This window comes from Bacillus sp. JST-5 (genome assembly GCF_057747715.1).
The window spans coordinates 1-48,145 of record NZ_JBYLHW010000011.1 but is presented as its reverse complement, the minus strand read 5'-3'; the positions used below and the strand labels follow the sequence as shown (position 1 = coordinate 48,145).

Sequence of the window (48,145 nt, the reverse complement as noted above, 5' to 3'; positions counted from 1 at the left end):
ATCTATCCGCCTCATTTACTCGATATGACCTTCGACAGAAAGAGCTTTGTTTTGTTATGCAAACTCACTCAATCATATCTAGCCTTATATGAGGTTCGTGTTCCTCGGACCGGTGTTTTGCCTCCAGCTTCCTTCAGATTCCGCGTCACCACGGACACCCTTGCTCTTGGCTAACCTCTACTTCTGTCTTCGGGGTTCGGGACTTACACCCTATAGTTCATGTACATGCCGGGCGCACATAAAAAACTCCTTTCGTAAAAGGACGAAAGGAGTTGATTTCGCGGTACCACCTTTTTTCACATGCAAAAATATTTTTACACGGCTCTCAATGAAATAACGGTTCTTCACCGGCTTTTGCTACTAATGTTCACAAAAGCAGCTCAAGGGCGACTTCCAACAGATCTGTTTAGGAAACTCTCACCAAATTGTTTCCCTCTCTGAAAACAGAGAGCTATTGTACTACTCCCTATCTTTGCCTTTATCTTTATTTATTAAAATAATATATGGTATTTTTTCTTTTTCGTCAATCATTATCGCCGAAAATTTCCTTCTTTATTCGCTTTTTTTTTATACAAGCGTGCATATTCACTGTTTTCCTATGAATACATATTTTAATAACAAAAGAGCTATTCGGTTGATTGCACCGGCGGATGGGAGGAGATGGAGAAACATGAGGAGAAGATATAACCCTTTTTTATTGCCGCCTTGGTTAAGAACAGTTCGCGCCGTAACAAAACAATTAATCATCCCATTTACAATTTTCCAAGCCATTCGAACATTAATCATCCCAACAACATTGGATGTTGTCTTACTGTTTATTTTTATTTTTATCGCGGTAGCTTTATATTTTGAATGGATATAAAAGATATGAGGATATAGGGTACATTTACGTACTTATATCCTCACTTTTTGATTGGCGGAATTCTTCTATTTTCATAATAAAAGATTCAATATTTTTAAAATGCCAATATTCTTTTTGTAGCTTCATTGTATATTCTCTTTCATTACGATTTTTATTTTGGACATAATGTTGGACCACTTTCACTAATTCCTTGGGTCGAGCAAGCCTACATTTTAATAGATTTTCTTCTTCCTCTTTAAGAGGGAAATATTTACAATACCCTTTATACCAGTCAATGGAAATAGAAGAAAGAGGATGCGTTTGATAGCTTTGTTTAATATAGGGGTAAAGATCAAAGATTGGTAGGTCTTGCCTGCATTTTTCAAAATTTATAAAGTATGAATATCCTCTTTCATCAAATAATAAGTGGTCTGGAGAAAGTTTTCCGTGAACAATAGTCATCCGTATTTTTTTTTCATTTTTCACGATTTCATACCAGTTTTCTAACGAACGCAACGCATACATCGATGCCTTATATATTTCATTAAAATAAGTGCAAAATTGTAATTCGAACGGTGACATATACCATTGATTTTCAAATTGTTCAACACAACCCTCGCAAAAAGACAAATCTTCTTCTATAGCTCTTTTTAATTTTTCATAATAGGATTTACTTTCTTCCTCTAAAATGACAACATTTTTTACAGTCATCGCATGGATGCGTGCTGCTTCTTTAAACATAAAGTCTACTTTATCCTTTCGCGGCATTGCTTTTCCACTATTTAACCATGGCATTAAATAGAAGGCACGATTTTGGGAATAAACGATGTTGTTTCCTTCCAGTGTCGGGATAATTGGGACAATTTTGGGATAACCGGAAAAGTATAACTCTCTTAACCATCTAATAAAATGAACATCACTTGGGCGATGCAACTCTTTTAAAGCAAATATACCTTTATCTGTATACAGTTTACGGATTTTTCCTTTTTCTTTAAAATCATAAACATTTAATTGATAGGGTAACATCAACTGACGAATGAAGGTGATATCATCTCTCATTTCGTTCTCCCTTCGCCTCAATGTAACGTAAAAACAGATAGAAACGGGATGTCCCCGTTTCTTTTTAGCGAGTTTTTGAATATTGGACAGGTATATATAATACTTGACCTTCAGAAACATCTTGATGAGGTTCTAAATGGTTCAATCGTAATATTTGTTGCTGAGTAACCTCATACCGTTCTGCGATTGATTCTAACGTATCCCCCTGTTGAACGATACAGATTTTTAATTTTGCCGGTTCACTATCATCTTTTCTTGCAAAAAAGTCTGTGAGTGAAATAACTTCATATTTTCCTTTTTTCTTTTTCTTCTTCGATTTTACGGATACGTTTTTGTCGTCTTTATCTTCCGCGACTGAAATTTCTTCCTCCACTATTTCTTGTTCTTCTTGCATTTCTTGGTCGACTTCTTCTTCTGATTCAATTTCTAAGTATTTTACATCCGAGCTAGAAGATTCTGCTCGTTTTTTCTCTAAAGATTCATCGTCTTTGGCGTGGCGCATGAGAACTTCTTCTTGCATTTCATTTCTTGTCTCCGCAAAAACTGGTTGCTCACTTTGTATTTGCTCATTTTCTTGCTCTTCTTCAATATTTTTTTCTTTTTTCGCTTGTGCTGAAAATGTAAAGAGTGAAGGTTCATCGCTTGACTCATTGATAAATTCTTGGCGATCTGTCATCATTGGATTCCAAAAAGAATATTCTTCCTCATTGGATGATTCCTGAACTTCTTTCTCTTGTGTAAATGAGTCCTCTTCACGTGATTGTTGTTCTTGGTACACTCCTGTAATGTATAAATCGGCGACCAATTTTAAACAAGATTTCTCTGGCAAAGAATAGTCAAACGTATCAATATGAATATTTAATTCATTTAAACTTCTAACCCTGTTTTTTGGAAGCGTAATATCCACAGGGAACGGATGGAAAAATTCACATAATCCTTCTTCCCGCTCGTCTACTTGGTGGACATACTTATGCTGTGGTTGTAAATAGTTTTGAATGTCGCTTTCTGTTTCATCGGCCAATTTTCGATATTCACCAGTCATATCAAGGGATCCTCGAATGGTTATATATTGCTCATTTTCTTGGATCGTCACATTTGGTTCAAGGGATAAACTAACTAACTCAGCAACTTCTTGACCTTTATGGAACCATACGGATTCTTCTAGCGAAAACCGTAATGTAGCATTCTTCCCTCCTTGTTGCAAAACTGTTCCTCCTCCCATAAATATCTATAAACAATCATTTAGTACATTTTATGAATCTTAGAAGAAAATTATGCTAACCAATCCTTTTGCGCATGAGGAAAAGCGTTTTTATGAGGGGGCTTTATTACGAAAAATGAGTTGTAAACTAGAGGCAAATTTTTCACTAGAGTTGCAGAATTTTGGCGAAGCTGCTAGTTCTGTAAGGCTAAAAGTTTGTTAATGTAGTTGCAAGTTATTTTTTGAAGTTGCAAGTTTTTTTCTGGAAGTTACAAATTTTTCTTTCGAAGTTGCAAATACGACTTCGAGTACACCTTGTTAGGCGAGGGAAAGTTGCAAAATTATAGATGCTACTTACAAATTAGAGTATATAAGTTGCAAATATCCTCTTCATTATGTTGAAATTGGCCACCAGCCATATCTTCCTCTGTAAAAATTCATTGTTTTTGTTCAACTTACAAATTTATTGAGGGTGGTTGCAAATAATATTTAGGTAGTTACAAGATTTTTTCACACAGTTACAAGTTTTTCTTTCGAAGTTGCAAATACTTTTTTATCACAAGTTGTATGCATGTGTAAGTTACAAATATTTATTAAAAACTTTCAAGTAACCATGTACAAGTTACAAATTTTGAATGGAATCTTACAAGAAGCAAAATAATTGTTGCAAATTTTTTTGACCACACAAATAAAAATTAAAAAGGATGTTCAAGTTGCAAAAATTTTAAGTTCAGTTACAAGTAATTTCACTTCATAGCTTACAAACTATATGTTTTCTAAATAACGAAATAACATAGAGATCGGCACTCAATCGCTAATCCACCTAATTTCCATTAAAAAAGCTGCCTCTATATAGAGACAGCTATTACAATGACTATTCATTTCGTAAGCGGTCAAATGCTTTTTCCACTGCTTGAATTGTTTTCTCAATATCTTCTTCCGTATGTGCAGTGGATAAAAATAATCCTTCAAATTGAGAAGGTGGTAAAAATACGCCTTCTTCTGCCATATAACGGTAATATTTAGCGAACATCTGAAGATCGCTTGTTTTTGCTGTTTCGTAATTAATTACTTTTTCATTCGTAAAGAAAAATCCGATCATTGACCCAGCTCGGTTAAACGTTAACGGAATGTCGTATTTGTTAGCTGCTTGTTGAATGCCTTCCTCTAAACGGTCTGCCTTTTTCACAAAATCTTTATACGTTTCAGGAGTTAATTGACGTAAAGTTTCATAACCCGCAGTCATTGCTAACGGGTTTCCAGATAATGTACCAGCTTGATAAATAGGTCCGCTTGGTGCTACTTTTTCCATAATTTCAGCTTTACCACCATATGCACCAACTGGTAATCCTCCTCCAATAACTTTACCTAAACATGTTAAATCTGGAGTGATACCAAAATATCCTTGTGCACATGGATAATCAACGCGGAAACCAGTCATAACTTCATCAAAGATAAGCAATGCGCCGTATTGTGTCGTAATATCTCTTAACCCTTGTAAGAAGCCTTCCACTGGTGGAACAACACCCATATTTCCGGCAACTGGTTCTACGATAACACAGGCAATATCTTCTCCAAATTGTTCAAAAGCATATTTCACACTTTCTAAATCATTATATGGAACAGTGATTGTATTTTTCGCAACACTTTCCGGTACACCAGGACTATCTGGTAAACCTAGGGTTGCTACTCCTGAACCAGCTTTAATAAGAAGTGAATCTCCATGTCCATGATAACAACCTTCAAATTTAACAATCTTATTTCTACCTGTATAACCTCTTGCTAGACGAAGCGCACTCATGGTTGCTTCCGTCCCGGATGAAACCATACGAATAATTTCAATGGACGGAACGCGCTCTTTTACAAGTTCTGCAAGCTGATTTTCAATTAATGTAGGTGCGCCAAAGCTTGTCCCAGACTCTGCAACTTTTTTGATTGCTTCAACCACTTGGTCATTCGCGTGACCTAAAATTAATGGACCCCAAGATAATACATAGTCAATATATTCGTTTCCGTCGATGTCGTAAATTTTTGATCCTTTTCCACGTTCCATAAAAATCGGGTCCATATCAACAGATTTAAAAGCACGAACAGGACTATTAACACCGCCAGGCATTAATGTAACAGCTTTTTCGTAGGCTTGTTTCGATTTTTCAAATGATCTCATCACATTTCAACTCCTGTTTAATCATTTAACCAACGAGCCGCATCTTTCGCAAAATATGTAATAATTAAATCCGCACCGGCTCTTTTCATACTTGTTAACATTTCAAGAACGATTTCCTTTTCATTCACCCAACCGTTTTGTGCAGCTGCTTTAATCATAGAGTACTCACCACTTACATTGTAAGCGACAACAGGAACGTTAAATTGATCACGAACTTCTCTTACAATATCTAAATATGATAAGGCTGGTTTCACGATAAGGAAATTTGCTCCTTCTAACACATCAGATTCTGCTTCTCGTCTTGCTTCTAAACGATTTGCTGGGTCCATTTGGTATGTTTTTCGATCACCAAATTGCGGAGCGCTATGAGCAGCATCACGGAAAGGACCGTAAAAAGCAGAAGCATATTTTACTGCATATGACATTATTGGTACATCGTGAAATCCTGCTTCATCTAATCCTGCACGAATGGCTGCGACAAATCCGTCCATCATATTCGATGGCGCAATAATATCAGCACCTGCTTTTGCTTGACTTACTGCTGTACGAGCTAATAAATCAAGAGTTGGGTCATTTAAAATTTTTCCTTCTTCGACGATACCACAATGTCCATGATCAGTATATTGGCATAAACAAGTATCGGCAACGACTATGATTTCTGGATAATGTTCTTTAATGTATTTTGTTGCTTTTTGCACAATTCCGTTATCATTGTATGCTTCTTTTCCATATGCATCTTTTTCTTTTGGAACACCAAATAAAATGATGGATTTGATACCTAGTGAAACAATTTCATCCATTTCCTCTTTTAAATAGTCCATAGAAATATGATAAACTCCAGGCATGGAAGATACTTCTTCTTTTATATTTTCCCCTTCCACGACAAATAATGGATAAATAAAATCATTTACACTTAAATGTGTTTCTCTTACTAAATCTCTCATATATGGGGATTGGCGTAAACGGCGATGACGATCAAAATATAAGTCTCTCATTCTTTTTCCTCCTCATTTAAATAAAATTGGACAAGTTCTTCAACTAGTTGCTCGGTCGTATACGTTTTCGGGCTCACATGAACGGCAATTCCATATGATTTCGCTTTTCTTTCTGTGATTGGACCGATGCATGCAATCACTTTTCCTGATAAAACTTGTTCAATTTGATCTTCTCCTAATATATGAACAAAATGCTCTACTGTCGATGGACTTGTAAATGTAATAATATCAATTTTTTCATTTGTTAGCACTTGTGAAAGCAATTCTTTATTTTCTATTGGTAAATATGTTTCATAGACGGTAACAGCTTGAATATCATAACCGCTTTCGCTTAATTCTTTCACGATGACATTTCTTGCTAAATTACCTTTAACAAGCAATATTTTTTCATCGCAAGAACAAACTTTTTTTAATTCCTCTGCTAAATCATCACCCGTAAACTTTGTCGGAACAAAATCGATTTTATCTACAAACTGTAATAGTTTTTCTTTTGTTTTTGTCCCGACAGCTGCAATTTTTACCTTGTCCAAAAACGATAATTGTTCATGATCAAATTGTTGAAAAAAATGCGTGACACCATTTTGACTGGTAAACAAGAGCCAATCGTATGTAGGAATCGACTCAAGAATCAATGGATCTAGCTGAAGCTTTCGAAAAGCGATTAGCGGGACAATCACAGGTGTTGCCCCAACTTGAATTAATTGTTTCGCCAATGATGTTGCTTGTGATTGTTCACGTGTAATTAAAACTTTTTTTCGTTCTAAAGGCAGAGAACTCATTTTTGAAGTTCCTTTACAATTTTGTCAATTAATTGTTTAGCTCCTTTTTCAATGAGTCGATTCGCAGCCATATTTCCAATTTCTACAGGATCGTTACCGCTAATAGTTTCCTTATATACTGTTTTACCATCTGGGGAAGCTACAAGTGCTGTCAATCGAATGTCTTGCTCATCCCATTCCGCATACCCAGCTATTGGTACTTGGCAACTTCCTTCCATTCGATGTAAAAATGTTCTTTCTGCTTGAACAGCTTTGTTCGTTTTTTCGCAGTTAATGGATTGCAGTAGCTGAATGAGTTCCTCGTCATCTTCTCTACACTCAATGGCTAAAGCACCTTGTCCAACGGCAGGTACACAAGTAGTAGAATCTATGTATTCTGTTACCACTTCATCGCTCCAGCCCATTCGTTTTAAACCGGCGGCAGCTAAAATAATGGCATCATAGTCTTCCGTATTCAATTTATTGATTCTCGTATCAATGTTTCCACGAATCCATTTAATTTCAATATCATTTCGCATCGCCAAAAGTTGAGCACTTCTTCGTAAACTACTTGTGCCAATAATAGATCCAGCAGGTAACTCGTTTAACGTTTGTTTATTTTTTGAAATTAATACATCTCTTGCATCTTCCCGTGGCGGGACCGCTCCAATCGTTAACCCCGGAGGAAGAATGGCTGGCATATCTTTCATACTATGTACAGCAAAATCAATTTCTTTATTCAATAATGCCGCTTCAATTTCTTTTACAAATAGTCCTTTTCCACCAACTTTTGAAAGGGTGACGTCTAAAATTTTGTCGCCTTTCGTAACGATTTCTTTTATTTCAAATTCATAGGGGGCTCCTGCTTTTTTCAGTTGCTCAATAACCCATTTAGTTTGCGTTAATGCAAGCTTACTTCTTCTAGAACCAACAATAATTTTTCTCATAAAATCCTCCTATAACGCTTAGTTGTTCCAATCATGGAACGAAGAAAGTCTTCCAAATAAGAAAAAGTTAATTAGAACAATTAGAAACGAAGCGACATTGAATAGAGCTAAATTTTTCCCATACATTTCTTTTCTCATTTTTACAAATAAATAAATACAATATACGATGATGACAATAAATGACCCGAGAACTTTTGAATCAAACCAAGTCATATTAGGAATTTTTAAATATGCCCATTGAATGCCTAAAATTAAACTAAATAATAAAAGAGGGAGTCCAATGACGCTTAATATAAAAGCTAAATGCTCTAACTTCGATAAATCTTGAATCCTTAAAAGCGTTTTCCCCCATTTTTTACGTTTCAACAAATCGTATTGAATTAAGTATAAAATTGAAAAAATGAACGATAATGTAAACGCACCATAGGACAAAATCGCCATCGTTATATGAATGAAAAGCAACTCTGAAACTAGTTGATCTGCCATTACGTTAGTAGCCATACGATTCGGTGCAAAAGTATGTATGACAATGGCAATGAATCCTAAAATATTAGTAAAAAATACAATGAATTCAATTTTCAAAAACTTTTGCACAAATAAAGAAAGTGTTACCAATACCCACGCATAAAAATATAGGCCATCTGTAATCGATAATACAGGAAATCTCCCAGTTACAATCATTTGTATAAATAAAAAAATTGTTTGTAAGATCCAAACAATTGCCAATAACCAGAAGGCGAATTGCTTAGCCTTCCGGTTGTTATAAAAAAAATCTATAAAATAAGCGAAGGCACTAGCGGCATATAGAATGATCATTAATTCATGCATTCTCGTCATATATACATCAACCATAGGAAACCCCGCTTACAATTGATAAGAAGCTTTCGGAACTGTTTCCGATTTCGCTGTTTCTGATTGCTGTTTTTCTTCAGTTTCTATATTTAAATTAAAGATTTTTTTAAATAACTCCAATGAACGTTCGGCATCTTTGCTTCCTGCCATTTCTTTTACTTGCAAAATCGGATCTTTTAACAGTTGGTTTACAATACTTTTCGTATGTTTATTTAATATTTTCTTTTCTCGTTCTGTTAAGTTTGGCATTTTCCGTTCGATACTTTCCATCGTTTCTGCCTGAATGGCTAATGCTTTTTCACGCAACGCAGAAATAATCGGAACTACACCTAGCATATTTAGCCAATGGTTAAATTCAACTATTTCTTCTTCGATCATTAAGTAAATAGCTTCCGCAGCTTTTTTACGCTCAGCTAAATTCGCTTCTACAATTCCTTCTAAGTCATCGATGTCATACAAGAAAACACCCGGTATGTCTGAAATCGATGGTTCAAGATCGCGAGGAACCGCAATATCAACCATAAATAACGGTTTTCCTTTTCGTAAACGATCAACATGTTCCATTAAGTCTTTTGTAATGACATAATGGTTTGCCCCTGTAGAACTTATGACAATATCTGCATCTAATAGAGCACATTGAAGCTCATTCATTGTTCTTGCTGATCCGTGATAACGCTCCGCGACAGCTTGGGCTTTTTCATACGTACGATTGATAACAGTAATTTTTGTAGCACCGTTACCTTGCAGGTTTTTCATAGCTAATTCGCCCATTTTTCCGGCACCTAAAACAAGCACATGCTTACCATCTAAGGACCCGAATATTTTCTTCGCTAACTCTACTGCTGCATAACTGACTGAAACGGCATTTGAACCAATCTCTGTTTCGGAATGAGCTTTTTTCGCTAACGTAATCGCTTGTTTAAATAATTGATTAAATACTGTGCCGCTGGTTTCAATTTCTTGTGCCGTTAAAAAGCTGTTTCGTACTTGTCCTAAAATTTGCGTTTCTCCTAGCACCATGGAATCTAATCCACAAGTGACTTTCATTAAATGCTGACAAGCAGCCTCATTTTCGTATATAAATAAATATGGAACGATTTGTTCCGGATCTATTTGAAACCATTCAGATATAAAGTTTTTAATATAGTATCTTCCTGTATGCAATTGGTCCACAACGGCATATATTTCAGTTCTATTACATGTAGAAACGATGATATTTTCTAAGATGCTTTTCTTCTTCTGTAAGGTTGCCATTGCAGCTTGTAACGTTTCTTCTTGAAACGAAACACGTTCTCGAACTTCAATTGGGGCCGTTTTATAATTTAAACCAACTACGATGATATGCATAATCTATTACACCCCTAAGGCTTAGTCTCATCTTTCTTAATTATAACATTTCTAAAATAATAATGAATGTTCAATTGTGAACAGAAAATGAAAATTATGTTAAGATGATTACATAAATAACTGCGTTTAACTCCTTTATGTACGTTATCAAAAATAGAACAATATATCAAGCAAATATGTGGAGTGTATGTATATGAAAAAACATCCATTGTTTCCTGGCTTTATTTTACTTGGGTTTGGATTGTATTTTTTCTTACAACGATCCAATATCCAACTAATCGAAGGGTTTTATAGCTGGCCGACACTTTTATTTATTATTGGTATAGCTTTTACACTACAAGCTTATATCGGGAAAGAATACGAATCTATTCTTCCAGGTGTGATTTTTCTTGGACTTGGCATCCATTTTCACGTCGTCCATAAAGTTAATATTTGGCCTGATCATATTGGAGCGTTCCTATTAATCATTTCGCTAGGCTTTTTTCTTAAACATCAAAAAACGAATCAAGGATTCTTTTTTGGTTTATTATTCCTTATTCTTGCCTTAATGCAACTTTTTTATGACGAAATTGCAAAATGGTTCGGATTATTAGAAAATAGCATGTCCATGCTACTGAATATTTGGCCAATTATATTAATGTTAATTGGTGGATACTTTCTATTTGTAAAAAGAAAATAAAGCTTCCATAAGAAAAAGGGTGTCCAAATTCGGGACACCCTTTCTTCCTTTATATCAAACTATGAATCGCTTTCCAAGCTTCCTCTCGTCCATATCCTGTTTCTGATGAAAACAAGATGACCGGATCATGATTTTCCACTTTTAATGTTTCTTTAACGATTTTTAAATGCTTTTGCCATTTTCCCTTTGGAACTTTATCCGCTTTTGTTGCAACGACGATACAAGGAATTTCATAATGTTTTAAAAAATCATACATTAAAACATCATCGCTTGTTGGAGGATGGCGCAAATCAACAATTAAAATGACACCACGCAATTGCTTCCGATTGAGCAAGTACGTTTCAATCATTTTCCCCCATGCTTCACGTTCTTTCTTTGAAACTCTCGCATAACCATACCCTGGAACATCAACGAAATATAATTCTTCATTTAATAAATAGAAGTTAAGCGTTTGTGTTTTTCCCGGTTTGGAAGATGTTCTCGCCAAACTTTTTCGTTGAATCATTTTATTGATAAATGAAGACTTTCCAACATTGCTTCGTCCAGCTAATGCAAATTCAGGTAAGGTGCCGTCCGGATATTGTTCCGGTTTGACGGCACTAATAACGATTTCAGCAGATGTTATTTTCATTGTTTTTCACCAACTAATGCTTCTTTTAATACTTCATCAACATGGGAAACAAGTACAAATGTCATATGTTCTTTCACACTATCAGGTATATCATCTAAATCTTTTTCGTTATCTTTCGGTAAAATCACTTTCGTTAAACCAGCACGATGGGCACTTAACGTTTTTTCTTTTACGCCACCAATAGGCAATACTCTTCCGCGAAGCGTAATTTCACCCGTCATTCCGACTTCTTTTCGAATTGGTTTACCTGTTAAGGCTGACACGAGAGCAGTTGTAATGGTTATTCCAGCAGATGGTCCATCTTTTGGTACGGCCCCTTCTGGAACGTGAATATGAATGTCATATTTTTCATGGAAGTTCTCATCAATGCCAAGCTCCGCTGTTTTTGAACGAACATAGCTAAAGGCAGCTTGAGCAGATTCTTTCATCACATCGCCAAGTTTACCTGTTAAGATTAGCTTTCCTTTTCCTGGAGATAAAGATACTTCAATTTGTAGGGTATCTCCCCCAACAGTTGTATAAGCTAACCCTGTTGCTACACCGACTTGATCTTCAAGTTCTGCTTGGCCATAGCGGAAAATCGGCTTTCCTAAAAATTCTTCCAAATTCTTCTCGGTAACGACTACCCGTTTTTTCTCTTCAGCGACAATGATTTTTGCCGTCTTTCTACAAATAGAAGCAAGTTGTCTCTCAAGACTACGCACACCCGCTTCACGAGTATAGTAACGGATAATTTTTATAATAGCATCTTCACGAACTTGCAATTGAGATTTATTCATTCCATGTTCTTTAATTTGTTTAGGTAATAGATGATCTTTCGCAATATGAAGTTTTTCAAGCTCTGTATATCCAGAAATCGAGATAATTTCCATACGGTCGCGTAAAGGACCAGGTATGGAAGCTAAATTATTGGCAGTTGCTATAAACATAACTTTGGATAAGTCGTATGGTTCTTCAATATAGTGATCACTAAAATTATGATTTTGCTCTGGGTCCAATACTTCTAACATGGCAGAAGACGGATCCCCGCGAAAATCATTAGACATTTTATCAATTTCATCTAGAAGAAAGACAGGGTTAATTGTTCCTGCTTTTTTCATTCCTTGAATGATTCTTCCAGGCATTGCTCCAACATATGTTCTACGGTGTCCACGAATTTCTGATTCATCTCGTACGCCACCAAGCGAAATTCGTACAAAATTTCGGTTTAACGAACGAGCAATCGATTTAGCTAAACTTGTTTTTCCGACTCCTGGAGGTCCCGCTAAACATAAAATTGGCCCTTTTAACGAGTTGGTTAGTTTTTGAACAGCTAAATATTCAAGGACACGCTCTTTCACTTTTTCTAGACCATAATGTTCTTCATTCAATATTTTTTCAGCCTTTTTAATATTTAAATCATCTTCAGTGGCTTTTGTCCACGGAAGAGATAATAACCAATCTATATAAGTTCGGATGACTCCACTTTCGGCAGATGCAGAAGGAATTTTTTCATATCGGTTTAACTCTTTCAATGCAGTTTTTTCCACATGTTCTGGCATTTTTGCTTCTTTTATTTTTTCTCTTAACTCCTCGACTTCACCGGCTTTTCCTTCTTTTTCCCCGAGTTCCTTTTGAATGGCTTTCATCTGTTCCCGTAAATAATACTCTTTCTGTGTGCGTTCCATCGAACGTTTTACACGTTGACCAATTTTCTTTTCAAGCTGCAAAACTTCTTTTTCGTTATGGATAATGCTGATGACTCGATTCATTCGCTCTTTTACATCTACCGTTTCTAAAATTTCCTGCTTTTCTTTTAGTTTCAGTGGGAGATGGGAAGTAATTATGTCTGCCATTCTTCCTGGCTCTTCAATATCTTGAACAGTAGCTAATGTTTCTACGGAAATCTTTTTAGACATTTTTATGTATTGTTCAAAATAATCAAGCATCATTCGCATCAATGCTTCCACTTCATTATCTTTTTGAATGGAATCATCAATCGTACGAATAACTACTTCGTAATGAGTTCCAACATCATCGATATCCAAAATTTTAGCCCTTTTCAATCCTTCGACCAACACGCGAATCGTTCCGTTAGGGAGCTTTAACATTTGACGAACTTTCGTTAACGTTCCCATATAGTAAAAGTCATCTTCACTCGGATCATCTATTGTCATATCTTTTTGCGTAGTTAAAAAGATGATATGGTCTTCCATCATTGCTTTTTCTAAAGCTTGTACAGATCTTTCCCTTCCTACATCTAAATGCAAAACAGTTGTCGGATAAACAAGTAGTCCACGAAGAGGAAGGAGGGGAACTTTTCTTTGATCATCTGCCATCATTGATACACCCCCAAATTCAGTCATATTAATCTTTGTCAATTCTAACTTATTTAATATAAAAATGTCTATTAGAAATCTTTTAATAAAATATAAAAAAATCGTTTTAAAAAAAGTTTAAAACCCTGCCTTAGAACCCATCAACCATAAGCAGTAGATGAGTTCTTCAAAGTTGCTACTCCAACGACAGGGTTCCATATTAACGAGTGAATTAAAGTCCTTCACTTTTTCGCATTTGCATCGGAATCGTTTCACCGGCACCTTTTTCTCTCACTAAAGCAATATCAAACACTTCTTTTAAATGTTTTACAGGGATGATTTTGATTCCTGTTATTTCTTTTAAAATCGATTGCAAATTTTCTTCAGGAATGATTACTGTTTCTGCCCCCGCTTTTTTTGCGGCTTTCACTTTCGCATAAATACCACCGACAGGTTTCACATAACCATGAATACTTATTTCACCGGTCATGGCTACTTTGTTATTTACCGGTAAACGATAAATGGCCGAATAAATTCCTGTTGCCATTGCTATCCCTGCGGAAGGACCGTCTACTGGAATTCCTCCTGGAAAATTCACATGGATATCATATTCATCTGCCGGAACTCCTAATGAACGTAAAACCGTAATTGCATTTTCAATCGATCCGCGTGCCATACTTTTTCTACGAATCGACTTTCCACGATCTCCAATACTTTCCTCATCCACAATTCCAGTAATATTAATCGTTCCTTTTTCTTTAGCTGGAATGACAGTCACTTCAATTTCCAACAATGATCCGGTATTCGGCCCATAAACAGCCAAACCGTTCACATGACCAATCGTTGGTAGAAGACGAACTTTTCGGTCGATTCTCGGTGTCAATTGGCTAGATTGAATGACCCATTCCACTTCTTCATCTTTAATCATCGTACGATTATCATTAATAGCTAAACCAGCAGCAATTTGCACTAAATTAACTGCTTCGCGTCCATTTCTTGCGTATGTTGCAATTAACTGTAAAGCATTATCACTGATATCCAATTGTACTTTGTCCACTGCCCGTTTGGCAACTTGAACAATCTCTTCCGGCTCTAACTCACGGAAAAAAACTTCCATACATCGAGAACGAATAGCAGGAGGGATTTCGCTCGGTGTTCTTGTTGTTGCCCCGATTAAGCGAAAATCCGCAGGCAGTCCATGTTTAAAAATTTCATGAATATGTAAAGGAATTTGTTGATTTTCTTCGCTATAATACGCACTTTCTAAAAATACTTTTCTATCTTCTAAAACCTTTAAAAGCTTATTCATTTGAATTGGATGAAGCTCTCCAATTTCGTCAATAAAAAGGACGCCACCATGGGCATTCGTTACAGCTCCTTGCTTCGGTTGAGGAATTCCTGCTTGTCCCATCGCTCCAGCCCCTTGATAAATCGGATCATGGACAGAGCCAATGAGGGGATCAGCAATTCCTCGCTCGTCAAATCGAGCAGTTGTCGCATCGAGCTCTACAAAAGCGGCCGAATTCGAAAATGGAGATTTCGGATTTTTCTTCGCTTCTTCTAATACTAAACGTGCAGCTGCTGTTTTTCCCACTCCCGGCGGCCCATAAATGATCACATGTTGCGGATTTGGACCACATAGTGCTGCTTTTAAAGCTTTGATTCCGTCTTCTTGACCGACAATATCTTCAAATGAACTTGGTCGGACTTTTTCAGCTAAAGGTTCGGTTAATGAAATGGAACGTAATTTTCTTAAATGATCCATTTCTTTTTTTGATTCACGATCTATCGTAATTTTTTGTGTTCGTTGGTTCTTTAATAAATTCCAAAAATATAAACCGATGACAATACCAAAAAACAATTGAACTACTAAGGCGATTCCTGTCCAATTCAAAGTCATTCCCTCCTATGTCGTCACAGTCTTTTATATATTTGCTAGTATCTCCTGTGATAGGAGGGAATAAACAACATTTCCTAATTAAGAATTTGTAGTTTTCAAAAAAATTTACGAAACCATTTTTAGCCTTTCTCGTATAAATAATCAGGGAGAAAGGGGGAATGATTATGGGCTGGTCGGTTGCACAATATACCGATTTTTCAGGATATCAACTAGAAATTATTTTCTTTTATGTTATTGCTCTTGTACTAGCGATATGGGTCTTTTACAATTCAGACCATTATTTTCATGGTTTCTCTCGTTACATATTAATTGTTCTAACTCTTGTTACCGGACCAATCGGATTAATCGTTTATTTAATATTTAGGAAAAGAGTAATCAATAAATATGGAGAATAATGTCCGTAACGATGAAACTGCATCTCTAAATCGTAGAGATGCAGTTATTTTTTATGCTGAAGTTTTCTTTTCTTTTGTACCTTCATTGTTTTCGTCAAAAACAGTTCCGTCTTTAAGGATTAATTTTGGTGATTTATTTTCCGTAACAGTTTCTTTTGTAATAATACATTTGGAAATGTCATCTCGTGACGGAAGATCATACATAACATCTAGCATGATTCCTTCAATGATAGATCTTAATCCACGAGCACCTGTTTTACGCTCAATCGCTTTTTTTGCAATTTCTTTTAATGCTTCTTGTTCAAATTCAAGTTCTACATTGTCAAGCTCAAGCATTTTTTGATATTGCTTTACAAGAGCATTTTTTGGTTTTGTTAAGATTTCAATTAATGCTTCTTCATCGAGCTGTTCTAAGCTTGCAATCACTGGAAGACGTCCGATAAACTCCGGAATTAAACCGAAACGTAATAAATCTTCCGGCAATACTTTCGAAAGAATTTCTTTTTGATCGATTTCTTTTTCATTTGGATTTGAACCGAAACCGATCACTTTTTGGCCTAGTCTGCGTTTAATGATTTGCTCAATACCATCAAACGCACCACCACAAATAAACAAGATATTCGTAGTGTCAATTTGAATAAACTCTTGGTGAGGGTGTTTTCTTCCCCCTTGTGGAGGAACACTTGCAATCGTACCTTCTAAAATTTTTAATAAAGCTTGCTGCACACCTTCTCCAGAAACGTCTCTAGTAATGGAAGGGTTTTCTGATTTACGCGCAATTTTATCAATTTCATCAATATAAATAATCCCTTTTTCAGCTTTTTCTACATCGTAATCCGCTGCTTGAATCAATTTTAATAAAATATTCTCAACATCCTCACCAACGTAACCCGCTTCTGTTAACGAAGTCGCATCTGCAATGGCAAAAGGAACATTTAAAATTTTTGCTAATGTTTGTGCTAATAACGTTTTACCGCTACCTGTCGGACCAATTAAGCAAATGTTACTTTTCGCAAGTTCCACATCATCAATCTTACTGTTGGAATTAATGCGTTTGTAGTGATTGTACACCGCAACAGCTAAAGACTTTTTCGCTTTTTCTTGTCCAATCACATATTCATCTAATATGTCACGAATTTCACGAGGTTTTGGTACGTCTTTAAACTCAACTTCTTCTTCAGAACCTAATTCTTCTTCCACAATTTCCGTACAAAGCTCTATACATTCGTCACATATATATACACCAGGACCAGCAACAAGTTTTCTAACTTGATCCTGAGTTTTACCACAGAACGAACATTTCAGTTGCCCTTTTTCATCATTAAATTTAAACAATGAACTCACCCCTTTAATTAAGTTTCAAAAAAAATCATTCATGTTGAAAATATGTATTGGATTGTATCATATCTCCCATAGAAAAAGAAAATGATACAACTTACTATCTGTATGTTTCATTATGTACTAAAGAATGTATTCAATGGCCGGTAAAAAATAGAACTATTATGTATGGAAAAAAGCGTAATTGGTATAAAACAAGGCACGAAACAATCGCGCCTTGTTAGTTATATTATTATTATGCAACAGTTTTGCTATTTTCTACAAGTAAATCGATAGCTTTTCGGATCGCTAAATCAGATTTAATTCCGTCTAGGCTTCCTAAAGCTTGTTTAATTTGGTCGACAGACATATTGTACATTTTTGACATATTTTCTAATTCTTTATTAATGTCTTCTTCCGTTACTTCAATGTTTTCTTCTTTTGCAATTGCTTCTAGAGTTAAACTTACTTTTACACGTTTTTTCGCATCTTCTGTCATTTGGTTACGAAGAGCTTCTTCGTCTTGACCAGAGAATTGATAGTAAAGTTCTAAGTTTAACCCTTGCATTTGTAAGCGTTGTTCAAACTCTTGAAGCATACGATCTACTTCGTTTTTAATCATGACTTCTGGAATATCAATTTCCGCATTTTCAGCTGCTTTTTCTACAACTGTGTCGCGAAGATGATGTTCCGCCTCATGTTTTTTATCATGTTCAAGTCGCTCTTTAATTTTTGTTTTTAATTGCTCTAAAGATTCTACTTCTTCGTCTACATCTTTCGCAAATTCATCATCTAATTCAGGAACTTGCTTTGTTTTAATTTCGTGAACTTTCACTTTAAATACAGCTGGCTTACCAGCTAATTCCTTTGCATGATATTCTTCAGGGAATGTAACATTTACATCAAGTTCTGCGCCAGCTTCAGCACCGATTAATTGGTCTTCAAATCCTGGAATGAAAGTACCAGAACCAATTTCTAATGAATAGTTATTAGCTTTTCCACCTTCAAATGCTTCACCGTCAACAAAACCTTCAAAGTCGATAACAACAGTATCGCCGTTTTCAACTTTTCCTTCTTCTTTAACTACTAATTCAGCTTGACGTTCTTGAAGTTTTTTCAATTCGTTTTCAACATCTTCATCTGTTACAGTAGTATCTAAAGGTTCTACTTCTAAACCTTTATATTCGCCTAATTTTACTTCTGGTTTAACTGTTACAGTAGCTTTGAAAATTAGGCTTTTATCTTTTTCCATTTGTTCAATATCGATTTCCGGACGATCAACTGGTTCAATGCCAGCTTCTTCAACTGCATTTGCATATGCATCCGGTAAGATGATATCTAGAGCATCTTGATATAATGCTTCTACCCCAAAGCGTTGTTCAAAAATTGGACGTGGTACTTTTCCTTTACGGAATCCAGGAACGTTTACCTTTTTAACCACTTTTTTAAACGCTGCGTCTAATCCTTTCTTAACTGTTTCAGCATCAACCTCTACAGTAAGAACACCGCGGTTGGCTTCAGTTTTTTCCCATTTTGCAGACATACCGTTTCCCTCCAACAATCTATTTGACAAATGTCAATAATAATTTTAAAAATGTTGGCCTTGTCCATTGTTAACGAATTTGTATGTAATTATACTTACAAGGCATTTTTTACACAGTAACCATTACATTATACCATACGTGTCATATGTTTCAACAATTGTATGTAAGTCAAATATTACTATTTATATCTACCTTTTGAATATAACGGATAACTTCTTCCATTTCTTCCTTGTTACATTGATATTCTTGGGCTATTGATGCCATATCCATGACGTCGTCAAAATATGACTGAGCAATTGCATAAAAAGCTGCCGACCAAGTTTGATGATTATAAGGCAACACTTCAATCGGATAAATATGAAAGAAAAAGCGATCGATAAGAACTAATAAAGATTCAAGTAAAGTTGGATTATCATTTTCCAACTTGCTTCTCAAAATATTTTTGATGGATTTAGCATTCTTATCTTCTTGTAAGGAAAATAATTGATTTGGACAAACTTCTAACGTTTGGCCGTATTTATGTACCGTAATTTTCTTTGAATATTCGTGTTCTCTCAATATATTAAGCAGTACCGTTTTAATGAAAGGTGAGGCTTGTTCATTTGCCAAATAATTTTTTATTTCCTTTATATATGGTTGAATATTTTTATCCGCCAAGGAAGAAACTTGAAGTAATGTTTCTTGAAAATCATCAGTAAAAAGGTCTTTCATTCGATCTTCCGAAGTATTCTCCGTTTGATTCGAGCCCATTCGTTCACTTAATTGGAGCAAATGTTGAAATTGTTGAATCTTTTCGATAGGAATTTCATTTTCTTCAATAAGTGGTCGTAAAAATTGTCCAATTTCTTGATACTCATGCATTTGAAAAAGAATCGATACATACAGTTCAACAGTTTTCACATAATCTCCGATCCCGTTTTTCAGCAACTCATGACATAATTTCTTCGCTTCGGAAAAGTTTCCTTTTTCCATATAAGCAACAATTAACGCAAAATATAATTCTTCATGCTCATACCCTAAATCTTTTGCCTGTTCTAATAAGTTAATGGCATCCGAAAATTGACGAGTTTGTATCGCATCGATCCCTTTATGGAATAGCTTATCTGTTAACCCTGGAATCGGTATCACTTTTCCCTTTTTGTCCATCATAAGCCCCACATCAAGTTTAATATTTTCCAACGACAGTTTAGCATGGTTTCGGAGAAAAAACAAAATTTTTTAGGGGAATTTTGATAAAAATACCCTTTGTAAAGTATTTTCTATTAAAAAATCCCTCTATTAGGCTAATAAACCTATTATAGAGATTAAATATATAAATATTTGTTTACTATGCATTAACGTTACCCGTTCATATAAATATTTTCGTTAACATTGCGAAAATATTTTTTTATTACACCCCCTCCATCATATCTCGTTTCATATATCCTACACATCCGATTACCATTAACATTACACTCACCACAGTTATAACTATGAAAGTTAGTACATCAAATTCTTCGATTGGTAGTTGTGGGAGCCAGCTTAAAACAGCTAAGTTCGACACCCAATCGGGGATGTCAATGATGGCACCGAAGTAGTTGACGGTGAAGCAATAGCCGAGATAAATGTACACAACTTTGCCCCATTTTGGTAACCAGCCAAGTGCTAATCCTGCTAACCCTATCATAAAACAGACATATGGAAAGTAATTAAATCCTGCAGCTATATAATCACTGAATTCCATGGCCGATGGTGATTCCATAACCGACATCGCTGTTCCACCTAGGCTCACTGCAGCTAATAAAATCCCTATGAGACTTGCAAAAATCGCTAATCCGATCGAATTCCAGTAAAGCTGACTGCGTGTCACTTTTGTTGAAAATAACTGACTTAAACGTAACCGTCTTTCTTCATTAAATAATTTATTCACAATAAGAATTGGCAAAATTGTAACTAAAACGATCATGACCAACATAATCGTACCCGTAAATGACTCTTCAATCGTGATGCCTGTGTGCGTAAACATTTCTTTCATTATTTCGTTACTTTCAATAAACGATTGCATATCTCCATATATCGATCCATAAGATGCTCCCATGAAAATAAAGCCAATCATCCATCCAATTATGATTCCCTTATTCAACTTGAAAAATAAGCCCCGAACAGATAGCAATGATTTTTTCGCATACTCTCTTCCTTTTCTTTCAGGAAAGTAACCTGCCCCCATATCTCGATTTCCTTCAAGGGCAAAACCGATGACGGTAACAATAACGAAGAAGATAAGACCAATAATCAAAGGTATCCAGTCATTAGATGTGAATGGATAAGTTAAATATGTCCAACCTAATGGATTCAACTTCGATAAATCAACATTTGAAATATCTGTCCCTGCGCGAATGATAAATAATAAACCTATGAAACTAAAAGTCGAACCTGTCGCACTCGTAGAAGTTGGCATCAGTTGTGCAAAAATGAGTGCTATCCCAGCTCCGATGATCCCTGCCATTCCTATTGACGCTCCAAATAAAAGAGAACCTTCAAAATCGATCGTTTCCACGCCAAAACTTAATAACATTCCACTGATCAATAAAGCAAGGATTATATTAATTACTATTGTTTCCAACATAGTAGCTAATGAGTTAGCTTGACGACCAATATGAAACGAGCGAACAAGCTCTGTTAACCCAAGATCTTCTTCTTTACGCGTATGTCCAATAACATGGAAAACAGACATAGCCATAGCTATTAATCCGCAAAATAACAACATTTCATGAGCATACATCGCACCTAATGTATAGTCTGTAGCGACTTCAATGGGTGTCGGTCCTACGATCGCAATCATGGCCGGATTTTTCATCGTTTCAAACATTCCCACTAATCCTTGCCCTTTTGCGAGTTCTTCAAACGCAGGAACAAACCCTGCAGAAAAAATCCTAATCCCTATAATCCAAATGATGATTTTTTTCCAATCTCGTTTTAAATATTGGCCAAAAAGAATTTCCCAGCGAGCAAATTTTTCCTTCATCGTCTCCTACCTCCTTTACTTAATTTTCGTAATGTCGCATAAACAAATCTTCTAAAGTCGGAGGAACCGCTTCAAATTTTTTCACACCTAATTTTGTCGCAGCTATTAAAATATCATTTAAGTACTTTGGATCGGCAGAGAATGTCGCTTGATTTTCCTTCTGACGAAAATCATAGACCCCAGCTACTTGTTTCAATGCGGCTATATCTTGTTCAGTCTCTAAAGTTACCGTTGTCCTCGTTAAATGACGCAATTCTTCAAGAGTCCCCGTTTCTACTACTTTCCCTTGACGAATGATTACAACCTTATCTGCTAGACGTTCAACTTCGCTCAAAATATGAGAAGATAATAAGATCGCTTTTCCTTGATTTTTTAATTTTTCTACTTCTTCTTGAAAGATTGCTTCCATTAAAGGATCTAATCCTGATGTTGGTTCATCGAAAACATATAAATCAGAATCTGCCGCTAACGCAGAAATCAATGCTACTTTTTGTCGATTTCCTTTCGAATAAGTTTTCGCTTTTTTCTTAGGATCTAATTCAAATCGCTTAATTAATTCATCGCGTTTTTTCTTGTTTCCATTCCCATGTAACTTTAAAAATAAATCAATAATTTCACCCCCCGTTAAATTTCCCCAAAGAGAAACATCTCCAGGAACAAAAGAAATGCGCTTATGAATTTCATAACTTTCTTTCCAAACATCTTTCCCAAAAATTTCTGCATGACCAGCGTCTCTTTTTATCATTCCTAATAAAATTCGGATTGTAGATGATTTACCTGCACCATTTGGGCCAATAAACCCGACAACCTCACCAGCATTTACTGAAAAGGTTACATCTTTTAGTGCTTGAAATTTCCCAAACTTTTTTTGCAAACCGTTTAATTCGATCACTTTTTCCATCCGCCATACACTCCTTAAATAAATAAAAATACTATTATCCGTCATATAGTACATTTTATGATTATAAAAACTAAAATTATGAACTATTTTATTTATTTTAGTTCATAATATATTATAGAGATCTTTCTGTCAATTAAAAATAAAACTATATTTACTTTGATAGTACGTAAGGTTTTTATATAATATTAAGTAAACATCTAAATAGGACTTAATGATAAAGGTAGTGATTATATTTGAACGGATTTGAAAAACGTACGGAAGAAAAGAAAAAGCAAATTTTAAACTCGACTTTTCAATTATTGAATGTAAAAGGTTCGGGAAAAAGTATCACTATGGAGGAAATTGCCGAACATGCCAATGTTGCGAAAACGACACTCTTCAAATATTTCGGGAGTAAAGATAACTTGATTCGTGAAGTGTATAAAAACTTTTTTGAGGAAATGATTGAATCCGCCAAAGCGATTTTGGCAAAAAACAAACCTTTTGAAGAAACAATTCTTGAACTAAGTCAAAATAAAATTCAAGCCTTTAATAAAATTAGTTATCAGTTTTATGTTGATATGATGCAGTTTATTACCGAAAAACAAGATGACGGTCTTTCTTTAATGGTAAGAAAAATTTCTGAAGAAAATCAAAATATTTTATTAGATTTATTCCATCGCGGAAAAAAAGAAGGAAAAGTTGATCTAAAATATTCCGATGAATTTTTAATTCTTTATTTCCGTACACTCATAGAGGGAATGTCCAATCCAGACATTTATCAAAAAATTGCTCACTACACAGAAGAATGGACCGAAATGTTCTTAAAAGGTTTCGCACCTAAAAAATAATCATGGTATTAGACAAACGATACATCTTTTTAAAAATCACGCAAAAAGGTTGTATTGCTTTTCATAGTCAATACAACCTTTTTCGTTTGTAAGTTTAAAATTATATTTCTTTTTTCAAAGAAAAGTATTGTTTTATCTACTTTGTCCATAAACCCACATATCCACTTCATTAGATTACTGACATATTTACTACAGTCTATCATTCATATATGTACAGTATTTTATATAACCTTCCATTTCCGCTAAAATAATGTCTTCTATCCAGTACAATCCATCGTGTGACCATTCCGTTTCAAAGTCTCTCGTATATCCTGTTGAAAAATATTCAGTTATAATAGAATTATAGATAAATTTGGTGATTGATACATATACTACCTTGTTTGTTATTTTTTATTGATTTACAAAAGGAGAAATAATTTATGAAGAAAAAATTAATGATGTTGTTTGTAATAATGATATATATGTTTTCTCTTTCGGTTACTAAAATACATGCAGAAGACCTTCCAACATGTTCTATGACTATTAAATCTGATATTCACACTAAAGATAATCCAGCTTATCCAGATGGTGTTTGTAAAGCAGGAGAGGCTATATGGGGGTACTATGCAGCCAATGTTGATACATTTTATGTTAGTGGATTAATCAACTATGATCTTCCTCCTAATGGAAAAGTATCATATAAGGTATTTATACCTTTAGAAGGTACCGAAGCTTTGTTAACAATTACAACCGTCAAGGTACAAAAACCAAAGCCAAGTGAACCACCGAAACAAGAACAATCAAAGGAAGAAAAACCTAAGCAAGAACAACCGAAACAAGAGAAACCAAAAACACAGCCAAAACAAGAACAACAAAAAAGTGAACAACCGAAAAAAGATTCAAGCAAAACCCAAACATCGAAAACACAGACTTCCACAAACCAGCAACCAAAACAAAGTCAACCAACAACATCTACTTCAACAAACAATGAAACAAAAGAACAATTAAAAATTGATGAAAATGAAACATCCGATTCAAAAGTAGAACTAACCCAAAAAGAAACAGAGAATTCAAAACAAGAGAAAGAAGAGGAAATTGAGCAAGTTTCGGAGGATAATTCTGAGAAATCTGATGAATTAACCTCTAAAGAAGATGACGATCAACCATCTTCTACTGACAAAGAGATGAAAGAATCCGCTACCGATGATATATTATCGGATAAACAAGAAACGAAAGAAATGTCATGGATTGTCTGGATGTTCCTGTTAGCCATTTTGGTTGTAGGAGTGATTGGTGGTTTTTTATTTAAGGACAACATTAAAAAACTTTTTAAGAGAGCCAAATAAAGAAAAGAAATAAGAGCCATGGGCAATCATGGCTCTTTTATAAATTCTGTCAGAAACAAATTTAAAAATCGTACCACTTTTTTTAAAATTCATTTTAATTTTTTGAAATATTTTGTGTATTTATCCGTCTTAATAAACAGAAAATTAATGGGTGGGTTATACATGACGGTTGAAGAAATCTATCAATTGTATTTCCGTGATATATATAAATACTGTTTTATTTCGCTGAGAAATAAACAAGAAGCTGAAGATGTTACTCAAGAAATTTTTATCAAAATCATAAATAAAATTGATCAAATTAATGACTTATCAAAGATAAAACCTTGGATTTTTCAAATGACAAGAAGAAGTATCATTGACCATTTTCGAAAGCAAAAGTTTAAAAAATTTGTATCCGGTGAATTGATCCTACCATTTATTAAATCGAATGAAAAAACCCCGGAAGAGAAATTAGAATTAAATAGCACAAAAGATCTTATCTATCTTTCTATCAAAAAATTAAAACCAAAATATAGAGATGTATTTATACTTCGAGCAATCCACGGTTTATCTGTTAGTGAAACATCCGAAATATTGGAATGTAGTGAAGGAAACGTCAGAGTAAATTATCATCGTGCTGTAAAACAGTTAAAAAGTTACATACAAAAAGAATTAGTAAAGGAGGGGATACAATGAAACTTGACGAAAAAAAAATCATTGAAATTATTCGAAATGATAAGGATTTAGTTCCTTCTGAAGAATTTACTAGAAAAATAGAACAATTCATTCATAATGGGGGGAAACAAAGGAAAACAACATCTAAAAATTGGGCGTATGTTCTCTCCTCCGTAGCGGTCGTGTTATTGCTTTCATTATTGAGCATAAATTACATGTTGAATCGTCCAGAAATTGAAGATAAAAACAACTTATCGGCAGAAAAACAGGAACAATCGGCATTTACCTATCCAGCTGAAAATAACGAAATGGAACAAACATTAAATCAACTAGATAGCACAAGTAGGAAGATCTTTTATTACTTAGCAAGTGGGAAATTTGAGAAAGTGAAAAAAGAATACGGAACAGAATTTACGATAGATGAGAACGATAAAATTATATTTGAAGATATGGATATACCCGATTTAGCAATTACACTACAAATCTTAAAATCTATGGCTCCAATTGTGTTACTAAGTGGTGGGATGGATGAAGAGGGATATTTTTACTTGTATTACTTACTATATTCAGAACGAGAAGGAGAATCTGCCACTCAAATTTTTGTTCAATACGAAAAAAATCAAAATGGAGATTGGATATTAAAAAATTTACGGTTAAATCATTGACATGATAAATAAATTCAAGGAATCGAACGAAAGTAAATGGTACAAGAAGGTGATTGGTTATGTATTTGATTAGTATGCTACTCGTAATAGTCGGAATGGCAATACTCATTACTATTTTATTTCTGCTAATTTATAAACTAATAAAAAATCCCAAAAATTTCATTTCGTGGTTTATCATAATAATATCCATTTTCTTTTTGAGTCTTGCTCTATGGCAAAGTTTCAAGTTTTTCAACATCTTTTAGCAATATTACATTTTGTGTTCATCTTGATTTTACATCACAAAAATAAATCCACTACTATTGTAGTAGATAAAAACTTTCAAGTCCTACTTTTTTCATTAGATAAAAAAGATTTCCGAACCCAAATCGTATAAATAATAACCATAAGCGACCAAATGAAATTACCGATGAAAGGTTGCTGATAGTACGTAAATAGTAAAGTATAACTAATTGCGCCAAATCCAATTGAGTATACAAGCATCATCCAATATCCCCATCGTTTTAAGTGCATATACCCGTAAATTATGATGAGGGAAATGCTAGCTAGAATAATTCTAAACCATTGTTCTGGAAAGTTTGGCAAACCAAATCGATCAGCTATTCCAAATTCGTTAGCATCTGCATTAAAGCCTATGGCTGTAATAATCAATAGTATGGAACCAAAAATATAAAAGTAACTAATGAACGTCACACCTAATGGCCGTTTCATTTCAACACCTCGTTAGATCGGTCGTATTGAAAATTCATACTTAAGTTCTTTTATAATCCCACAAAAATGATGCTACTCCTTTATGTAGATTATCTCATATTTATAAATATCCGTACCTTTAAGTAGATTATGATACAAAAAATTATTTAGCAGTTTCACTAAAACACATTTAAAAAAATGGTCAATAATACAGTAATGATTGATTTTCCTAAAGTTAGGAATTGTTACTATTTTAAAGCTACGTACATCTTTGAAAAAATAAATGCAGGTAAGCTGAAACAGTCTACCTGCATGTAACATGAATAATGGAAATAATGAACACAATCATTGTTCATTTTAACTTTTCAGGATTTTTAATTTTTATAGATACGACTTCACCACATTCTAAGCAAACGGTATAAACTTTCTCTGAACCTATAGCCATTTTTTTATCTAACGGCCGTAAATTGATATGATCCGATGCTTGAATAAATGAATTTCCTCCACAATTACGACAATTCATTTATATTCACCCCCACATTATCATAAACAATGTTATAATATATTTTTGAAATTTTCGGAAATTTCCAGAATAATTATTGTGAAAAATCCCAAAATTTTTTTATTCTCCTGTTTCGGCAAAGCGTTTGATCCTCTTTCCAATTTCGTCACGTATACGCTGAAATTCAGACCAGTCTTTTCCTGCAGGATCATCGAATCCCCAGTGTACCGTTTTCACATGTGGGGGTGTCACTGGACAATGATCTCGGGCGTGGCCGCAAAGGGTAACCACTAATTCCGCTTTGTTTAAAATTTCAGGATCTATAATATCTGATGTTTGGTTTGAAATATCAATCCCAACTTCCTTCATCGCTTTGACTGCATTCGGATTTAGACCGTGTGCCTCAATCCCAGCACTTTTAACTTCCCATTCATTTCCAAGATATTTTTTAGCCCATCCTTCAGCCATCTGACTTCGGCACGAGTTACCTGTACATAAAAAGTAAATAATCTTTTTTGACATAACCATCTCTTGCTCCTTTTAAAAACATAGGTGTCATTCCTATGTAGTTGTATTATGACCTTTACAATATATCATTTCTTCCTAGAAGACAATTTACCCAGCACAACAAGTATTTGCTTCCACTTGTTTTGTATCATAGTCTTCTTTTGTGAAAAAGAACTCCCATTGGTTTCCATCCGGATCAGTAACCCAAAATTTATCTTGTAGGGCATAACAACAAGTAGTATTCATTTCTTCACGTGTGAAAAATCCTTTTTTCTCCAATCTTTTTTTATGGAAAATAACTTCTTCGGCATTTTGGACTTGAAAGCCAAAGTGATTGATTTGATTACCTTTCACTTCGTCTCTTACATTTAACGTAAAATTTAATCCTGGTTCTTCTAATAAAAATTTTGCATAATCTTGTTTTATCTTAACTGGTTTCGTTCCAAACACCTTTTCATAAAACTCGATTGATTTTTCTAAATCAGTTACATTAATCCCCACGTGAACATATTTCATTTTTAATTCCTCCCTCTTTTTATTAAATCAAAAAAAATTGATATATAGATTAAAAAAATTAGCAACAACCTTTATTTGCGCTACTACTTCTTCTAAAGATGCAACAAAGTTCTTCAGAAAGTAAGCCATTTAATTCTTTCTCATTAATATCGTAATAACTCCAAGTTCCTTTTGTTTCTCTAACAATCAAATCCGCATCTAATAAAATTTTTAGGTGGTAAGAAAGTTTTGACTGCGAAATACCGAAAACATCTGTTAAATCACATACACACGTTTGCCCTCTTTGACAAAGTACATACAAAATTTCTAACCTTTTTTCATCGGCTAAAGCTTTAAATTTTTTCTCAAATATTTGAAATGATGGTTTTAATGCTTCCAACTTTACCCTCCTTACATCAATTTTTTTTGATGTAATTATATATTAAGTGAATTTTCAAATTAAAGCAACTAATAAATCAAAAAAAATTGATTTATATAAACACGATCCTAATCTTTAAGTATTTAATCCCTAGAAATTTAAATATTTTTATATAAAAAATTCCAAGGAAACATCCTTCCTTGGAAATCTATGTTTATTCTTTTACTTTTAAGAGTCGTAAACTGTTTAATGTCACAAGCAAGGTTGCTCCCATATCAGCGAGTATGGCAATCCATAATGTTAACCAACCAGGGATTACTAGCAATAATGCTAAAGCTTTTATAGTTAATGAAAATGTGATGTTTTGTTTGATGATTGCTAAAGACTTTCGGCTTAATTGAACGGTATAAGGTAATTTATTCAAGTCGTCGGACATTAAAACAACATCCGCAGTTTCTAAAGCAGTATCTGTGCCAGCACCACCCATTGCTATACCGACGGAAGATGCTGCAAGGGCTGGAGCATCGTTCACTCCATCACCTATCATCGCCACACTTTTATGCTTTTTGCGAAAATTATTAATGAAATAAAGTTTATCTTCTGGGAGTAAGTCTGCTTTTATATCAGTAACTCTAATTTGTTTTCCAATGGCTTCAGCAGTCTTCTTGTTATCTCCTGTCAGCATAACAGTCTCAATGCCTAGTTTGTTTAATTTTTCGATTACATCTATGGATGATTCCCTTAATTCATCCGCAACAGCAATCAACGAGAGGATTTCTTTTTCTACCCCTAGCACCATGACCGTTTTTCCTTCTGCTTGTAACTGAGAGATTTTTTCTTTTGTCGTTCGATCAAGATTTCCGTGCAGTTCCTCGAATAAACTTGGACTGCCAATATAATATAAGACATTATTCACTACTCCCTTTACACCCTTACCAGTTATCTCTTGGAACTCTTCAACTGATACACTTTCAAGATCCAACCCCATTTCTTTCGCCTTTCTAATAATCGCAGAAGCTAGCGGGTGTTTGGAATTTTTTTCAATCGCTGCCATAATGGAAAGCCCTTCATTCTCATTGCCTTTCAAAGGCACGATATTTGTCACAGAAGGAATTCCTTTTGTTAAAGTTCCTGTTTTATCAAAAGCCATTACTTTTAAATGTCCAACTTCTTCTAAGTAAATACCGCCTTTGATTAAAACCCCGTTTTTTGCTGCATTTCCAATAGCCGTAACTACTGCAACAGGAGTGGAAACGACTAACGCACAAGGACATCCTACCACTAATGCTGCTAACCCTTGATAAATCCATTCACTCCAACTCCCGCCAAATAACGGAGGAATAACAGCGATGAAAAAGGATAATATCATGATGGCGGGTGTATAGTATTTCGCAAATTTATCGACAAACGCTTGAGAAGGTGCCCGTTCTGCCTGGGCTTCCTCTACTAAATAAATAATTTTTGCTAGAGTTGTATCTTCCACTCGTTTTGTTACTTTTACTTCTAATAATCCTTCTTCGTTTAAAGTACCTGCAAACACCTCATCATTAATCGTTTTCGTGACAGGAACACTTTCACCAGTTATTGCCGCTTGGTTTATTGTGGAATAACCTTTTATGACGACACCGTCCATAGCTATTTTTTGACCAGGTTTTACGATCATAATATCTCCAACTTGAATATCATCAACGGGAACCATCATTTCTTCATTTCCACGACGAATAAGTGCTTCTTTTGGAGCAATGTCCATTAATGATTCAATCGATTGACGTGCTGTATCCATAGAATAACGTTCCAATGCTTCCGTTATAGCAAAAAGGATAACGACAGTTGCTCCTTCTCTCCATTCACCGATCATAGCAGCTCCGATGACAGCAATAGTCATTAAGGTTTTCATATCAAAAGTTAATTTACTTAGATTTTTAAGACCTATAAAAAATAGTGAATACCCACCAATGATTATAGAAAATGCATAACCGACCGTTGGAATGATATGTCCTTCGCCAAATTGCTTGTTTAAAAACCAACTAATAATAAGTAGTAAGGCTGAAATATATACTTTTATATTTTCTTTTTGCTTCCAAAATGGTACACGTTCGCGCCTTTTTTCTTTTTCATCACGAACTTTAATATTCTCAAAAGCCCCAGCCTTTTCTAACTCCTCAATCGTAGTTTCTCCTTTTACGTATATCTTAGCGGCTCCAAAATTTACTTTTGCATCTTCAACACCTGGTAGCTTTTTAACATTCTTTTCAAAGGTCATTGCACAATTGGCACAAGAAAGTCCTTGAACTCGATAAACTTTTAAATTTTCCTCAGACATGCATGTTCACCTCTTTCTTATGCACTAGTGCAATGTCCATTATTTGTTTGATATGTTCATCATCTAATGAATAAAAAACAAGTTTTCCTTCTTTTCGGTATTTTACAATCCCTTGTTTATAAAGAGTCCGTAAATGATGGGAAGCTGTTGCGATGGAAGAACCAATGATATTGGCAATATCGCACACACATAATTCATTTTCTTGGCTTAAAGCAAAGGTGATTTTTGCCCTATTTTCATCTGCGAGAGCTTTAAATAATTGGGTAACACTCGCAATATCTTCTTTTTTCAGTTCCTCTTGGATTCGGTTAACCTTTTTTTCGTCATAACTATAAACTTCACAAACATCTTTTTTACTCATCAATGTCACCATCAATCATTCAAATGTATGTTTGAATATATTATAATACTAGTTTATTTATATTCAAACTTTTATTTGAATGATAATGAATTTTTTCCTTCCATGTTGTTGATCCGATTTTTTTAACTGATTAATTCCTATGAACATTTATTTTTTTCATTTTTCTTGAAAGATATTTAGTTTAATTTTCTATATTATACAAAATTTGGAATATAACTTTACAGTTATATTCCAAATTTGTTATATTGATTATAGAGAGAAATTCCATTCATTTGTCAACTATCTAAAATGGGAGGTGACAAAATAAGATATAGAGGTGAGCCATATGTCGGAAAAAAATTTTGATATTGATGTTTCAGTGTTAAGTGCGTTAGCTGAACCAAATCGAATGGCGATCGTTGAATTGCTACGGAGTGGACCTCTTACTGTGGGAGAAATCGCAAATCAGCTAAAACTTAGCCAACCACATGCATCCAAGCATTTAAAAATACTTAGCACAAATGGAATAGTGGAAGTAAAGCCTCAAGCTAATCGTCGTTATTACAAATTACGTCGTGAGCCTTTCCAAGCATTAGAAAAATGGGTGACTTCCTTTCAAAAGGAAATGGAAAAAAGATTTGATAACTTGGATCATTATGTACAAGAATTACAAAATAAAAAAATAGGGAGGAAAAATAGTGACAAATAACAAAATGATTTCAAGAGTCGAAAATGAAAGGTTTCTTGTATTAGAGAGAGTATATAATATGCCACGAAATGAGCTGTTTCAACTTTTTAAAGAGCCAGAGCATTTAAAACGTTGGTGGAGTACGGATGGTTGGGAAGTAACTGTCTGCAATGTGGATTTTCGTCCTGGAGGTGTTTGGCACTACTGTATGGTATGTGTTGATAAAAATCAAGAAGAATATGGAATGGAATCTTGGAACAAAACCATTTATAAAGAAATCATTGAACCAGAAAAAATTGTCTATATCGACTATTTCTCAGATTCAGAAGGTAATATAAATGAGTCTATGCCTTCTCCTGTGGTTACATTAGAATTTATTGATTTAGGAAATCAAACAAAATTAATCAGCCGCTCTGAATTTAACTCAGTAGAGTCTCTTCAAGTTGTTTTAGACATGGGAGTATTGGAAGGTATAAATCAAACATGGAATAAATTGAATGAATTAGTGGAAAAAATGAATCAAGGAAAATAGATAACAAAATTATTAAGTAAAAGGTGGTTACATGAACTGTTCCGCCTTTTTTATTTTGCTTATTAAAATATTACTGATATTTAAGATACAAGATTATTGAAAGATATTTAGACCCGCAACATTAATAAATTAATAATAAATAGGTATATGTCCTAGTCAGTTTCGTTCCTTCTGCATAAGGTGTGTATTAGGTGAATTCATTACACAGAGAGGAAGGAGAACATGTATTTTGTACCTTATTTCATGCCTAATCCAAACGGAAATGTGACCTTCAATCATCAAATCTCGCCATACGATTACTGGTACCCCACTGTTCAAAACGACTATCGCACCCCAACTCTAAGATTAAGAGACTATGGACCTAACCCTTTCACAATTAATATTAAAAATGCAGCAAGACGAAATAGAAACTATCGAACTGCTCTATGGACAGGGAATCACTTGCAAGTGACATTAATGAGCCTTAACCCTGGGGAAGATATCGGATTAGAAATACATCCTGATGTTGACCAATTTTTACGCATTGAACAGGGGAAAGGAATTGTTCGAATGGGTAAGAGGAAAGATCGTCTTGATTTTGAAAGAAGAGTGAACGAAAATACAGCTATATTTGTACCAGCTGGAACATGGCATAATGTCATTAACACTGGCAATGTCCCTCTAAAACTCTATTCCATTTATGCACCGCCTCATCATCCTCATGGAACAGTTCATAGAACGAAACAAGAAGCGATGGTTGAGGAAAGAATGCAGTATTGGTATTAACTGTGAAAAGCGATAAAAGCTTTGAGAAGGAAAAGTCTCAAAGCTTTATTTTTTAGTTTTTCATTTATGAGGTGAAGCCATTAAACAAATGATTTATTATAACCCCTCGAACCGACTTGTACTCGCATGATGCTATTAATTTCTTATCTTTCATAAATTGATTTGTCTTTACTCAAACAAAAAAATGGATGCATAGAAAAGCTTTGCATCCACCGCACCGATAAATTAATCAAAATCATTTTCTTGTTCGACTTTTAGAATCCTTCCTGATTTAGCAAGAATTTCAACTTCAAATATTCGGTTATCTGGAGTTAAAATAAAAACTTCGTAAACTAAAACACCATTTTCTAAATCCATATCAACGTGCACGACTTTCCCAGGTACTCTTTTTAGGGCAATTTCTTGAGCTTGTTGCTTCGTAATTCTTTGTCGGTACATAGGTGTAGGGTTGTAATAATAATTTTCATACATCATGATGTTTCCTCCCCTAAAGATATTTACCCACTTTTAACTGTATGAAATAGGCAAAGTTTAGGTGGAACAATAGAGGAGAAGAATTTTCTACAAAGAAATTGCCCTAATCCGTTCAACATTAAATAGAAGATCCTTAAACTCATCATTAACCAACATAAAATCTTCCACACAAAACGAAAACACTTTTCCATAAAAATATGTCTCTATAGGATTTTATATTTTATTAATACTAAACACTCTTTCTTTAAATTCTTCCTCACTTTTTTTAATCTTTCCTTTAAAATCATTATAATCATCACAGTCAATCGGAATCTTTAAACCACATTTCATAACTTTTATGTCATCTCTTGGACTAACATTATTTTCATAAGTAGAACCACTATTCAGTCTTAACTCTAAATTTTCACCTTCTTGGTTTTGAGGAAATAAATATAATCCTATTTTCGCATCAAACCTTAACATATATGCTAACAATTGCTGATAATCGCTACTTTTGATGTTTTCGGCTGGTTTATATTTTGCATCTGCGATTGTCCGATTATCTACTTCTCGGCTGATAAAATCAGGATAGATTAGACCAATATTCCCCTCAAATAGTCGTTGTGCTCCTTTTCCCCCTTTGTTCATTGGATGATAAAAATCACTGCCAATAAGCAAATGCACATATTCCTCCCAGATCCAAGCACCATCAAACAATATACCGTAAATCTGATTCATATCGGATCCCATTTGATATTTTTCATGCTGTAATATCATGATACAAAGTCGTTGTAATGCTCTATATTCACGATAATATGCATGGCGAATGGGCTTTTTCATGTTTTTTTCTATGACTTTTCTTCTATCAAAATACTTATATCCTTTAGTTGCTTCTATGACAGAGGCCACTTCATCTTTCGTTTTATGCAATACATTGTTACCATACGGTTTCTTCTTAATAAATTCAATCGTATGGCGAACCAACTGCATCAGATCATTATCATATGAAAATTCACGTTGATTATATGCAATATTCCCGATAAAGGGAGTATTATTTTTCAAATGACGTGGAATATCAATCGTTCCCCTAATATTTTCATCGTTATACTTTTTTTGAATATAAGTTTTGAACAAACCTTTTCTCATTGCTTTTTTTAAAAAGTTAGGAAAGAAAAAAAGTAACATGTTAAGAGTACGATAATCTTGATTTGCATCGGTATTAAGTTCTACAACATTTGGAAAATGCAATACGCACTCAAGTAAATATTGAAAGAAATAATCAGAATCATCATTTGAAAAACGAGATTCTATAACGAGCCGTTCGTTACCATAGCCTAAAAAACCCATCACGTTACTTGAACGATAATATTGATTGATGCTTTGTAAAATAACCTGTTCTTTGCTAATATCTTCCGAATCTTTTATAAGTTCAGGGAAAATAAATACCCCTTCTTTTTCAAGTTGTTCAAGTGTTTTATCGGCAATCTTTTCTGTCACATTGGCTACTTCTTGAAAGTATTTTTTATGAAACAGTGCATTGTCTTTAATTTTTAATTCCTTCATTTTATGAATCACCTAGATAGCCATACGCCTTTGCAAACCGATTCATAATCTCGTCTTCATCATACATACCGCGTGTTTATAGCACATGAAAAGTGAGCCACTTCGCAACTCAAAACTGAGCCGCTCATAGTTTGTGAATATATCATCCACCAGATCTCGGTTGGCTTTACATGGAGAGGCGGGCATGATACATTTGTTTGTTTGCGAAAATCCTTTACAGTCGCAGGCTTTCGCAGGTAAGTCATGCCCGTAGAGGCTCCATGTCAAGCCATAATACTATCAATAATAACCTACTAAAGTTTGTGAAAATAACTAAAACCAGATGGCTCAATTATTGTTGCGAAGTGGTTCAAATTTTAATTGCGAAATACAACCGCGCACATATTCTCTTAATAACGGCTCAAGATAATCTGTCCATAATTGGTTGAAAGTTAAGTATTTTAACTTTAAAAAGTAAGATGCACCAATATGATAATGTTGGTTAAGGTCCTCCACATTAGAAATTTCATTATTCAGCGCTGTCATTCTACGTATTGCTTCCTCTTTTACTTCTCCTAATTCCTCTAACATTTCCAATCGATCATCCGCCTTAATTTCAATAAATCTGAAACGACGACGCATAGCAAAGTCAAAGCTGTCAACGGAACGGTCGATATCGTTCATCGTTCCAATTATGTAGACGTTTTCCGGTATGTAAAATCTCTCGTCCGGATTGTCGTGCATATTTGCATACTGTGTAGATACTTCTCCAGTGCGGCCACGATATCCGGGATCAATTGAATAAAATAGCTCACCAAAAATTTTCGATATTTCACCACGATTAATTTCATCAATAATAAATATGTAAGGTTTCAATTTATCAGGCTTTGCAATTGGATTGGTGATTGGCTTTTTATTCTTTTTAATATCTTTATAAATAGCTAATAGGTAGGAAAAATGTTGTGTCGGATTCAATTTCCCAAAAAAATTAGTTACATCTTTCACTTGGGTGAATGGTTGTTTAGAATCCAGCATCGCTTTAAGCTCACTTATACTCAAGCTCAACTTATTCGATATTTTGTTTTCTGGAATAGATATATGAATATACTTATCATCGATTTCGGTGATATAAAATTTAGTGCCACGAGTAGTTTCCAATTCATCTACTCCCAACTCAATGTTTGAAAAATAATCAAACATCATACTTTCAACGGTTGCTTCTTTTTCTCTTTGTTCTTGGGTCTTTTGAGAATCTTCAAAGTTCTTTTTTGCTCTAGCTATAAAACGCTTAAATATCCCGTCTTTAAGTTCAAATCCGACAGAACCATCATCATTAATCCTTGGACGCAAACCTTCAACAAAGTCTGAGTAATCATAATTTGGATGAAACTGAACAAATTCAATCTGTTTTTTTTGTTCATCGGAAAGTAAAGAAAAATCATCAAAATAGCCACCACTGATAATATCTGCAGCTATTTCTTTTGCTAGATGCGTTTTCCCTGTTCCTGGTGCACCGTGTAAAATCATGTTTTTAGAATCAATTAGATAGTGGGAATATGGGTTTCTATATCCGCTAAATTCCTGTAGCCTTTCAATATCTACACTTCTGTTCTCAGTTTGCACAGTTTCTTTTTTATCCTTTTCACGATAAATGAGTACAAATTGGTCACCTTCATTACCGAAACGTTTTAAACATTCCTGGACAAATAGAATAGTAGAGAAAATATTCCAACTATATATCACGAATTGTTGGCCTTCATCATTTCTATAAACTAAGTATTCAATTGAATTTCTGAATCTCTTAAATTCCTCAATACTAGGAAATATACCACGAATGATTTCAGTATTTGGCATATATTGACAAATTGGAAATTGCTCTTTTTCTTCAATAGGTAGTGCGGCAATTTGCTGTTCAAAAACCTGAATGGCCAAACGGGGCAATGTTTGATTTGAGTTTCGTCTTTCACCCTTATTGAATTTACGTCGTACCATAGCTCCACTTGCATTTAAAAAATATACATCAAGTGGCTTGTAATGATCCCCGAGTGCTAGATTATCCATTGTAAAACGATCGTCTGTTGATGTTACTTCATTGGCAGTGATCGTCAACTTAAATTTTACTTGCTTAGTTTCAACTGAAGTCCAATTTTTCTAATAACTTTTTTGCTTCTTCAGCGTGAAATTCCTCAGTAGAAATATCTACATGATTAACCAAATGATTGGCAACTGCAATAACATACTTAACCGGATACGTTTTTCCAGACTCATCTAACAATTCATACTTCTACTCAAATTTTTTTCAGGAACACCATTTTTATTGATAAACTCAATTGCTTTTAAGATATCATCTTTTGAAATATTTTTTGGGATAGCCAAATAAAATCCTCCTTAGTAGCGTGACGTTTGTATAATTTCTGAATTAACATAGCCACCCTTCACTTATTTGTTAACATTTAAATTAATACTTATGTAATATGCACGTTACTTTTATTAAAGTTCGTTTCCTCTTTAAATCGCAGGACAAATATTATACCTATAAGTACTTCAAGAAAAGCTACAATTATCGTAACATATCTCAATCCTACATACTGAATAATAATACCTGTTAATAGTGCACCTAATTGCATTGAAACCATACTGCAAGTATTCCACATGCCAAAAATTCTGCCTCTTAAATTACTTTCAACATGCGTTTGCATAACCTGTCTTTCAAAGGGAACAATGAATCCACCAACAAATGCAAAAACGATCATTATCAAGATTCCTTGAAATATATTATTAGTGAAACCAAATAGAGACCAACTTAACCCTATTAAAATATAAATATAGCCATATTTATATACTTTACTAAAGAATATTTTATTATTTGCAATCCACAGTCCTAGAACAACTGAAGTCAGACCCTCTGCTATATATAACATACTTAAGCCAACTGGTGGAAAGTTGTAAATATTACGAACCATTTGTTCAATCATAAGGTTAAAAGAACCAATAATAAGTCCGCCAGTGAGCGCAAATAATAACACATATTTTACATATATTTGTTTTTTCGCTACTGATAAACCAACCATCATTTCTTTTAGGAAATTACGTTCTTCTGTTTTTAATTTAGAATTCTTATATTTTATTGTCGCCATTACTATCCCAGAATATATAAAAGATATGGATGTTAAGACCCAAAAGAAATTTAAATCAAACAATGTAACTAGGACACCACCAGAAGCAGCTCCAAGTAAACGGATGGAACTATTCAGAGTGAAGTTAAGCGAGTTTGCTACAATTAATTCTTCTTCTTTCATTATTTCAGGAATAATCGTTTGCCTAGCTACTGTGGTAAGAGACGTTAGAATTCCAATGAAAAACCTTATTATAAAGAATAAGATCCAAGACGGCCATCCATCTAACATTGGTACAAGTATGAAAAGTAAATAAAGTGGTGATTTTAATATTTCACAATATACAATGACCTTATTTGTATCTAATCTGTCTACAATTCCACCTAAAATGAAGCTCATGGCAATTGGAACTAAACCACTTACTGCCCAAAGAGTCCCTAATTGAATACCATTATCCGTAATTTTCCCCAAAAGAATCAGCATACTTATAAATGAGCCCCAAGACGCTAAACCTGTAATAGAAGTAGTAATCAATAATTTTCGATAATTGGCGTTATGTTTTAGGATTGATATAATCTCATTATTTTTTTTCATAGAAAACCTCAAACCTTTATTTTATAGTAAAAATAGTCTCGGTTCTGTGTTATAACTATCTTGAAGTAGGTATGGAATCAAAAGTTGTTTCTGTCAAGCATACACTGGAAATAATAATTTCTTAAAATCTTGAAATCTGAATTCTATTGAGACAAGTAGAGGCAAATAATGATTTGAGAAAAACATTTAAGCCGTATATGAAATGATTCTTTTGCATTTATTAAGATTTTATAAAAACACGCCAAATTTCTTGGTTTTCGTTTTGACGTGTATTGTAGCGTCCCAATTGAACTCCCGACCGACTATTTAACTTTTATACATTTCTAAGAATTTGACATGTTCATTTTGAATACTATAGTTGTTTAAATCCCTATAGCCTACATTTGTACCTTCCTTTATATTGTAATTAAACAAAAATAAAGAAACTAAAGTTAGTATGATACCAAATACAATCAATATTAATACACCAAATAATATGACTTTAATATACCTACCCAAAATATCCATCCCCAATAGGTATTTTCTGATTTTTAACAAATTTTAACTTTCGAACGAGCTTCGTTTTTTAAATACTATATTATTTACAACAAACGATAATATAAAAGCTAATAAAATGATAATAAATGAAGATATGAAGCCTGTATTTTCAGAAACTTCGGCACTAACAACTCCGTAAAAATCAAATATTTGATTAGCAAAGTAAAATATACAATTTTTTAGATCGTATACCCCTAAGTTCGGAATTATAAATGTATATACAAAGATAATAATCATCCCTACATACATATTCTTAAACAAAATACCTAGAGTATAGCCAATTTCAGCAAAAAATAAAGCGATAATATAAGCAAATAAAAACTTAAAAAATATTGACGAACTATCACCGAGTGTATCAGTTTCTAATTGGAAATCTTTAATTGGAATCTTACCTGCTAAATACTGATACACAATTTCACCTACAATATATGCAAAGAGCAAAGATATAACAATGATTATAAAGGAACTGATAGCTATAGAGATTTGCTTAGCCATACCTAATCTATTTTTGTCTATTCTTACTGTGCGAAGTTTAATCGTTCTGTATTTATAATCATTTGTAGAAATAACTAAACCTAACAATCCAAAAACTATCGGAAAATATAAAATGGATGATTCTAATAATTGTGATAATCTGTATTCAGAGCTAGCAGCATAAATATATTTACTTATAGTATCATTATAGTAAGCAATTGGATTAGTTATTGTTCCTCCATCTTCATATGTTCCTACTATATATTCATTCTTTAATTCTTCAATATTTAGATTATTTTTTTCATAATAATTTAATACCCCCTCATATTCCTTATACAATTCAGTAACTGATGAATAATTAAGAAATAATATGACTCCAAATAGTCCACAAAGAAATATTACTAAAATGAAATAAATTTTAGAATTTATTCCGTACCTTAATTCTTGTTCAAGAATTTTCTTCATCATATATATCCTCCAACATTATGCCGCTATTACTAAAATTCTCTTGTATCAGTACAATTTCTTTATCTCTAATGACGAATACTTCATCAATTATTTCATTGTAAAAACTAAATTGATGTCCAGTTAAGATAATAGTCATTTTATTTGACCAGGATTTTATACTTTTTTGTAAATTTCTTATCATATCAAAATCTAATCCATTTGATATCTCATCCATAATTAGATATTTTGGTTCAAGACTCAACTAATACTAAAGCTAATTTTTTCTTTTGACCGTAGGAATAAGTTTTCACTTTATTTTTTATAGTATGGTGGTCTAAATACTTTGAAGCAATCTCCATAATTTCATTTTTGGATTTCTTTCCTTCACCAAAAATAAGTAAATTGTGAAAACCACTGAGATTTGTATAAAAAGGGCAGTCATCCCAAATAACTAAACATTGGTCTCTTACTTGATCAATCTTTTTTCTATCAAATAAAATTTCTCCTAAATGGTTTTCCATACCCATTAGACATTTAATAGTTGTTGTCTTTCCAGCACCATTCGGTCCCATTAAAAAAGAAATTCTTTGCGATTTAATTTCAAAATTAGATTCTTTAATAATAATTTTATTGGAATAACTCTTAGAAATTTTTAACTTGAATCATAGTACAACTCCTAAAAACTATACATAAATTTATAATCAGGATTTAAATTCATAATAGTTTATGAGTATGGTATCTCAAGTTACCACATACTACTATAATTATATATTTTTTACTTAAATATCAATCTGAAGATTTCGACAAAAATTTTCATTCTTCACGTAACATGCTCAAAGGAGAAAGAATAGTTTTAATGATGCATTTAGTATGAAGTAGTTTTTAAATTAAAAATAAAAAGCTTACAAACATTGATAAACAACGTTTGTAAGCTTTTTTAGAATCGGTGATACTTACTTAGCGTCCCAGGAGAGATTCGAACTCCCGACCGACGGCTTAGAAGGCCGTTGCTCTATCCAGCTGAGCTACTGGGACATTTTATTAAATTTCCTAAGGACAAGATTTATTATATTAGGGAAATATTTAAATGTCAATAGGTTTTTTTAGAAGGAGAAAAAATTTTTTCTCCTTCTTATGAAATCTTAAATTTCAACGGTTTTTCAATCATTCCACCGTTATATTCATAAAATGTTACTTTATATTCTGAATCGGTCATTTCTAACACAGCATACGTTTTTTCTCGTCGATTTCTTGGTAGTCGTAAGCTGCCAGGATTGATGAATAAAATATTATCAATCATTTCTGCACCAAGTAAATGAGAATGGCCAAAACAAACGATATTCGCCTCTTTTTCTAATGCACGATAATAAAGCAAACGTAATTCCATTTTCACATCATATAAATGGCCGTGCGTGACAAATATGTTTTTATCGCCAAAATTAATCATTAATTCATTTGGAAAATGTTTATGAAAGTCACAATTTCCTTTTACAACTCGGTAAGGCTGAATAGCTTCATCTGTTGGTTGTAATTCACTATCTCCACAATGAATAAAGACATCCGCTTCCCCATGAAGTTTAGCGATCATTTCTAGCTCTGTTGTCAAGCCGTGACTATCACTGACAATGACTGCTTTCATTCCATTCCACCGCTCTTTAACCATTCTTTGAATTCTTTTATGGCATTCGCACGATGACTGATTTGATTTTTTTCTTCTTTTGTTAGTTGAGCCATTGTTTTCCCTTTATCTCTTATATAAAAGATTGGATCATAACCAAATCCGTTTTCACCCATTTTTTCTTTCGTGATGAGACCTTCACAAGTTCCTTTAAAGATTTTCGTTTTTTTATTTGGTATCGCAACTGCTAACACACAAACAAATCGTGCGGTTCTCTCTTTTTCTTCAACATCCGCTAATTCATCAAGCACTTTTTGAATGTTTGCATCATCATTTTTTTCTTCTCCAGCATAGCGAGCAGAATATACGCCTGGCCTTCCATCTAAAGCATCAACGACAAGTCCAGAATCGTCCGCAATGACCATTTTATTTTCAAGTTTTGAGACCGTTTCAGCTTTCAATCGTGCATTTTCTTCAAACGTTACTCCTGTTTCTTCCACCTCTTCAATATGTGGAAGGTCTCTTAGCGTTAACACTTTATAACCAAGTGGTTCAAACAATGCTTCGAATTCAGCTGCTTTCCCTTTATTGTTTGTGGCAACAATAATTTCTTTCATTCTCCCTCATCCTCTTTTTTAGCTTCTTGACCTATGTATTCGTTAATTTCTCCTAACGCTTTTTTTTGATAAACAAATAATTCTTCAATTCCCTTTTTCGCAAGCTCAATCATTTGTAACAATTGTGCATGTGAAAATGTTTTTTCTTCTCCTGTTCCTTGGAGTTCTACAAATTCACCATTTCCTGTCATAATGATGTTCATATCTACATTAGCTTTTGAATCTTCATCATAATTTAAATCTAAAACGGCAGTTCCATCTTCTAAAATACCAACACTTGTTGCCGCTAAATAATGAAGAATCGGAAATTTGGTAATGACTTTTTCTTGATAAAGTTTGTTTACAGCTAAGCATAAAGCAACAAAGGAACCCGTGATTGAAGCTGTTCTTGTTCCTCCATCTGCTTGGATCACATCACAATCAATCCAAATCGTTCTTTCTCCTAAAGCTTCTAAATCAACAACCGCACGTAAAGCACGTCCGATTAAACGTTGAATTTCCATCGTACGGCCGGAAACTTTGCCTTTCGTTGATTCTCTCATATTTCTTTGTTCCGTTGCTCTCGGTAACATGGAATATTCAGCGGTAATCCATCCTTTTCCACCACCACGCATAAATGGTGGAACGCGGTCTTCAATGCTTGCGGAACAAATAACTTTTGTATTTCCAACTTCTATTAACACAGACCCTTCAGGATGAATAATATAGTTAGTTTGAATATGTACATTTCTTAGTTCATCGGATTTTCTTCCATCCACTCGTTGCATAGAATGTCCTCCTAAACGTGAAGTAAAAGACTTTCCTACCATATCACATTTTATTGTATCAAATAAAGTCTAAGTATAAAAAGAAGAGGTTGAATCCAACCTCTTCACCAATATTTTTATTTTATAACAAATAGACGAAATTAAAAACTTCCTGTGTTCACATTTTCTGGTCTCGTTACCGGTTCAGCAATTGGTTGACCGTTACTATTCACAAGTTCTGCTTCTCCGTTCACTAATACAGAAACGCTTTTAATACCCTCATGCTCTGTTAATGATAACACAAGAGCATTTAATAATGTTTCGGAGATTACCTTTTTCTCAAAACTATCTAAAATATTTTCATTAAAGTTTAACGTAACTTTTCCTTCCTCAACTTTCGGTTTTTCGATCAGTTTTGCATCCGCCATAAATTCAGTAAATAAACCTTTGACACCTGGATTTTTCATTAATTCTTGTACAGTTGCAGTTAATTTATCTTCGTTCCCCATTTTTACTCGTTTTGTCACTGGGACATAGTAAAAATCTTCGTTATTTTGGCTTAAATAATAAACAGTAATAGGACTAGTTCCAGAAAGATCTGCAACATTATTTGCAAGGACATTGATTCCCATTTTTCTCGTTAACTCTCCCATAATTGGAGTTCCGTTTACAGGCATTTCTGAAAGTTCTTTTCCGTTAAGTTTAAGCTTCACACTATTAATCGTATCAAATTGAGTTAATGTCCATGTTACCGATTGTAAAATTCTTTGCTCATCTTCTGGTTTGTAATTTTTAAATTCGTTTGAAAAATCTACAATAGCTACACCATCTTGAATATCCACACTTACTTGAGTTTCTGCAGGAAGTACAGCGCGGAATCCGTTTGGTAACATATTACTAATTGGACCGTTTTCCACTAAGTATTCCAATGCCTGTCTAGCCACACTTTTCGTTTCAGGCAGTTCAAAAGTTTGAGGCACAACATAGCCATTTTTATCAATTAAATAAAGTTCTGTTTTAATGGATTTTGTGGCTTCTTCGCTATTGTCGCTATGATTATGATTCGAATCTTTTTTGTCTCCATAAGAAATGGTTTGTGGCGGATCAATTTTTTCTGAAGGATCATCTAATTTACTGCAAGCTCCTAAAAGCATAGCCGTTAGAAGAGCTAGCAAAATCGGTAACCATCTTCTTTTGCTCATTCTTATTTCCCTCCTGACAGTTTGTACTACATGTATACGAGCCTATTTTCAAAATAGAACAAGCCTTAAAAATTTCTTCCCATAAAAAAAAGCTAACCATTAAATTGTTAGCTTATAGAGATGGTTTCGATATTAAGCTCTTTACAAGGCAACCAGCTTTTTGCGATTTTTTCAAAAAGAATTTTAGACCCAGTGGTATAAAAATGATGATTTACATGGCTATTGTCTACATTTAATAGTTTCAAATGATCTAATATAGCACTGGCTTCACGCGCGGTTTCTTCACCAGAGCTGATGATTTTGATTGATTCTCCTAATTCACTTTTTATAAGTGGCTCAAGGAGAGGATAATGGGTACAACCTAAAATCAGTGTATCGATATTCGTTTTCTTTAATGGATAAAGAGATTCATGTACGATTCTTTCTGCAATTGGACCTTGTAAAACACCGCTTTCTACTAATGGAACAAATTTCGGACATGCAATTCCATTCACTTGTACATTGCTTCGTATCGTTTTTAACGCATATTCATATGCCTTACTACTAATGGTTCCTTCAGTTCCTATGACTCCAATATGATATTTCCTTGAATTCTTGATTGCTGCACGGGCACCGGGGTGAATGACTCCTAACACAGGTATAGGAAGTTCTTTCTTTAAGTCTTCAAGAACGACGGCAGTCGCTGTGTTGCAAGCAATGATGAGCATTTTTATGTCAAATTTTAATACGTAGTTAGTTAATTCCCACGTAAATTTTTTCACTTCATGTACAGGCCTTGGACCATATGGACAACGAGCACCATCACCTAAATAAACAATGGACTCATTTGGTAATTGTCTCATGACTTCTTTTGCTACAGTCAATCCCCCGACCCCTGAATCTATGATGCCAATTGGATTTCTCAAAACTCTCGCCTCATTTTTCTTTCATGTCTTTATGTAGCTTCATTAAATTATCTTTAAGTTGTAATATTTCCTCTTCACTGAAATTTTTCAATACATCTTGCAAATATAGTTGTCGTTTTTTTATCACTTCATCAATTACACGCTTACCTTCTTCTAATAGGTGAATTCTTACTACGCGGCGGTCTCTCGGATCTTTTACACGTTCAACTAGATGATTGTTTTCCATTCGATCAACTAAATCAGTGGTTGTACTAAAAGCTAAATACATTTTATTAGAAAGTTCCCCTATTGTCATATCTCCTTCTTCAAACAACCATTGGAGAGCAACAAATTGAGGAGGGGTAATCGTATAATTGCTTAAAATCTCTCTACCCTTTTGTTTAATGATTCCTGCAATGTATCGAAGGTCCTTTTCGATGTCTGCTACAATTGATAGATCAATCCCTTTTTCTGTCTTTTCCGTCATTTAGTGAACAACCCCTCTTTTTTCTAAAATATATCGGTATCATCTTCTTTCATTTTCTATGTTTTTTCACCAAAATTCAAGCGTAACTTGTCTATTCCTTGTTATTTGATAGGATTTTGATAGATTCATAATTTCGTCCAATGTGAAAAACCGGCCATCTTCATAGACAGCCGGTTGTCATTCAAAGCTTTAACTCCCCCATGCGGAGAAGTTCAACAACAGCTTGTGAACGCCCCTTAACGCCAAGCTTTTGCATGGCATTAGAAATATGATTTCGAACTGTTTTTTCACTTATGAATAACTCTTGGGCTATTTCTTTTGTCGTTTTATCTTGTACTAGCAGTTCGAATACTTCCCTTTCTCTTTTCGTTAATAACGGCTTATGAGTGAAATCGTTCTCCTTCAAGTGCTTGAACCCTCCTTGCCTTCGCCAGCTGTGACCGCGGGATGGGTATATATAGTCACCATATAGTATGTGAAGGCAAGGCTTAAAGTGACAGCAGAATCCTTAAAGAAACAAAATAGGCGCGGAGGTTCAAAAATAAAAAGAGCGATATATTGTATACATTCTAAAATATTTTTTTCCTTTAAAGTCAACAACCATTATTCCATTTTTTAAAAAGTTCTTCAGTAAGTTTCTAGAAAATTACACCTCCTAAATAACTGAAGTCCGTTTATTATTTCTTTCCTATCAATAAAGAAATATTAGGATTATAATAGCTAGTGGAAATCCTAGTAAAGTAAACGTGTGTGGTCGAACAAAGGTAATTTTATTTCTTGCTCTATTTAGCAAAATTAAATTTGGTAATATTGCAATAACCGAAAAACCTAAAATATAAAGAAAATAATTCATGAGGGTACCATTAATATGATCGTCTACCCATGTTACCCAAAAGAAAAAAATCGCTCCAAATATAAAATGAAGAATAAAGAGTGATAGGAATAGTTTAATTTTCATTATGAAAACCAGCTTTCACTATAGTTTAGTCATATTAATGTAACTGGATCTCTTGAAATCTTAATATTTTTATATTCTTTGTAAATGTTAGTATTTTTACAAGTTTATAAATTATTTTTTGTCTACTAAGACTTCATTATTGTTAGCAATATCATGGAAACTTGAATTATTAATTCATAATACCAGCAAAGAGAAAAAACTCATTATTTTCTTCCTCCTTTGAATTTTCAAAAAAAGTCAACCGTACAAAATAAATATAAACAATTATGGAAATATATTGAATAGTTCGTAAACATTCGTTTATTTAATCCTGCTATATTAATAACCTATTCCTTTCTTCCTCCGTCCATTTTTCACCTTTTCCTGTTCGTTTATTAAAATTGACCATTGTTCCACGCCCTGTAAAACAGACGGTCCCATCTTCTTTTTTTGCCATGTAGTGTAAATCAACAGATGATGTTCCAACATCATGAGCTTTCACATAAATGTATAATTGTTCGTCAAAAAATACTTGTGTTAAGTAATCACATTGCAAATTTGCCACAACAGGAATCGTTTCGTGATCTGGGCGAACCCAATCATTCATAAATCCTTTATGTTTAAAAAATTCAATTCTTGCTTGTTCAAAATAGATAAATGGGATTGTGTTATTCATATGTCCAAACATATCTGTTTCGGAAAAACGAACTTTAATGGGACAATAAAAAGAAAAACTGTTCACCCATGATTCAAAATCTTCAATATATGTAATATACTTCATTGTCATACTCCTTTCAATCATAGGTTGTGAATGAATAATCATTCATTATTTAACACATATTATACTATAATATTCATTTTCTTCCAAACTAATTAATTATTATGGTTCTATGTCAAATGTTGGGGTTTAGGGGCTACCGCGCTTTCGTTTGGTGGCCTCTGAATCGTAGGATGGAATTTT

48 protein-coding genes, 1 tRNA gene and 1 other annotated feature are annotated in these 48,145 nt (G+C 33.9%); of the genes, 10 read left to right on the top strand and 39 right to left on the bottom strand.

Translation table 11 applies throughout. The features are described from left to right. Positions 1 to 255: 255 nt before the first annotated feature. Positions 256 to 482 (bottom strand) — a binding site (T-box leader). A gap of 188 nt (positions 483 to 670) precedes the next feature. Further along, positions 671 to 862 carry a hypothetical protein gene (locus AC3ASS_RS04405; RefSeq protein ID WP_488282295.1) on the top strand — a complete coding sequence of 64 codons (192 nt, stop codon included), beginning with the start codon at positions 671 to 673 and terminating at the stop codon, positions 860 to 862. 24 nt (positions 863 to 886) lie between these two features. Here AC3ASS_RS04405 and ysxE read toward each other — a convergent pair whose 3' ends face one another. From ysxE to hemA, 8 genes are all read right to left on the bottom strand, one after another. Next, the gene (ysxE, locus tag AC3ASS_RS04400) at positions 887 to 1,900 is read right to left on the bottom strand and encodes a spore coat protein YsxE (protein WP_488282294.1); all 1,014 of its coding nucleotides are present in this window, start codon (positions 1,898 to 1,900) and stop codon (positions 887 to 889) included. 64 nt (positions 1,901 to 1,964) lie between these two features. Continuing rightward, positions 1,965 to 3,104 carry a stage VI sporulation protein D gene (spoVID, locus tag AC3ASS_RS04395; protein WP_488282293.1) on the bottom strand — a complete coding sequence of 380 codons (1,140 nt, stop codon included), beginning with the start codon at positions 3,102 to 3,104 and terminating at the stop codon, positions 1,965 to 1,967. 871 nt (positions 3,105 to 3,975) lie between these two features. After that, positions 3,976 to 5,268: a glutamate-1-semialdehyde 2,1-aminomutase gene (gene hemL, locus AC3ASS_RS04390; RefSeq protein WP_488282292.1), complete on the bottom strand. Its 1,293-nt coding sequence runs from the start codon at positions 5,266 to 5,268 to the stop codon at positions 3,976 to 3,978. A 17-nt stretch (positions 5,269 to 5,285) separates the two neighbouring features. Beyond that, positions 5,286 to 6,263, bottom strand: coding sequence for a porphobilinogen synthase (gene hemB / locus AC3ASS_RS04385; RefSeq protein ID WP_488282291.1), 978 nt, complete (start codon positions 6,261 to 6,263; stop codon positions 5,286 to 5,288). Beyond that, positions 6,260 to 7,042 carry a uroporphyrinogen-III synthase gene (locus AC3ASS_RS04380; protein WP_488282290.1) on the bottom strand — a complete coding sequence of 261 codons (783 nt, stop codon included), beginning with the start codon at positions 7,040 to 7,042 and terminating at the stop codon, positions 6,260 to 6,262. The genes hemB and AC3ASS_RS04380 overlap by 4 nt, the downstream gene beginning before the upstream one ends. Beyond that, entirely contained in the window at positions 7,039 to 7,968 is a 930-nt protein-coding gene (hemC, locus tag AC3ASS_RS04375) for a hydroxymethylbilane synthase (protein WP_488282289.1), read from the bottom strand. The genes AC3ASS_RS04380 and hemC overlap by 4 nt, the downstream gene beginning before the upstream one ends. An 18-nt stretch (positions 7,969 to 7,986) precedes the next feature. Further along, positions 7,987 to 8,820 (bottom strand): cytochrome C assembly family protein, encoded by an 834-nt coding sequence (locus AC3ASS_RS04370; protein WP_488282288.1) that lies wholly within the window; start codon positions 8,818 to 8,820, stop codon positions 7,987 to 7,989. Between the two features lie 12 nt (positions 8,821 to 8,832). Continuing rightward, positions 8,833 to 10,167, bottom strand: coding sequence for a glutamyl-tRNA reductase (gene hemA, locus AC3ASS_RS04365; RefSeq protein ID WP_488282287.1), 1,335 nt, complete (start codon positions 10,165 to 10,167; stop codon positions 8,833 to 8,835). Between the two features lie 193 nt (positions 10,168 to 10,360). Between hemA and AC3ASS_RS04360 the strand changes: the two genes are divergently transcribed. Continuing rightward, positions 10,361 to 10,846 (top strand): LiaI-LiaF-like domain-containing protein, encoded by a 486-nt coding sequence (locus AC3ASS_RS04360; RefSeq protein ID WP_488282286.1) that lies wholly within the window; start codon positions 10,361 to 10,363, stop codon positions 10,844 to 10,846. 49 nt (positions 10,847 to 10,895) lie between these two features. On the opposite strand, the gene yihA is transcribed toward AC3ASS_RS04360, so the two are convergent. From yihA to lonB, 3 genes are all read right to left on the bottom strand, one after another. Continuing rightward, a complete protein-coding gene (yihA, locus tag AC3ASS_RS04355) occupies positions 10,896 to 11,477 on the bottom strand; it encodes a ribosome biogenesis GTP-binding protein YihA/YsxC (protein WP_488282285.1) in 582 nt (193 codons plus the stop codon). After that, positions 11,474 to 13,798 (bottom strand): endopeptidase La, encoded by a 2,325-nt coding sequence (gene lon, locus AC3ASS_RS04350; protein WP_488282284.1) that lies wholly within the window; start codon positions 13,796 to 13,798, stop codon positions 11,474 to 11,476. The genes yihA and lon overlap by 4 nt, the downstream gene beginning before the upstream one ends. Positions 13,799 to 14,006: 208 nt before the next feature. After that, on the bottom strand, positions 14,007 to 15,668 hold the full coding sequence (lonB, locus tag AC3ASS_RS04345) for an ATP-dependent protease LonB (protein WP_488282283.1): 1,662 nt from the start codon (positions 15,666 to 15,668) through the stop codon (positions 14,007 to 14,009). Positions 15,669 to 15,838: 170 nt separating this feature from the next. On the opposite strand from lonB, the gene AC3ASS_RS04340 reads away from it, so the two are divergent. Then, complete coding sequence (locus tag AC3ASS_RS04340) at positions 15,839 to 16,069, top strand: hypothetical protein (protein ID WP_488282282.1); 231 nt, start codon at positions 15,839 to 15,841, stop codon at positions 16,067 to 16,069. Between the two features lie 51 nt (positions 16,070 to 16,120). Here the strand turns inward: AC3ASS_RS04340 and clpX are convergent, their stop codons facing one another. The 5 genes from clpX to AC3ASS_RS04315 all read right to left on the bottom strand — a co-directional run bounded on the left by clpX (position 16,121) and on the right by AC3ASS_RS04315 (position 22,835). Then, positions 16,121 to 17,404: an ATP-dependent protease ATP-binding subunit ClpX gene (gene clpX / locus AC3ASS_RS04335; protein WP_488282281.1), complete on the bottom strand. Its 1,284-nt coding sequence runs from the start codon at positions 17,402 to 17,404 to the stop codon at positions 16,121 to 16,123. Between the two features lie 238 nt (positions 17,405 to 17,642). Then, complete coding sequence (gene tig / locus AC3ASS_RS04330) at positions 17,643 to 18,929, bottom strand: trigger factor (RefSeq protein WP_488282280.1); 1,287 nt, start codon at positions 18,927 to 18,929, stop codon at positions 17,643 to 17,645. Between the two features lie 169 nt (positions 18,930 to 19,098). Beyond that, complete coding sequence (locus AC3ASS_RS04325; protein WP_488282279.1) at positions 19,099 to 20,076, bottom strand: tetratricopeptide repeat protein; 978 nt, start codon at positions 20,074 to 20,076, stop codon at positions 19,099 to 19,101. Between the two features lie 244 nt (positions 20,077 to 20,320). Beyond that, a complete protein-coding gene (locus AC3ASS_RS04320) occupies positions 20,321 to 21,934 on the bottom strand; it encodes an ABC transporter permease (protein ID WP_488282278.1) in 1,614 nt (537 codons plus the stop codon). 19 nt (positions 21,935 to 21,953) lie between these two features. Next, positions 21,954 to 22,835, bottom strand: a complete 882-nt coding sequence (locus AC3ASS_RS04315; RefSeq protein ID WP_488282277.1) for an ABC transporter ATP-binding protein — start codon at positions 22,833 to 22,835, stop codon at positions 21,954 to 21,956. A 233-nt stretch (positions 22,836 to 23,068) separates the two neighbouring features. Between AC3ASS_RS04315 and AC3ASS_RS04310 the strand changes: the two genes are divergently transcribed. From AC3ASS_RS04310 to AC3ASS_RS04295, 4 genes are all read left to right on the top strand, one after another. Then, positions 23,069 to 23,665, top strand: a complete 597-nt coding sequence (locus tag AC3ASS_RS04310; protein ID WP_488282276.1) for a TetR/AcrR family transcriptional regulator — start codon at positions 23,069 to 23,071, stop codon at positions 23,663 to 23,665. 419 nt (positions 23,666 to 24,084) lie between these two features. Beyond that, positions 24,085 to 24,990, top strand: a complete 906-nt coding sequence (locus AC3ASS_RS04305) for a hypothetical protein (protein ID WP_488282275.1) — start codon at positions 24,085 to 24,087, stop codon at positions 24,988 to 24,990. A 162-nt stretch (positions 24,991 to 25,152) separates the two neighbouring features. Next, complete coding sequence (locus AC3ASS_RS04300) at positions 25,153 to 25,665, top strand: RNA polymerase sigma factor (protein WP_488282274.1); 513 nt, start codon at positions 25,153 to 25,155, stop codon at positions 25,663 to 25,665. Further along, entirely contained in the window at positions 25,662 to 26,309 is a 648-nt protein-coding gene (locus AC3ASS_RS04295; RefSeq protein WP_488282273.1) for a hypothetical protein, read from the top strand. Before AC3ASS_RS04300 ends, AC3ASS_RS04295 begins: the two co-directional genes overlap by 4 nt. 321 nt (positions 26,310 to 26,630) lie before the next feature. Here the strand turns inward: AC3ASS_RS04295 and AC3ASS_RS04290 are convergent, their stop codons facing one another. From AC3ASS_RS04290 to AC3ASS_RS04260, 7 genes are all read right to left on the bottom strand, one after another. Then, complete coding sequence (locus tag AC3ASS_RS04290) at positions 26,631 to 27,020, bottom strand: hypothetical protein (protein ID WP_488282272.1); 390 nt, start codon at positions 27,018 to 27,020, stop codon at positions 26,631 to 26,633. A gap of 331 nt (positions 27,021 to 27,351) precedes the next feature. Next, positions 27,352 to 27,522 carry a hypothetical protein gene (locus tag AC3ASS_RS04285; protein ID WP_488282271.1) on the bottom strand — a complete coding sequence of 57 codons (171 nt, stop codon included), beginning with the start codon at positions 27,520 to 27,522 and terminating at the stop codon, positions 27,352 to 27,354. Positions 27,523 to 27,621: 99 nt separating this feature from the next. Then, on the bottom strand, positions 27,622 to 28,023 hold the full coding sequence (arsC, locus tag AC3ASS_RS04280) for an arsenate reductase (thioredoxin) (RefSeq protein ID WP_488282270.1): 402 nt from the start codon (positions 28,021 to 28,023) through the stop codon (positions 27,622 to 27,624). 93 nt (positions 28,024 to 28,116) lie between these two features. Then, the gene (locus AC3ASS_RS04275) at positions 28,117 to 28,524 is read right to left on the bottom strand and encodes an ArsI/CadI family heavy metal resistance metalloenzyme (protein WP_488282269.1); all 408 of its coding nucleotides are present in this window, start codon (positions 28,522 to 28,524) and stop codon (positions 28,117 to 28,119) included. 58 nt (positions 28,525 to 28,582) lie between these two features. Then, a complete protein-coding gene (locus tag AC3ASS_RS04270) occupies positions 28,583 to 28,903 on the bottom strand; it encodes an ArsR/SmtB family transcription factor (protein WP_488282268.1) in 321 nt (106 codons plus the stop codon). A 193-nt stretch (positions 28,904 to 29,096) separates the two neighbouring features. Then, positions 29,097 to 31,205, bottom strand: a complete 2,109-nt coding sequence (locus AC3ASS_RS04265) for a heavy metal translocating P-type ATPase (RefSeq protein ID WP_488282267.1) — start codon at positions 31,203 to 31,205, stop codon at positions 29,097 to 29,099. After that, complete coding sequence (locus AC3ASS_RS04260; RefSeq protein ID WP_488282266.1) at positions 31,198 to 31,566, bottom strand: ArsR/SmtB family transcription factor; 369 nt, start codon at positions 31,564 to 31,566, stop codon at positions 31,198 to 31,200. The genes AC3ASS_RS04265 and AC3ASS_RS04260 overlap by 8 nt, the downstream gene beginning before the upstream one ends. A gap of 325 nt (positions 31,567 to 31,891) precedes the next feature. On the opposite strand from AC3ASS_RS04260, the gene AC3ASS_RS04255 reads away from it, so the two are divergent. From AC3ASS_RS04255 to AC3ASS_RS04245, 3 genes are all read left to right on the top strand, one after another. After that, positions 31,892 to 32,254, top strand: a complete 363-nt coding sequence (locus tag AC3ASS_RS04255; RefSeq protein WP_063388960.1) for an ArsR/SmtB family transcription factor — start codon at positions 31,892 to 31,894, stop codon at positions 32,252 to 32,254. Beyond that, complete coding sequence (locus AC3ASS_RS04250) at positions 32,244 to 32,765, top strand: SRPBCC domain-containing protein (RefSeq protein WP_063388961.1); 522 nt, start codon at positions 32,244 to 32,246, stop codon at positions 32,763 to 32,765. Before AC3ASS_RS04255 ends, AC3ASS_RS04250 begins: the two co-directional genes overlap by 11 nt. A 222-nt stretch (positions 32,766 to 32,987) precedes the next feature. Beyond that, positions 32,988 to 33,530: a cupin domain-containing protein gene (locus tag AC3ASS_RS04245; RefSeq protein WP_117017583.1), complete on the top strand. Its 543-nt coding sequence runs from the start codon at positions 32,988 to 32,990 to the stop codon at positions 33,528 to 33,530. A gap of 225 nt (positions 33,531 to 33,755) precedes the next feature. Here the strand turns inward: AC3ASS_RS04245 and AC3ASS_RS04240 are convergent, their stop codons facing one another. From AC3ASS_RS04240 to AC3ASS_RS04165, 16 genes are all read right to left on the bottom strand, one after another. Continuing rightward, on the bottom strand, positions 33,756 to 34,001 hold the full coding sequence (locus tag AC3ASS_RS04240; protein WP_488282297.1) for a PepSY domain-containing protein: 246 nt from the start codon (positions 33,999 to 34,001) through the stop codon (positions 33,756 to 33,758). 216 nt (positions 34,002 to 34,217) lie between these two features. Then, a complete protein-coding gene (locus tag AC3ASS_RS04235; protein WP_488282265.1) occupies positions 34,218 to 35,546 on the bottom strand; it encodes a 5-methylcytosine restriction system specificity protein McrC in 1,329 nt (442 codons plus the stop codon). A 327-nt stretch (positions 35,547 to 35,873) separates the two neighbouring features. Beyond that, a complete protein-coding gene (locus AC3ASS_RS04230; protein ID WP_488282264.1) occupies positions 35,874 to 37,634 on the bottom strand; it encodes an McrB family protein in 1,761 nt (586 codons plus the stop codon). Between the two features lie 22 nt (positions 37,635 to 37,656). Continuing rightward, entirely contained in the window at positions 37,657 to 37,800 is a 144-nt protein-coding gene (locus AC3ASS_RS04225) for a hypothetical protein (RefSeq protein ID WP_488282263.1), read from the bottom strand. A gap of 190 nt (positions 37,801 to 37,990) precedes the next feature. After that, a complete protein-coding gene (locus AC3ASS_RS04220; RefSeq protein ID WP_488282262.1) occupies positions 37,991 to 39,235 on the bottom strand; it encodes an MFS transporter in 1,245 nt (414 codons plus the stop codon). A gap of 540 nt (positions 39,236 to 39,775) precedes the next feature. Beyond that, the gene (locus AC3ASS_RS04215) at positions 39,776 to 40,714 is read right to left on the bottom strand and encodes a hypothetical protein (protein WP_488282261.1); all 939 of its coding nucleotides are present in this window, start codon (positions 40,712 to 40,714) and stop codon (positions 39,776 to 39,778) included. A gap of 230 nt (positions 40,715 to 40,944) precedes the next feature. Next, complete coding sequence (locus tag AC3ASS_RS04210) at positions 40,945 to 41,313, bottom strand: ATP-binding cassette domain-containing protein (RefSeq protein WP_488282296.1); 369 nt, start codon at positions 41,311 to 41,313, stop codon at positions 40,945 to 40,947. 341 nt (positions 41,314 to 41,654) lie between these two features. Next, a tRNA-Arg gene (locus AC3ASS_RS04205) sits at positions 41,655 to 41,728 on the bottom strand. A gap of 97 nt (positions 41,729 to 41,825) precedes the next feature. Next, the gene (locus tag AC3ASS_RS04200) at positions 41,826 to 42,332 is read right to left on the bottom strand and encodes a metallophosphoesterase (RefSeq protein WP_488282260.1); all 507 of its coding nucleotides are present in this window, start codon (positions 42,330 to 42,332) and stop codon (positions 41,826 to 41,828) included. Then, positions 42,329 to 42,928 (bottom strand): XTP/dITP diphosphatase, encoded by a 600-nt coding sequence (locus AC3ASS_RS04195; protein ID WP_488282259.1) that lies wholly within the window; start codon positions 42,926 to 42,928, stop codon positions 42,329 to 42,331. Before AC3ASS_RS04195 ends, AC3ASS_RS04200 begins: the two co-directional genes overlap by 4 nt. Beyond that, positions 42,925 to 43,695 carry a ribonuclease PH gene (rph, locus tag AC3ASS_RS04190; RefSeq protein ID WP_488282258.1) on the bottom strand — a complete coding sequence of 257 codons (771 nt, stop codon included), beginning with the start codon at positions 43,693 to 43,695 and terminating at the stop codon, positions 42,925 to 42,927. The genes AC3ASS_RS04195 and rph overlap by 4 nt, the downstream gene beginning before the upstream one ends. 140 nt (positions 43,696 to 43,835) lie before the next feature. Then, a complete protein-coding gene (locus AC3ASS_RS04185) occupies positions 43,836 to 44,876 on the bottom strand; it encodes a GerMN domain-containing protein (protein WP_488282257.1) in 1,041 nt (346 codons plus the stop codon). Between the two features lie 107 nt (positions 44,877 to 44,983). After that, positions 44,984 to 45,781, bottom strand: a complete 798-nt coding sequence (racE, locus tag AC3ASS_RS04180; RefSeq protein WP_488282256.1) for a glutamate racemase — start codon at positions 45,779 to 45,781, stop codon at positions 44,984 to 44,986. Positions 45,782 to 45,791: 10 nt separating this feature from the next. After that, positions 45,792 to 46,247: a MarR family winged helix-turn-helix transcriptional regulator gene (locus AC3ASS_RS04175; protein ID WP_488282255.1), complete on the bottom strand. Its 456-nt coding sequence runs from the start codon at positions 46,245 to 46,247 to the stop codon at positions 45,792 to 45,794. Positions 46,248 to 46,428: 181 nt separating this feature from the next. Beyond that, positions 46,429 to 46,653: a helix-turn-helix domain-containing protein gene (locus tag AC3ASS_RS04170; protein ID WP_033828593.1), complete on the bottom strand. Its 225-nt coding sequence runs from the start codon at positions 46,651 to 46,653 to the stop codon at positions 46,429 to 46,431. An 865-nt stretch (positions 46,654 to 47,518) separates the two neighbouring features. Continuing rightward, the gene (locus AC3ASS_RS04165; protein ID WP_488282254.1) at positions 47,519 to 47,965 is read right to left on the bottom strand and encodes an acyl-CoA thioesterase; all 447 of its coding nucleotides are present in this window, start codon (positions 47,963 to 47,965) and stop codon (positions 47,519 to 47,521) included. Positions 47,966 to 48,145: the final 180 nt, after the last annotated feature.

Excerpts from the sequence above, each read along its gene's own strand:
- AC3ASS_RS04405 (WP_488282295.1), top strand. The coding sequence starts at position 671 with ATGAGGAGAAGATATAACCCTTTTTTATTGCCGCCTTGGTTAAGAACA.
- ysxE (WP_488282294.1), bottom strand. The coding sequence starts at position 1,900 with ATGAGAGATGATATCACCTTCATTCGTCAGTTGATGTTACCCTATCAA.
- hemL (WP_488282292.1), bottom strand. The coding sequence starts at position 5,268 with ATGAGATCATTTGAAAAATCGAAACAAGCCTACGAAAAAGCTGTTACA.
- hemB (WP_488282291.1), bottom strand. The coding sequence starts at position 6,263 with ATGAGAGACTTATATTTTGATCGTCATCGCCGTTTACGCCAATCCCCA.
- AC3ASS_RS04380 (WP_488282290.1), bottom strand. The coding sequence starts at position 7,042 with ATGAGTTCTCTGCCTTTAGAACGAAAAAAAGTTTTAATTACACGTGAA.
- hemC (WP_488282289.1), bottom strand. The coding sequence starts at position 7,968 with ATGAGAAAAATTATTGTTGGTTCTAGAAGAAGTAAGCTTGCATTAACG.
- AC3ASS_RS04370 (WP_488282288.1), bottom strand. The coding sequence starts at position 8,820 with ATGGTTGATGTATATATGACGAGAATGCATGAATTAATGATCATTCTA.
- hemA (WP_488282287.1), bottom strand. The coding sequence starts at position 10,167 with ATGCATATCATCGTAGTTGGTTTAAATTATAAAACGGCCCCAATTGAA.
- AC3ASS_RS04360 (WP_488282286.1), top strand. The coding sequence starts at position 10,361 with ATGAAAAAACATCCATTGTTTCCTGGCTTTATTTTACTTGGGTTTGGA.
- yihA (WP_488282285.1), bottom strand. The coding sequence starts at position 11,477 with ATGAAAATAACATCTGCTGAAATCGTTATTAGTGCCGTCAAACCGGAA.
- lon (WP_488282284.1), bottom strand. The coding sequence starts at position 13,798 with ATGATGGCAGATGATCAAAGAAAAGTTCCCCTCCTTCCTCTTCGTGGA.
- AC3ASS_RS04340 (WP_488282282.1), top strand. The coding sequence starts at position 15,839 with ATGGGCTGGTCGGTTGCACAATATACCGATTTTTCAGGATATCAACTA.
- tig (WP_488282280.1), bottom strand. The coding sequence starts at position 18,929 with ATGTCTGCAAAATGGGAAAAAACTGAAGCCAACCGCGGTGTTCTTACT.
- AC3ASS_RS04325 (WP_488282279.1), bottom strand. The coding sequence starts at position 20,076 with ATGGACAAAAAGGGAAAAGTGATACCGATTCCAGGGTTAACAGATAAG.
- AC3ASS_RS04320 (WP_488282278.1), bottom strand. The coding sequence starts at position 21,934 with ATGAAGGAAAAATTTGCTCGCTGGGAAATTCTTTTTGGCCAATATTTA.
- AC3ASS_RS04315 (WP_488282277.1), bottom strand. The coding sequence starts at position 22,835 with ATGGAAAAAGTGATCGAATTAAACGGTTTGCAAAAAAAGTTTGGGAAA.
- AC3ASS_RS04305 (WP_488282275.1), top strand. The coding sequence starts at position 24,085 with ATGAAGAAAAAATTAATGATGTTGTTTGTAATAATGATATATATGTTT.
- AC3ASS_RS04300 (WP_488282274.1), top strand. The coding sequence starts at position 25,153 with ATGACGGTTGAAGAAATCTATCAATTGTATTTCCGTGATATATATAAA.
- AC3ASS_RS04295 (WP_488282273.1), top strand. The coding sequence starts at position 25,662 with ATGAAACTTGACGAAAAAAAAATCATTGAAATTATTCGAAATGATAAG.
- AC3ASS_RS04290 (WP_488282272.1), bottom strand. The coding sequence starts at position 27,020 with ATGAAACGGCCATTAGGTGTGACGTTCATTAGTTACTTTTATATTTTT.
- AC3ASS_RS04285 (WP_488282271.1), bottom strand. The coding sequence starts at position 27,522 with ATGAATTGTCGTAATTGTGGAGGAAATTCATTTATTCAAGCATCGGAT.
- arsC (WP_488282270.1), bottom strand. The coding sequence starts at position 28,023 with ATGTCAAAAAAGATTATTTACTTTTTATGTACAGGTAACTCGTGCCGA.
- AC3ASS_RS04275 (WP_488282269.1), bottom strand. The coding sequence starts at position 28,524 with ATGAAATATGTTCACGTGGGGATTAATGTAACTGATTTAGAAAAATCA.
- AC3ASS_RS04265 (WP_488282267.1), bottom strand. The coding sequence starts at position 31,205 with ATGTCTGAGGAAAATTTAAAAGTTTATCGAGTTCAAGGACTTTCTTGT.
- AC3ASS_RS04260 (WP_488282266.1), bottom strand. The coding sequence starts at position 31,566 with ATGAGTAAAAAAGATGTTTGTGAAGTTTATAGTTATGACGAAAAAAAG.
- AC3ASS_RS04255 (WP_063388960.1), top strand. The coding sequence starts at position 31,892 with ATGTCGGAAAAAAATTTTGATATTGATGTTTCAGTGTTAAGTGCGTTA.
- AC3ASS_RS04245 (WP_117017583.1), top strand. The coding sequence starts at position 32,988 with ATGTATTTTGTACCTTATTTCATGCCTAATCCAAACGGAAATGTGACC.
- AC3ASS_RS04240 (WP_488282297.1), bottom strand. The coding sequence starts at position 34,001 with ATGTATGAAAATTATTATTACAACCCTACACCTATGTACCGACAAAGA.
- AC3ASS_RS04235 (WP_488282265.1), bottom strand. The coding sequence starts at position 35,546 with ATGAAGGAATTAAAAATTAAAGACAATGCACTGTTTCATAAAAAATAC.
- AC3ASS_RS04220 (WP_488282262.1), bottom strand. The coding sequence starts at position 39,235 with ATGAAAAAAAATAATGAGATTATATCAATCCTAAAACATAACGCCAAT.
- AC3ASS_RS04215 (WP_488282261.1), bottom strand. The coding sequence starts at position 40,714 with ATGATGAAGAAAATTCTTGAACAAGAATTAAGGTACGGAATAAATTCT.
- AC3ASS_RS04200 (WP_488282260.1), bottom strand. The coding sequence starts at position 42,332 with ATGAAAGCAGTCATTGTCAGTGATAGTCACGGCTTGACAACAGAGCTA.
- AC3ASS_RS04195 (WP_488282259.1), bottom strand. The coding sequence starts at position 42,928 with ATGAAAGAAATTATTGTTGCCACAAACAATAAAGGGAAAGCAGCTGAA.
- rph (WP_488282258.1), bottom strand. The coding sequence starts at position 43,695 with ATGCAACGAGTGGATGGAAGAAAATCCGATGAACTAAGAAATGTACAT.
- AC3ASS_RS04185 (WP_488282257.1), bottom strand. The coding sequence starts at position 44,876 with ATGAGCAAAAGAAGATGGTTACCGATTTTGCTAGCTCTTCTAACGGCT.
- AC3ASS_RS04175 (WP_488282255.1), bottom strand. The coding sequence starts at position 46,247 with ATGACGGAAAAGACAGAAAAAGGGATTGATCTATCAATTGTAGCAGAC.
- AC3ASS_RS04165 (WP_488282254.1), bottom strand. The coding sequence starts at position 47,965 with ATGAAGTATATTACATATATTGAAGATTTTGAATCATGGGTGAACAGT.